Source organism: Micromonospora sp. NPDC051300, assembly GCF_044455315.1.
GTDB classification, from domain to species: Bacteria; Actinomycetota; Actinomycetes; order Mycobacteriales; family Micromonosporaceae; genus Micromonospora; species Micromonospora robiginosa.
On the sequence record NZ_JBITEP010000038.1, the window covers coordinates 1 to 45,199 of the forward strand.

Below are 45,199 nucleotides of genomic sequence, written 5' to 3' on the forward strand. Positions count from 1 at the left end.
GCCCCTTGTTAACAGACGTCTGTTAACAAGGGGCCCCTCCTTACACCCGGGCAGCTAGCGCAGCGACCAGGTCTGCTTCGGGTTGAACACGCAGGTCCACGCGTTCAGCGGGGCGTCCGGGCCGTGCCCGTCGACGTCCAGGCAGCGGTCGGTCTCCCGGTTGAACAGCGACCGCCGGCCGTCCCGTTCGATCCACTCCCACTTCTGTGCCGGATTGCCGCTGCAGAACGCGGTCTGCACCGGTGCGCCGTCGCGCTTCTCGCCCCACGCCACGTCCAGGCAGAGGCCGTTGACGCGGACGCTGCCGTCGGACGGGAACGTCCACCAGTGCAGCTTGTGCTCCTTGCACGGCCGCAGGACGACGCGTACGCCGTCGCCGGTCCCACCGGTGGCACACAGCCCGGTCTCCTTGCCGACGAGCTGCTTGGCCCCGGACGGGCGCTTCGGCGGGGCCGGCTTCTCCGGCTCCGCCGGCGGCCGGGTCGACGGCGACGCGCTGGGCCGGGGTGGGCGGGACGAGGTCGACGGCGACGGTGAGGGCGACGGCGACGGCGAGGCGGGCGACGGGCTCGGGCTGGCCGAGGGGACCCCCAACCGGGCGTCGAGCGCGTAGAAGTCGGTGAACTCCCGCACCTGCCGCAGGTACGCCTGCGTCGCGTCGTCCAGCTCGCCACCGGTCTGCCGCACGGCGGTGGGGCCGTTGCGGTAGGCGGCCATCGCCAGCAGGCCCGGGTCGCCGTCGAGGCCGGCCAGGTCCCGCCGCAGCGCGCAGAGCGCCGCACCGGCCGCCGGCACGGCCACCTGCGGGTCCCACGGCGAGGCGCCCGCCGGGCCGTGCGCCCGCCACACCTCGGGCAGGAACTGGGCGATCCCGCGCCGGCCGTCGTCGCCGAGCAGGTTCGGATCGAACCCGGACAGCGCCATGAGCTGCGCGGCCACCGCCGCGGGCGGCACCTCCGGGCACACCGACCCGGCACGCACCACGAGGCGTACGTAGCCCCCCGGCACCGCCCTGGGCTGCCGGCGCTCCGGCTCGGGCCCGGTGGCGCCGGAACCGCCGAACGCGGTCAGCTCGCCGTAGTACGCCGCGTAGCGGCTCACGTCGTCGACGTACTCGACCGCCCCGGACGGCACGCCCTTGGCCTCGCGTACCTGCTCCAGGTCGGTGTGGAACGCGGCCAGGGCCAGCCGCCACTGGTCACCGGGGATGCCGGCGAGGCGGAGCTGCCCGTTGAGGTCACACATCTGGTGGGCCAGCGCGAGGATGTTCGCGGCGGCGTCGGTGCGGTCCGCGTCGGGCCACGGCGCCCAGGACTTCCACCCGGCGTCGTCGAGCCCGGCGAAGCCGCGACCGCCCGATGTGGTCTTCTTCACGCGTCCATCCAGGCCGGACTCGGTCATCAGTTGGCCGGCCAGGCGGGCCGGGGTCAGCGAGGGGCAGGACCGGGCCGCCGCCCGGATCGCGGTCAGATGCTCGGTGGAGACGGTCCGACCGGTCAACTTGTCGTCCCGGGCGGTGGCGATGCCCCAGCTCACGGAGGCGACCACCATGAACAGCACCGCGAGGCCGGCCGCGATGGCGGCGACGACACGACGCGGGATCCGGGCGAGCCGGGATCGGATGCCAGGAAGATCGGGTGTCACGGGGCTTCCCTTCCGGTGATGACGTCGCGAGGCGTGACGGATGCGCGACGTCCTCGGTTCACCCGACCGGAATCGGATCCGATTCCAGTCCGGCCGCCATTGAACCGACAGGCACACCGGGCCGTCAATGTGGCCGCCGCCGGACGGACCACGCCGCGGTTGCCGGACCGTCGATCGGAGCGTTCGATGTCGACTCGCCACCACCCGCCCGGAGCGGGGCCGACCAGCGCCGTCGCCGGCCGGCCGGGCCGGGGCCGGCCGGCGCCACGCCCCCGCCGCCCGGCCCCCTGAGCGCCGGCCCCCCGGGCGCGGTCCCCCGCCCCACGGCACCCCGGGCCCCGCGGCCCCCGCGGGGGCCCCGGCGGGGGCCCCCCCCGCGCGGCGGCGGGCGGGCGGCCCGGGGGCGGGCGGCCCCCACGCCGCGTCCGCCGGGCCCGATGAGCGCCGGCACCCTGGTCGCGGTCCGCCGTCCGGCGGCACCGTCCGATCAGTACGGTTATCCTTTCCCCTCAGAGGGGCCCGGCGCCACGGCGTCGGGTCGACCGTGCGGGCGCGCCCCACACGTCAGGGGGAGGCGTTCTGTGTCGGCGGTGCCCAACGAGGCGGTGGATCCCGGAGCGCCGGGCGAGGCCGCCGCCCAGGGTTCCCCGGAGAGCCTCATGCGGTGGATCCACGAGACCTACCGGGAGCCGCTGCTGCGCTTCGTCACCCGGCTCGTGCTCGGCCGGCAGGAGTTGGCCGAGGACCTGGTTCAGGAGACCTTCCTGCGGGCCTGGCGCAACCTGGCAACGCTGGCCGAGGAGCCGCGCCGGATCGCGCCCTGGCTCTACACCGTCGCCCGGCATGTGGCCGTGGACGCCGGCCGGGCCCGGCAGGCCCGCCCGCCCGAGGTGGCGGTGCCCGACCTCAACCGGCTCACCACGGCCGAGGACGAGATGGACCGGGTGGTCAGCGCCCACACCGTCCGCCTGGCCCTGCGCCAGATCAAGCCGGAGCACCGGGAGGTCCTGATCGAGATGTACTACAAGGGCGCCTCGGTCGCGGAGGCCGCGGAGCGGCTGGGGATACCCGAGGGTACGGTAAAGTCGCGGACGTACTACGCGGTGCGGGCGCTGCACGCGGCGATCGGCCCGATCGAGTCGGCCTGATGTCACGTACCCGGCGACTCCTCGTCCGACTCCCGGCACCGGCGCGGTGGCCCGGATCGTCGCTCCGGCGCACCCTCTGTCGGCTCGGGAAGGGGGCGTGATGCGCACCGGCGGTGAGCACCCGACGTCCGAGCACGAGGCCCTGGCGCTCTATCTGCTCGGCGCGCTCGACGAGACCGAGCGGGTCGCCTTCGAGGCGCACCTGGCCGGCTGCGGGGAGTGCCTCTCCGCAGCGACCGAGCTGGGCGGCGTGACCAGCGGGCTCGGCGGCCTCGACGCGGCCGACTGGGCGGAGTTCGCCCTCCCGCCGGCCTCGGTCCTGCCACCGGCGTCGGTCCTGCCACCCGCCTCCGTCCCACCGCCGCGTGCCGCGGAGGCGCAGCCCGCGCCCCCGTCGCCGATCCCCGCCCGGGCGGCGGCCGAGGACTCGACCCGGGACACGGGTGACCTGCCGGATGCCGCGCCGGGGACACGCCCGTCTCGCGGGCCGGATGCTGTTTCGCGGCCCGAGCGGGCCGACGCCACGGCGTCGACGGCGTCGGGTCCGGCGGTGGGGCAGGCCGATGCGACGGCATCGACGGTGTCGGGCCCGGCGGTGGTGTCGGCCGACGCGCCGGCGTCCGCGGGCGAGGACGCGTCCCGTACCGATGTGGGGGACGCGGCGGCCCCCGGACCGGCCCGGCGGCGGCGCGACCGCCCGGCGCGCGGTACGGGCTCGACCGGCCCGGCAAGGGTGTCCGGCGACCGGCCCGGGTCCCGCCCGGCGCTGTCCGCCCGTCGCCGGCTGCTGGTCTGGGCCGGGGCGGCGGTGCTGGCGCTTGCCGTGCTCACCGGCGGCATCGTGGCCGCGGTCGGGGGCGGCGGGCGTGACGACGCGGTGTTGACCGCCACCGGTGAGGCGCCCGGCGCGGGCGCGAGCCTGTCCGTGTCGATCACCACCCACGAGGGGCGGGGCTCCACCATCCGGATCACCGCGACCGGGCTGCGGCCGGGGCTGCGCTACCGGCTGTTCGCGGTGACCCGCGACGGCGTCAGCCACCCGGTGCGGGACTGGACCGCCTCGAACGGGCCGCAGGAGGTGACCGGCGAGCTGTCGCCCCCGGTGGACCAGCTCTCCTTCGTGGGTGTCGGCCTGACCGACGGCACCTCCGTCGTCACCGCGCCCATCTCCCGCTGAGGCGGCACCGGCGCGGGCGGGTTTCTCGATCCGCGCCACGTCCCGCTGAACCGAAGGACCTCCCGCGTCGTCGTGTGGCCGTGCGCCAGCCGCGCACGTCGGGGGACGCCGCGCGTCCCCGCCAGGCCGAGGGAGGGCTAGATGGCTGTGAGGATCGGACCGTCACGCACGGGCAGCGAGGTGTCAACAGGGGGCCCCGCCACCTCCGGAGGCGTCAAGCGGGGGCCCCTCCTCGCGGTGCTCGCGGCGGTGTTGGTCGCGGTGGGACTGGCCGTGCCGGGTGGGGCGGCGAGCGCCGCCGGCGGGGCGCGGTTGACGTTCGTCAACGCCACCGCGGAGACGCTGTGGATCGGCGCGGGGGAGAGCGGGGACGGTTCCCGGCCGATCACCGGCCTGCCCGTGCTGCGCCCCGGCGAGCGGGGCACGATCGCCCTCCCGGACGACGGCGAGCCGGGTCACTGGCGCGGCCGGTTCTTCGCCCGCCAGCGCTGCGACGGCGACCCGAACGGCGGGTTCCGCTGCCTCGTCGGCGACTGCGGCGCGTTCGCCGACCGGTGCGAACGGGGCGCGGAGCCGGTGAGCCTGGCCGAGTTCAACGTCGACCGGAAGGATCCGGCCGCGCCCTGGTACAACGTCAGCTACGTCGACGCGGTCTCCACCACGATCACCATCGACGCGCCTGGCGCGCCCCGGCCGGAGAAGGCGGGCAGTTGCGCCCGGTGGGACTGCTCCGCCGGGCAGATGCTGGCGGCCTGCCCGGAGGCGCACGCCGTGCGCGACCCGGCCCGGGGTGACCGGATCAACTGCGTCAACCCGAACCGGGACGCGGAGAGCGCCTACACCGCCGCGCTGCTGCCGTTCGCCCCGCGCGCCTACCTGTGGTCCACCCACGACCGGGTGGCCGGCAACGAGACGGTCTACAACTGCCCCGGCTGCGGGGAGGTCGTGGTGACGTTCCGCAGCGGCGGCGCGCCGTCGGCCCCGCCGGCCGAGCGCAGGGCCGTCACGTCGAACGGCGGCTTCGCCCTGCGCGGATATGCGGACAAGTGCGTCGACGTGCCGAACGGCGAGTCCGCCGACGGGGTGCGGTTGCAGCTCTGGCGGTGCAACGGCTCGCCGGCGCAGCGGTTCACCCGGGGTCCCGGCGACACGCTGACGGTGCTGGACAAGTGCATGGACGTGGCGTGGGCGTCCCGGGACAACGCGGCGAAGGTGCAGCTCGCCTGGTGCAACGGCGGTCCGGCGCAGGTGTGGGTCGCCGAGGGCGGCCTGCTGCGCAACCCGAACTCCGGCAAGTGCCTGGACGTGCGGGACTGGAACTCTGACGACGGCGCGCCGTTGCAGATCTGGGAGTGCGCGGCGAGCCAGAGCAACCAGAACTGGCGCCAGGCCCGCTGATCGGCCCGACGACGGCGGGCCCGGGTGCGATCACCCGGGCCCGCCTGGTCGTACGGGTCGGTCAGCGACCGCGTGCCGGCGCCTGTTGCGGCGCCGGCCCGGTCGTCTGGGTGGGGCTGGATCTCGGGCTGGTCCGCCCGCGCTCCAGGTCGACGTTCTGCGAACTCTGCTGGATCGCGGTCCGCCGCTGGTCGACCGCCGCATTGGTGACGGCGGAGCCCGCCGCGACGAACGCGCCGGCGGCGCTGAGCTGCGGGACGTTCGCGGCCGTGCCGGCGATGCTCAGGCCCATGCCGCTGAGGTTCCCGGCGTGCACGGCGGCCTTGGTCCAGTCGCCCTCCTGCGCGGCGGTGATGAACTCCACGCCGGACTTCAGGGCGGTGACGGCGGACGCGCCGATCTGCGTGCCGCGCGCGGCCCACCCCTCAAGAAGGCCGGCCGTGGCGTTCAACGCGTTGGCGGTGAACTCCGACCCGGGCGGCAGGTAGGTGTTCATGAAGTTCCTGAAGTCGGTCAGACCCCTGAAGCCGGCGTTCTGCGCCCCCTTCCGTGCCTCGCTCTCGGTCGGCCGGTTCGGGTTCGCCGGGGTCACCTGGCTGCCCCGCCGCGGCGCGACCGGCGCCGACGTGGTCACCGCCCCCACGTCCAGGGCCGCCTGCACGAGCCGGTCCGGGTCGGTGGCGACGAAGGTCGACCGGCGGCGCAGCCGCTCCACCTGGTGGCTGGCGGCGGCGGAGTTGCGGGCCGCGGCCGAGTTCTGCCGGCTGGAGCGCGACGGGGGCGCGGCCGGGGGCAGCGGCTGCCCGCCGTTGAACGAGTCGGTGAACTGCGGCGTCGCCGAGCTGGACGACGACGCGTAGGCGTACTGGCTGTACTGGTTAACCGGCACGCTGTAGTGCCGCTCGCCGGGCTGCGTCGGCGCGGGCGCGGCGGCGAAGGTCTGGGCGCGTCGCGACGGCTGCCGGGGGTCCGGCTCGTAGTTGTACCTGGGGTCGGACATGGTCACTCCTTCGAGCGCTGTGCTGGCTTGTCGACCGGCGGTCCGCGCCGGTTCGGGCGTGCCGCCTCCCTCCACGGATCGCGGTGCACCGACTACGAGCCGGCGTCGGGTGTGGTTCAGCGCCGGGCCCGAGAAAAAACCTGGGATCGCCGTCGAACCGAGCGGGCGGCCGCGTCGTAGTGCGGCCGTCGATCGCTGCGGCCGGGTCACCCGGCGGCGGTCGGCGCGGGCGACGGACGACCGGGAGAGGAGGCGGGGCGGGCGATGAGCCGACCGATGGTGCTGGGGCGACCGCGCGAGCGCGACGAACGTCCGGTACGGGGCCGCGACGCCCTCTCCGACGAGGGCATCGGCTGGATCGGCGCGCACGGCGGCGCCGGCGCCAGCACCCTGACCCGCCTGCTCGGCGGCGTGGACATCGGCTGCCGCTGGCCGGACCCGGCGCTCGGCGAGCCGGCCCGGGTGGTGGTGGTCGGCCGGACCAACGCCGATGGCCTGCGGGCGGTGTCCCGGGCGCTCAACGCGATGCGGGAGGGCCGGCACCCGGCGGGGATGCGGCTGGTGGGCATCGTGTTGATCGCCGACGCCCCGGGCCGGCTGCCGGCGCCGCTGCTCGGCCGGATCCGGTTGCTGCGCTCGGTCGCCCCGGTGCACCGGGTGCCGTGGATCCCGTCGTACCGGATCGGGGTGGAGCCGTCGCGACCGCCGCGCCAACTGGCCCGGCTGGCCGACCTGGCCGACGCCCGGCCCGGGCGGGGGTCGCGGTGAGGCGGCAGGTGCGCTCCGGCGCGGCGCTCGTCGCGCTTGTCCTGGCGGCGCTCGCGCTCGCGCCGCCGGGCGCGGCGGTGGCCGCGGGCAGCTACACGGTGACGGTGGACGGCGGCGGCGCCGCGTTCCTCTACAAGATCTGCCTGAAGACCACGACCACGGTGAACACCTACCCGGCCGGGGGTGGCGACCGGGTCTGCTCCGGCAAGAAGGGCTCGACGGACGGCTCCTTCGACCTGACCGCCGAGTACACCGACGGCGACACGGTCTGGATGGACGTGGAGATGCTCGTCGACCTGAGCGGCCACTCGCGGACCAAGGACGACGTGGACATCACCGGGTCGCACTCGTGCACGCTCAAGGGCGCCCTGTACGCGGGCAAGTTCAAGTGCGAGAACGCGATAAACAAGAAGAGCTTCGAGGCGCCGTCGATCGAGCCGTACCAGGTGGCGGTGGACGATCCGAACGCGCCAGTGGTGCAACTGCTCACGCTGATGGCGTGGTGCGTGAGCGGCGCCGCCGTGCTGGGCCTGCTGCTGACCGGCATGACGCTCGCGTCGCAGTTGCGACGCGGCGCGCTGGAGGAGCGGACCGAGTACACCAAGCAGCTCGCGTTCGTGATGGGGGCGTGCCTGCTCGCGACCACCGCCGGGCCGATCGTCCAGGCCCTCGGATTCAGCCAGTGACCACCCGCCGGCCCCCGGCCGGCTGACCGACCCCGCTATCTCGAAGGAGCACCCATGGCCCTCTCCGACCTCTACTACAGCGGTCTGGTGCGGATCCCGCTCGACCTCCGCCTCGCACCGTCCGGCGGCGGCGAGGTGCCGAAGCCGAGCACCGGCGACGACGCGGTGCCCACCGAACTCGCCGACAAGGTCGAGCAGGCGCTCGGCCTGGTCGCCTGGGGCGGCACCGCGGCCGGTGTCCTCGGCGTCCTGATCACTGGCGCGGTGATGGCCATCTCGCACAAGCGCGGCGAGAGTTCCGAACACATGAGCCGGCTCGGCATGGTGCTGGGCGGTTGCATCCTGGTCGCCACCGCCGGCCCGATCGTGACCTGGGTCTTCGGCACCGGCGGCGACACGGCGGGCAACTGACCGTGCGGGCACGACACGACTCCGGGCCCGACGACGGGCCGTTCTGGCGGCACCGTCGGTGGCAGGTGTCGGCGGCCTTCCTGGTCCTGGCGCTCTGCGCCGGTGTCGGCGCGGCGGTCTACGGTGGCGGGGACGCCGGCTCCCGGGCCGCGCCCCCGGCCGGCCCCACGATCGGCGGGCTCGCGCCGGACGGGTCGCGGCCACAGGGCTGCCGCACGGTGGACACCGCCCAGCCGATCCCGACCGCGGCGCCTGGCGACATCACCTGGCGGCCGGTGAACGGCGCCCAGACGCCGTTCTCCGCCTCGGCCGGGCCGCTGCGCACCACCGGCCCGCTGCGCTGGTGCTTCGCGCACACCCCGATGGGCGCGGTGCTGGCGGTGCACACCATCTCCCGGCAGATGAGCGGTCCGGACTGGCGGGTGGTCAGCCGGCAGCAGCTCGTGCCGGGGCTGGGGCGGGACTACTTCGACGCGATGCGCGAGTCGCTGCCGGAGGACGGCCCGCCGCAGACCGCCAATCGACTCGCCGGGTTCCTGGTGGTGCGCTACACGCCCCGTACGGCGGTGGTCCGGGTGCTGGTCCGGCAGGCGTCCGCGCGGTACTTCTCGGTGGACTACACGACGGACTGGAACGGCGTGGACTGGCGGCTGCGCCCGCTGAACTCCGGTGGACTGTACGGCCCGGTCACGCCGGTGCTCACGCTTGCCGGTTTCGTGCTGTGGGACGGGGCCGGAAATGGCTGAGTGCGCGACCGGCGACGTCGTCTACATCGGCGAGATCGGGCAGGTCGTCGGCTTCTTCGAGGGCGGGATCGACGGCATCCTCAGCGACATCGCGAGCGCCATCATGGGCGCGGCGGTGGAGCTGTTCGCCAATCTCGGCGACGTGCCGACGCTCGGCGACGAGAAGATCAACGACCAGATCCACCTGCAGACCGACTGGCTGGTGGTGACCATCGCGGTGGCGTCGTTGCTGGCCGCGTCGTTCCGGATGGCGTTGCTGCGCCGGGGCCAGTCGCTGTGGACCGCCCTGCAGGGCCTGGTCCGCATGGTGCTGACCGTCGGCGCGGCGTGGACCGTGCTCAACCTGCTGGCCACCGAGGCCGACCGCTACAGCGACCACCTCTACGACCAGGGGATCAAGGCGCAGCTCAAGTTGATCGCCAACTGCGGCACCGACGGCCTGACCGCCTTCCTGCTGATCATCATCGGTCTGCTGCTGCTGATCGCCGGCTGCATCCACGTGATCCTGATGTACCTGCGCCTCGGCGCGATGGTGCTGCTCACCGGCACCCTGCCGCTGGCCGCCGCGGCGTCGATGACCGAGTCGGGCGGCGGGTGGTGGCGCAAGCACATCGCCTGGATGGTGGCCTGGCTGGCGTTCAAACCGGTGGTCGGGCTGATCATGTATTCCGGGGCCGCGATGATCGGCTCGGTCGACGGCGACGCCAAGCACTACAAGCTGGCCGGGGCCGCCACCCTGCTGATGGCCGCCGTCTCGCTGCCCGCGCTGATGCGGCTGGTCGTACCGGCCATGGCGGCGCTCGGCTCGTCCGACGGCGTCGGCGCGGGCATGGCCGCCGGCGCGGCCGCGGCGGGCGCGGTGGCCAGCGGCGCCAAGCGGATCGCCGGCGGCGGTCACGGCGGGGGCGGCGGCGCGCCCCGGTCGTCGGGCGGCGGCTCACCCTCGGGCGCGGTGGCCAAGGGCGGCGGGTCGAAGGACGGCGGCGGCTCGAAGGACGGCGGCGCCACGGCGGACGGCGCCACGCAGACCGAGGGCGGTTCCACACCCGACGGCGCGTCCGACACCGCGTCCGTGGCCGACGGCGCGTCCTCGTCCGGCGGCTCCTCGTCCGGCAGCACCCCGGCCGCCGGAGGCGAACCGGCGTCGGGTAGCACGCCGGCGCCGGAGAGCGAGTCCGCGCCCGCGTCCGGCAGCACGCCCGCCCCGGCGGCTGAACCCGCTCCGGCCGCCGCCTCCGGCAGCGCGCCGGCGCCGGTGAGCGAGCCGACGTCCGCCGGCAGCCCACCGTCCGGGGGCGGCGGCGGGCGCCGCCTCGTGTCGACGACCGGTCGGGTGGTCAGCGGCGCGGTCGGCGCCGCCGCCTGGACCGTGCAGAAGGGCGCCGGCGCCGTCGCCGGCACCCACCGGCACGCCGCCGGCATCGCCCGCGGCGCGCTGCCGGACCCCGACCGCGACTAGGCCGGCCCAGGAGGACGACCATGATCACCGCAATCGACCAGATCAAGACACCGACGTACGGCAACTGGCGCCGCCCCCGCAAGGCCGGCCTGGGCTCGCTGGGCCTGATCGGCACCTTCGGCCTCTTCGGCGGCCTGGTGGTGGTCCTGCTCGCGTCCATGATCTCGCTGGACGCGGCAGTGGTGGTGGGGCTGCCGTTCGCGCTGACGCTGGCTCCGCTGGCGATCCGCACCCAGGACGGCCGCAACGTGTTCCAGATGGCCGGCGTCCGGGTCGGCTGGCTGCGCCGCAGGTCGAAGCGGCAGCACCTCTACGTGTCCGGCCCGCTGTCGGCGCGACCCGGCGGCCGGTTCCGCCCGCCGGGCCTGCTGAGCCGGGTGACCATGCTGGAGGGACGCGACCCGTACGACAGGCCGTTCGGGGTGCTGCACCACCGCAACCGCCACCAGTACACGATCGTGCTGAGCTGCGAGCCCGACGGCGGGTCGCTCGTCGACCCGGACCAGGTCGACACGTGGGTGGCGCTGTGGGGGGAGTGGCTGTCGCGGCTGGCCCACGAGCCGGGACTGCGTGGCGCGTCGGTGGTGGTGGAGACCGCGCCGGACCCCGGCACAAGGCTCGCCACCGAGGTGCTGGGCCGCCTCTCCCCGGACGCGCCGCCCGCCGCGCGGGCCGTGATGGAGGAGGTGGTGCGCTCCTACCCGGACGCGTCCTCGGAGATGAACACCTACCTGACGCTCACCTACTCGGCGCCCGGCGGCGCGCGGCGCGACGACGACACCATGCTGGCCGACCTGGCGCTGCGGTTGCAGGGGATCCTCAACGGTCTGGTGGCCGCCGGCGGGGGGTCGGCGGAGCCGCTGTCCGCGGAGCGGATCGCCGAGGTCGTGCGGGTCGCGTACGACCCGGCCGCCGCGGCCGAGGTGCTCGACGTACGCGCCCGGCACGGCCGCACCGGCCTGGAGTGGGACGACTCCGGCCCGGCCGCCGCGGTCGAGTCGGTCACCTCCTACCAGCACGACTCCGGGGTGTCCCGGAGCTGGCTGCTGACCATGGCGCCGCGCGGCGTGGTGCGCTCGGGCATCCTGCGCAGCCTGCTCGACCCGACCGCCGGCGTCCGCCGCAAGCGGGTGGCGCTGGTCTACCGCCCGATCGACCCGGCGACCTCCGCCCGGATCGTCGAGTCGGACCGCCGGTCCGCCCAGTTCATGGCCAACTCGACGAAGGGCTTGGTCCGGGCGCGCGCGGTCGCGGAGATCCAGGCGGCCGAGCAGACCGCGGCGGAGGAGGCCTCCGGCGCCGGCCTGGTGGAGTTCTCGATGCTCGTCACGCTCACCGTCGACTCGGCCGCCGAGGTGCGCGACGCGAACGTGACGATGCGCAACCTGCTCGGCGCCACCCGGATCGCGATGCGTCCGGCGGACCGGATGCAGGCGGCGGCGTTCACCTGCGCCCTGCCGGTCGGCATCCTGCCGTGGGAGCAGTCGATCGTCCCGCAGGACCTCCAGGAGGCGTTGTGACGGCGGGGGCGGGCGCGGAGGGCGCCCGGCTGCCGGCGTTCGCCACCGGCTGGCCCCGCCGCGCGTCCGGGCCGGTCACCGCGCTGTCCGGCCTGGTCGTGCCGGACGTCGACGCGCAGGAGCGGGAGCCTGACGAGACCGGCGGGCAGACCTCACGGGCGCTGCGGCGGGCGCGGCGGCGACGGGCCGCCGAGGAGGCCGCCGAGCGGCGGTACCGGCAGCGCCTGGCCCGGCAGGACGACGCCGACGGGGTGCCGCACCGCGGCGCGCCCGCCGTCGGCGGCGGCCGGGTGGCGACGCTGGACCCGCCGGCCATGTGGCGGGCCACCACCGTGCAGGCGTGCGGGCTCTGGCCGTTCGCCTCCGGTTCGGGCGCCCCGATGACCGGGGTGCCGCTCGGCCAGCACATCAGCACCGGCGCGACGGTCTGCGGCGACCCGCTGAACTGGTTCACCCGGGCCCGCTACATCTCCAACCCGTCGCTGTTCATGCTCGGCATGCCCGGCCTCGGCAAGTCCACCCTGATCAACCGGATGCTGATCGGCCTGGCCGGGCAGGGCGTCGTCCCGCTGGTGCTCGGCGACCTCAAGCCCGACTACGCGGACACCGTCCGCGCGCTCGGCGGGCAGGTCATCTCCATCGCCCGGGGCGTCGGCGGGCTCAACGTGCTGGACCCGGGCGCGATGGGCGCGGCGGCCGCGCGGATCGGTGGGCAGGCCGGCGAGGCGCTGGCCGCCGAGTCGCACGGCCGGGTGCTGAACATGGTGGCCGCGCTGCTCACCATCGTGCGGGGCGCGCCGATCAGCGACCACGAGCAGTCGGTGCTGTCGGCCTGCCTGCGGCACCTGCGCGAGCGCACCGCGCCGGGCCGGACCTACCGGCTGCCGGACCTGCTCGCGGTGCTGGAGTCGGGGCCGCCGCAGGTCCGCCAGGTCACCCTGGACCGGGGGCAGGAGTCCCGCTACCGGGACGCCGTCGACCCGCTGCACCGGTCGCTGCTGGGCATCGTGGACGGCCCGCTGGGCGACACGTTCGCCTCGGAGACGGCCACCCGGATCGACCCGGACGCCACCGCGGTCTGCATCGACATCTCCCGCATCGGCGAGGCGGACGGCCAGTTGACCGCCGCCGCGATGCTCGCCGCCTGGTCCGACGGCCTGGGTACGGTGTCCGCCTCGCACGCCCTCGCCGACGCCGGGCTGGCGCCGCGACGCTGGTTCTTCACCGTGCTGGACGAGCTGTGGCGTCCGCTGCGGGCGGCCTCCGGCATCGTCGACCGGATCGACGCGCTGACCCGGCTGAACCGTTCGCTGGGCCTGGCCGACGCGAAGATCACCCACACGCTGAAGGACGCGGAGGCGCTGGGCAGCGAGGCGGACAAGGCCAAGGCGCGCGGCTTCGTGGAGCGTGCCGGCATGGTCGCCTGCGCCGGCCTGCCGAGAGCGGAGATGGAGGAGCTGGCCCGCGTGGTCGGCCTGTCCCGGCGGGAGATCGAGCTGGTGTCGTCCTGGTCGTCGCCGGCCGGCTGGGCGCAGGACGGCGGCAACGAGGAGCCGCCCGGCCGGGGCCGCTTCCTGATCAAGGTCGGCGGGCGGCCCGGCATCCCGATCCGGGTCGCGATCACCGACGCCGAGCGGCACCTGCACGACACCAACACCCGCTGGATCGCCAACGGCGACGCCGAGCGGATGCTCGCCGAACGGGCCGCCGTGGTGCGGGCCGTCACGGCCGGTGACCGGCTCGGCGGGGCGGCCCGGTGAAGCGCGGCGCGGGCGGCGACCTGCTGGCCTGGCTCATTCCCGGGCTCGCGCTGGTCAACCTCGCCGTCTTCGTCCTGCTGTGGCTCGGCGGCACGCTCGCCGCCGCGCTCGGCGGCTACGGCTGGCGGCCACCGCCGTTCCGGCTGGACGTCTACCTGAGCCTGCTCGGCGGCGGCGCCGAGGCGGTGTGGCCGGGCGTCCCGCCGGCCCTGGTGTACGCGGGCGCGATCGCGCTGCTGCCGCTCGTCGCCGCGCCGGTGGTGGCGGGGACCCGCGCGGTGGTCCGCCGCCTGGCCGCCCAGCCGTCGAACCTGGCCGGCGCGGCCGACCTGCGGGGGATGACCGGCAAGGCGGCCGAGGCGCGGGCCCGGGAGCTGCGCCCCTCGCTGCGGGACGTGCCCCGGCTGCGCCCCGACGACACCGGCAACCTGCTCGGCGACCTGCTGCCCTCCGGCCCGGAGCTGCGATCCTCGTACGAGGACGTGGAGCTGGACCTGATGGCCCCTCGCGCCGGCAAGTCCACAGGCATCGCCGTCCCGCGCGTGCTGCGCGCGCCCGGCGCGGTGCTGCTCACCTCGAACAAGTCGGACGTCTACCTGGTCACCCGCCGGGAGCGGGCCCGCGTCGGGCGGGTGTGGACGTTCGACCCGCAGGGCATCGTCTACTCCGAGCGGGACATGTGGTGGGACATGCTCGGCGGCTGCCGCACCCTGGAGGGCGCGCGGCGGCTCGCCGGGCACTTCGTCAGCTCGGTCAACGACGACGCGTCCAAGAAGGACTTCTGGATCGCCGCCGCGCAGAACACCCTGACCGCGTTGTTCCTGGCCGCCTCGCACGGCGGCGCGACGGTCGGCGAGATGCTGGGCTGGCTCGCCGACCCGGGCGACCGCACCCCGATCGACCTGCTGCGCGACGCGGGCCTGGACGCGATGGCCGACCAGCTCCAGGGCACCGTACGCGGGGCGGTGCAGACCCGCGACGGCATCTACGAGACGTCCCGGCAGTGCGTCGCCTGCCTGCTCGACCCGGAGATCCTGGCCTGGGTCAGTCCCGACCCGGACCGCCCGGAGTTCGTGCCGGAGGAGCACGTGCTCGGCCGGGACACGCTCTACCTGCTGTCCAAGGACGGCGGCGGTTCGGCCGCAGGGGTGATCGCCGGGCTGGCGGACGCCGTGGTCCGGGCCGGCGTGGTGGCCGCCGAGCGGATGGGCGGCCGGCTGGACCCGCCGATGACCGCCGTGCTGGACGAGGCGGCGAACGTGTGCCGCATCGCCGACCTGCCCGACCTCTACAGCCATCTCGGTTCGCGTGGCATCAGCGTGGTCACGCTGCTACAGAGCTACCGGCAGGGGGTGCGGGTCTGGGGCGACGCCGGGATGGACGCGTTGTGGAGCGCCGCCACGGTCAAGCTGCTCGGGGCGGGGCTCGACGACGCCGACTTCGTGGACAAGGTGGCCCGGCTGGTGGGGCAGCACGACGTACGCACCCCGACCTACTCCCGCTCGCGCGACGGCTCCTCCCGGTCGGTGTCGTACCGCCAGGAGCAGGCGCTGCCGGCGGACCGGATCCGGGCGCTGCCCAAGGGGACGGCGCTGCTGCTGGCGACCGGCGTGCGGCCGGCGGTGATCCGGCTGCGGCCCTGGTTCAAGGAGCCGGACGCGGGCCCGATCGCGGCGGCGGCGAAGGCCGAGGCGCAGGCGGTCACCGACCGCGCGGCGGCGGCGTGGCGCCAGCGGGCCGGGTGAGCGGCGGTGTCCAAACTGGCGGCCGCGCGGGCGGCGCACCAGAGCGCGACGAACCGGTTCGGCGCCACCCAGCTCACCTGGCTGATCATCTCGATGGTGGGAATGCTGCCGTTCGCGGCGCTTGCCGCGCTGGCCCTGGTCGTCCTGGTGGTCGTCATCCTGCTCAGCGGCTCGCAGATGACCTCCTACTCGCCGGACCCGGAGAGCACGCTCGGGCCGGGCGCCGGCGGCAGCGTGCTCACCGAACTGGCCGGCGGGGACGGCCGCGGCGGGTTCCGGGAGGCCGGCGTGCCGGACCAGGACCTGATCGCGCCGATCCGGGCCGCGGCCCGGGAGTGCGACCTGCTCACCCCGGTGATCCTCGCGGCGCAGATCGAGTACGCGTCGGACTTCGTCGCGGACAAGGAGGGGCCGGAGGGCCGCAAGGGGCTGTCCCAGTTGACCCCCGACGTCTTCGACAGGTACGGCGAGGACGACGACGACAGCGGCGAGACCTCGGCGCTGGACCCGGAGGACTCGATCCACGCCCACGCCCGGTGGTTCTGCCACCTGGCCGAGGAGACCCAGCGGCTGCTGGACGACGAGACCGTGGTGGGTGACCACCTCACGCTCACGCTGATGGCCTGGGACCAGGGCATCGAGGCGGTGAAGGAGCAGGGCGGCATGCCGGTCATCCTGCTGGACACCTACCCGTTCCGGGTGCGTGGCCTGTTCGCCCGCTACACCGTCGGCGGCACGGACACGTCGACCGCGTCACCGTCCGCCTCACCGTCACCGTCATCGGAGCTGTTCCCGTCGGTGTCCGTCGGGTCGAACAAGCGCGTGGTCCCGGACGGCGACGGCACGCTGACCGGGTCGACGTTCGACACCCTGTTCCCGGGCCGCGACTCGTTCTACACGTACGCCGGGCTCCGCGACGCGATGGCGACGTTCCCCGCGTTCGCCGCCACCGGCGACGAGCGGACCCGTCGGCGGGAGCTGGCCGCGTTCCTGGCCAACGTCGACCACGAGACCGGCGGCCTGGCGCACGTCGACGAGGTCGACCGGGCCGCCTGGGGCACCTACTGCGACGGCGGTCAGCCCTTCGGGTGTCCGGCCGGCCGGACCGCCTACCACGGGCGTGGGCCGCTGCAACTGAGCTGGAACTACAACTACCGGGCGGCCGGCGAGGCGCTCGGGCTCGACCTGCTCGGCAACCCCGACCTGGTGGCGACCGACCCGTCGGTGGCGTGGCGGACCGCGCTCTGGTTCTGGATGACCCAGCCCGGTGCGGGGACGACCACCCCGCACGCGGCGATCACCGGGAGCGGTGGCTTCGGCGGGACGATCCGCAGCATCAACGGCGCGCTGGAGTGCGGTGGCGGCAACGGCGGGCTGGTCGGCAAGCGGGTCGACGCGTACCGCCGGATCACCGCCGCGCTCGACGTGGACCCCGGCGACGAGGGGACGCTGACGTGCTGACCGACGAGCCGGCGGACAGGCCGTTCTTCATCCTCTACCTGGACGGTCCCGAGTACGCCGAGGAGCTGCGCCGGCTGGCCACCTGGGTGGAGGGCCTGCTGCTGCCGGTCTACGGCGGTGAGGTCACGTCCGGCGCGCCGTGGTGCCCCCGCTGGTGGGAGCACCCGGAGGCGATCGCCTACCTGCACGGGCTCTGGCTCGCCTGGCAGGAGCGGACCTCGCCGACGGCCGCGCCGTCCGACCCGGCGACGTGGCACCAGAACCATCTGTGGCCGACGATGGTCACGCTGCGCGACCCGGCCGGCCCGTTCGCCGGCTGCAAACCCGGCGGCCACCGCCCCAAGGACCGTCCCTACGTCGAGCGGTACGACGGCGGGTGAACCGGCCGAAAGGACGGTGCCCGGGGCGGGTCGACCGGTCGTCGGGCCGATGCCGGCGCGGGTCCCGGTCCGCAGGATCGGGGGCATGTCACCTTCCGATCTCGTGCTCCAGGCCCGTGGCCTGACCAAACGGTACGGCCGCCGGCCGGCGCTCACCGACTGCGACCTCGACCTGCCCCGGGGGCGGGTGGTCGGTATGGTCGGCCCGAACGGCGCCGGCAAGTCCACCCTGCTGAACCTGGCCTGTGGGCTGAGCACCCCGACGGCGGGCACGCTGCGGGTGCTCGGCTCGCCGCCGGCGGCGAACGCCGCGCACCTGGCCCGGGTGGGATTCGTCGCCCAGGACACCCCCGTGTACGCGTCCTTCACGGTCGCCGACCACCTGCGGATGGGCGCCGAGCTGAACCCGTCCTGGGACCGGGGGCTGGCCGAGCGGCGGATCGCCCGGGTGGGCCTCGACCCGGGGCAGCGGGCGGGCCGGCTCTCCGGCGGCCAGCGGGCGCAGTTGGCGCTGACCGTGGCCGTGGGCAAGCGTCCCGAGCTGCTGATCCTCGACGAGCCGGCCGCCGCGCTGGACCCGCTGGCCCGCGACGGGTTCCTGCGGGACCTGGCCGACGTGGTCGCCGAGTTGGGCGCGACCGCGATCCTCTCGTCGCACCTGCTCGGCGACGTGGCGCGGTCCTGCGACCACCTCGTCGTGCTGGACGCGTCCCGGGTGCAGCTCGCCGGGGACGTCGCCGACCTGCTGGCCCGCCACCACCGGCTGGTCGCCCCGCGCGGCGGGCTGGACCGGCTCCCGACCGGGGTCGAGGTGGTGCTGCGACGGCACGCCGGGGCGTACGACCACGCGGTGGTGCGGGCCGACCGCCCGGTGCCGGGCACGCCGTGGCGGGTGGAGCCGGTCGGCCTGGAGGAGTTGGCGCTGGGCTACCTGACGCGCGCGGCGGGGGAGGGCGACCGATGACCTGGACAACCTGGCGGCAGTTCCGCGTACCGGCCCTGGTGGGCGTGGTCGCGGTGGCGTTGTTCGCCGCCTACGTCGGGCGCCTCGGCCTGGACGTCCGGACCGCCCACGACACCTACCGGGCCCGGTGCGCCGGTGCGCCCGACTGCCCCGGGCTGCGCCAGCTCGCGGCCGACTACGAGAACACCTCGCTCTACCTGGGCGCGCTGCTCGGGCCGGTCCCCGGCCTGCTCGGCATGTTCTGGGGGGCGCCGCTGGTGGCCCGGGAGCTGGAGGCCGGCACCCATCGCCTGGTCTGGAACCAGAGCGTCACCCGCCGCCGCTGGCTGGCCGTCAAGCTGGCCGTGGTCGGCCTGGCCGCGATGGCCGTGACCGGCGCGACCGCTGCGCTGGTGACCTGGGCGATGAGCCCGGTGGACCGGATCGCCGACAGCCGCTTCAGCACGGTCCTGTTCGGCGCCCGCAACCTCACCCCGGTGGCGTACGCGGCGTTCGCGGTCGTGCTCGGGGTGCTGATCGGGCTGGTGCTGCGGCGCACCGGGCCGGCCATGGCGCTGACCGCGCTGGCCTTCGTGCTCCTCCAGGTCCTGGTGCCGAACCTGGTTCGACCGCACCTGCTGCCGCCGCGGCACGCCACGCTGGAGATGACCGCACCGGCCATCAACCAGGCGCGTGGCCTGGGCAGCATCACCGGTGCCCCGGTGGTGCGGGGCCTGGCCGTGCCGGATGCCTGGGTCACCGACGTCAGCGAGCTGCGCACCCGGACTGGTAAGCCGCTCGACCGGGCGGTCTTCGACAGGTGCTTCACCGACCCGCCGAGGACCGGGGCGGCCGAGGGACCGTTCGGCGACACGGCGACCTGCCTGGCCGACCAGCACCTGCACGTGGACGTCGCCTACCAGCCGGTCGGCCGGTACTGGGCGTTCCAGTGGCTGGAGTCGGGCCTGTACCTGCTGCTCGCCGCGCTGCTGGCGGCTGCCGCGTTCCGGCGGATCCGGCGCCACCCGAGCTGACGCCCGCCGCGTGGTTGGATGGCCGGCATGACCGGAATCGGAGCCGTTCCCTGGCCACCCGCGCCGATCCGCACCGAACGCCTGGTGCTCCGAGCGGCCGAGGCCCGGGACCGGGCGACGTTCGTGGAACTGCTGGCCTCGCCGGAGGCGCACACGTATCTCGGCGGGCCCCGGCCGCGCGACGAACTCGAGCGGGAACTGCCCGAGGCGCCCGGGCAGTGGCCGGGGTGCTTCGTGGTCGACCTGGACGGCGCGATGATCGGCCGGGTCCTGCTCCGGCGCGCCACCGAGCATCGCCGGCCGGCGGCGGTGGGGAAGGCCGATCTCGGCTACCAGTTCCTGCCGCGGGCGTGGGGTTACGGGTACGCCACCGAGGCGTGTCGGACGGTGCTCGACTGGTTCGACCGCGTCCTGCCCGGTGAGCCGGTCATGCTCACCACCCAGTCCGCGAACGCCACCTCCATGCGGCTCGCGGCGAAGCTGGGGTTCACCGAGGTGGAACGGTTCCGGGCCTGGGACGCGGAGCAGTGGCTCGGCGTGCGTACGCTGGTGGATCTTCGCGCCTGACGGAAGGACGCCCATGGCCCGCCCCTACCAGCCCGGACCGAAGCAGTTCGTCTTCGCCACCGGCGACGGCACCGACCACCACGTCTCGGTGGGTGACGCCCAGGAGGCCTACGAGGCGTTCGCCGCGTTCCTCCGGGAGCGCGAGTCCGAGACGTACACCATCGCGGACGAGGCGGCCCGGCAGCGTCTGGTGCTCATGCCCCAGCGGGGGGTGATCTCCCGGGTCAGGGAGACGGGTCAGGAGCATCTGACTGTCGACCGGGGCAACCGTTACCTGCCGGCCGCGATGCTGTTCTTCGAGAACGGCTGTGCCGGCCTGGACCACTTCGGGCAGTGGTTCGCCGACCTCGCCGACCTGGACGCGTCACCGGAGACCCGGGGCGCCGTCCGCGCCGCCACGTTCACGACCGAGGCGGCGGCGATCGACGAGGTCGGCCGGATCTGGGCCGACTCGGGCATCGTCGACCCGACCGACGAGTACTACGTCTTCTTCGAGTCGCAGGACGTCGAGCACGACCGGGCCGAGCGGGCCGAGCTGCTCCACCTGATCGCGTTCCTTGGTCTGCGACGTGTCGACGCGCCGGCCGGGGCAGCCGGCGGCGAGGTGTGGGTGCGCGCCGACCCGCGCCTGGACGCCGAAGTCGCGCGGTGGGCGTGAACACCGTCTTCGCGCGCCGCGGCTGGATCCCGAGCGTGATCCGCGAGGGCGACGAGCTGAAGCTGATGCTCGGCGCCGGGGCCGACGCCAACCACGAGCCGCGCACGTTCACGGTCCCGATCACCGAGGCCCACCTCGCGGTGATCCGGGAGGATCTGGCCCGCCACCTGCTGCTGTGGAGCGCGCTCCTCCCGCTGTGCGACGACGCCGGCACCCGGGGCCGGCTCGACGAGAGCGCCGCCGTCGCGCTCCTGGACCCGGTCCTGCTCGCCCCGCCCGAGGACGTCGACGCGCTCTTCCGGCGCATCCGGTGGGACCGGAGCCGGCTCGTCGCCCAAGGCGCCCGCCTCGGTCCGCTGGAGCACGGCCAGGTCTGCGAGGCGATGCGCGCGGCGACGGAGACGCCGGACGAGAAGCGTGCCCAGCAGCACCACGCGGACCGCCGGCGCGCCGAGCGCGGCGTGGTCCTCGGGCCGCTCGACGCGGCGATCCTCAGGTACACCGGTCAGTACCTGCACGGCGCGACGAAGCCGAGACGCCTGCCCGACGCCGTCGACTCCGCGCTGCTGCCCCAGGTCATGCGGGTGATCGCCACCGCCGAGCGGGCGTGCGCGGGGATGCGGATCGGTCTCGACCCGAGGCGGGGGAACCGGGCCACGGACAAACGCGCCTGGGAGCGGACGGCCGCAGCCGTCGACGCGGCCGTGCGCCGCGCGTACCCGGGGCTCGCCGAGGACGCGGTGCGGACGGTGAGTTTCCTGATGTGCGCGGAGGTCGCGGACCGGTCCCGGAGCGCCCCGGCGGACGACGACGCCGACCCCGGCGCGGGGAAGGCGGCGCTGTCGTTCACCGACGACCGGGGCGGCGAGCTGACCTGGCGACGGGACGGCCGGCGCGGCGCCTCCGCCGAGTTCTGGGCGTTCGTGGCCGACCGCTCGGCGGCGGACAACGAGGTGTTCACCATCGAGGACGAGGCGATGGGCGAGGGGATCCAACTGCACTTCTACGCCGACTCGGTCGCCCGGATCACGACGGTGCGGCCCCAGGTCGGGCCGGATCCGCAGTACCGGGTGGAGTATCGCCTGGTCGACGGGCTCGACGGGTACCGCGAGCTGGTGCGCGACTTCGTGCGCGGCGGCTGCGCGGCACTCGACGGGTACGGCCCGTGGACGGCCGACGTCGCCGAGTTCGAGCGCGCGCGTCGCGGGCGCGGCGCGCGGTAGCCCGGGACGGTCAGGCGGTGGGGCCGAGCCGCTTGGCCAGGTCCACGAAGGACCGCCAGGACGCGGCGTCCACGCGCAGGGTGCCGCCGTCGCGGTCCTTGGTGTCGCGGACCAGCACGACGCCGGGCAGGTTGTCGGCGACCTCCACGCAGGCTCCGCCGTTGCCGCCGGACCGGGTCGACTTCCGCCACACGGGGGTGGTCAGTTCCATGACTTCGCCACTTCCTTGATCAGCTTGAGGGACTGCCGGCGGGGGAGCGCCTCGTTGCGCACGACCTCCCACGTCCGGGCGAGCCTAGCAACGTCGGCCGGCGCATCGACGATCTGCGCATTGAGCTGGTTGTCCGCGTAGGCGACTCGGCTGCCGTCGGGCAGTTCGGCGAGGATGAACTGCCCGGCCAGGCCGAGGTACATGCCGGCGTCGGCCGGCACCACGTGCACCTGCACGTGTTCCAGCGCGGCCAGCTCGACCAGGCGGTCGAACTGCTCGGCCATCAGAGCGGGCGCGTCGAGCACCGGCCTGCGGAGCACCGACTCGTCCACCACGGCGACGAGCTGCGGCGGACGCTGCCGGTGCAGGACCGCCTGACGGTCCATCCGGCCCGCCACGATACGGTCGCACTCCTCCGGGGTGAACCGGCCGCCGGCCAGCGTCGCCCGGGCGTAGCGCTCGGTCTGGAGCAGGCCCGGCAGGTAGGACAGCTCGAACCAGCGCAGCGTGGTCGCCTCCCGCTCCACCTCGATCCACTCCCGCAGCCACGCCGGGTCGGCGTCGAGCGACCCCAGCGCGCGCAGCATCCGCTCGAACCGCCCGCCGGTCGCGAACCGCTCGTCGATCGCCTTCGTGTACTCCCGGGTCGGCGCCCGCCCGCCGGTCTCCACCGAGCTGACGTGCGACCCCGAGTAGCCGATCCGCCGGCCGAACTCCTCCTGGCTCAGCTCCACCGACGCCCGGAACAGGCGCAGCTCGCCCAGCACGTAGTTCGTCGCGCTCCCCATCGCCTCCCCAACCGTCGCCCAGTCACCGTCGCGGTCCGCCCACGGTCGCCCAACCACCCTGCTGAGCTGCGCGGACCTGCCGAGCATGTGTCGACAGTAGTCGGATCGTCACCAGACTGTCACCACCGTGGCGCCGCGTCCACGCCCCACGAAGGAGGTTCCGTGATCACACCCAGACTGCCGATGCCCGGCCCCGGCCCGCGACCCGACCGCCCGCGCGCCTACGGCACGGCCGTACCGCACACGCCGGTGCGCCCGTCCTGGGCGTGCCGGGCCGACGGCGAGCCGTGGCCCTGTGCCCACGCCCGGCTCGCGCTCAAGGCCGAGTACGACCGCAACCTCGCCGCGCTCACCATCTACCTCGCCGGCCTGCTCTTCGAGGCGATGCGCGACTTCTACCACCTGAACCCGCACGACGGTCCCAGCCCGCAGCAGATGTACCAGCGCTTCCTCGGCTGGAGCCCGTTCCGCCGCCCGATCGTCGAGCCGGCGGACTGAGTCACGCGCCCTCGACCAGCCGGTTCTCCCACGCCCAGGCGGCGATCTCCACCCGGTTGCGGGCGCCCAGCTTGGTCTGGATGCCGGAGAGGTGGCTCTTCACGGTGCTCAGCGAGATGAACAGCTCGCCGGCGATCTCCTGGTTGGTGCGCCCGCGCGCGATCGCCCGGACCACCTCCATCTCCCGCGCGGAGAGCCGGGGCAGGGACCGTCCCGACGCCGGCCGGGCCGCCGCGGTCACGTGCTTGAGCAGCCGCAGCGTCACCGACGGCGAGACCAGCGCGTCGCCGTTGTGCGCGGCGCGGACCGCCTCGACCAGCAGCGCCGGGCCGGCGTCCTTGAGCAGGAAACCGACCGCGCCGTTGCGCAGCGCGCCGTAGACGTACTCGTCCAGGTCGAACGTGGTCACCACGATGACCCGCAGCGGGCGGGGCGTCCCCGGGCCGGCCAGCGCGCGGGTCACCTCGATCCCGTCCACCCGGGGCATCCGGATGTCGACCAGGCAGACGTCCGGGCGCAGCCGGCGGGCCTCGGCGACCGCCTCGACGCCGTCGCGCGCCTCGCCCACCACGGTGATGTCGGGCTGGTCCTCCAGGATGAGCCGCAGTCCGCCCCGGATCATCGCCTGGTCGTCGGCGATCAGCACCCGGATGCTCATCGCGGCGTCCGGGTCGGCAGGGGGAGGGTGGCCCGGACCGACCAGCCCCGGCCGTCGCGCGGGCCGGCGCGCAGCGTGCCACCGAGCCGCTGGACCCGCTCGCGCATGCCGACCAGGCCGTACCCGTCGCGGTGCCCCACCCGGGCCGGGGCCGGCGGCGCGTCGTCCGCCACCTCGACCGCGACGGCGTCCGGGGCCTGGTCGACGGTGACGGTGACCGAGCCGGCGTGCGGGGCGTGCCGGGACACGTTCGTCAGCGCCTCCTGCACGACCCGGTGCACCGTGGTGGTCACCTCCGGCGGCAACTCCCGGGCGTCCTCGGGCAGCCGCAGCCGCACCGGCGGGCCGTGCCGGCCGAACCGGGCCACCAGGTCGGCGAGCCGTTCCGGCCCGGGGGAGGCGGGCGCGCCGTCGTCGGCGTCGCGGAGCAGGCCGACCACGCGGCGCATCGCGGCCAGCGCGTCGGCGCCGGACAGCTCGATCGCGGCGAGCATCTCCGGCACGTTCCGCGGCTGCTTCGCGGCGACGATCTGCGCGGCCTGGGCCTGCACGACGATGCCGGTGACGTGGTGGGTGACCACGTCGTGCAGCTCACGGGCCAGGTCCAGCCGCTCGTCGCGGCGTACCCGCTCGGTGGCGGCCCGGGCGCGGGCGTCCGCGCGGCGCAGTCCGAGGCCGACCGCGATGGCGGCCAGCCAGCACAGCGTGTCGAGCACCGTCACCGCGGTGAGGCCGTGTTGGTTGTCCCGCGACGTGAGCAGGCTGCCGGCGATCACCAGCAGGCCCGCGCCGGCGACCGCGGCGGCGGTCCGTCGCGGCCGGGCGCGGACCACGGAGCCGACCAGCACGGCGAGCGCCAGCCCGCTGACCGGGCCGGGTTCCTGCGGCAGGTCGGCGACGAACGAGACCCCGACCGCGACGGCCGCCACGGCGAGGCCGGCCACCGCCGCCCGGACCCGGCCCCGGCGTCGCGCCAGCGCCAGCGCGCAGACGACCACCCCGACCAGGGCATCGGGTACGGCGTAGCGAGGCCCCCAACTGTTCGCGATCATGACGGCGGTGACCGCCACCCCGAGGGCGAACACCACGGCCAGGCCGAGGTCGGGCAGGAGGCCGGCCGGTCGACGCGTCTCGGTCATGCCACCAGGCTAGGAAAGTCCGGGGCCCGACGAACCGGCCGAAAGTACGGTCGCCGCCGGCCTGTGCTATCCACGTGTCATGGCCGACGACCAGCACGTATCCCCGGCGGGTGCCGACATCCGCGACCACCGACTGATCTACGGCTGCATGGGGCTGGGCGGCGGGTGGGACGACGAACCGTACGGCGCGCCGGAGATCGCGGCGGCGGAGGCGGCGGTCGAGGCCGCTCTGGAGATCGGTGTCACCGCGTTCGACCACGCCGACATCTACCGCAACGGCAAGTCGGAGGCGGTCTTCGGCGAGGTGCTCGCCCGCGCCCCGGAACTCCGCTCCCGGGTGGTGCTGCAGAGCAAGTGCGGCATCCGCCTGACCGGCGACGACGGTCCGGGCCGGTACGACCTGCGCGGCGAGCACATCGTGCGCAGCGTCGAGCGGAGCCTGACCCGGCTGCGCACGGATGTGCTCGACGTCCTGCTGCTGCACCGGCCGGACCCGCTCGCCGAGCCGGACGAGGTGGCCGAGGCGCTGCACACGCTGCACCGGCAGGGCCTGGTGCGGCAGTTCGGCGTGTCGAACATGGCGGCGGCGCAGATCGCCCACCTCCAGGCGTCGCTCGACGTGCCGCTGGTCGCCAACCAGTTGGAGATCAGCCTGGCCCGGCGCGACTGGGTCGAGGCCGGCGTGCTGGTGAACACCGCCGAGTCCACCGGCGTCGGGTTCCCGCTCGGCACGCTGGAACACTGCCGGGCGCACCGGATCGGCGTCCAGTCGTGGAGCCCGCTGGCGCGCGGGCGCTTCACCGGTGCGGGGCGGACGCCGGCCGACCGGGCGACCGCCGACCGGGTCGCCGCCCTCGCCGAGGCCAAGGGGACGACGCCGGAGGCGATCGTGCTGTGGTGGATCCAGCGGCACCCGGCACGGGTGGCGCCGGTGATCGGCACCGCCAGTCCGGAGCGCATCCGGGCCTGCCGGGACGCGGTCCGGCGGGAGCCGGAGCTGACCCGCCAGGAGTGGTACGACCTGTGGGTGGTCGCGCGCGGCGCCCCGCTGCCGTGACGGTCCCGGGGGCGGCCGGTCGGGTCGCCCCCGGGCACGCGCCGGTCAGGCGAGCGCGCAGGCCGCGCCGTTGAGCGTGAACGAGGTGGGTTTGGCGGTGTTGCCGGTGTGGGTGGCCTGGAACCCGATGGTGGTCGACCCGTTGGGGCCGATGGTGCCGTTGTAGGCGACGTTGCGGGCGATCACCTGGCCGGAGGCGGGGGAGTAGGAGGCGTTCCAGCCCGAGGTGATGCTCTGCCCGCCGGGCAGCGTGAACGCCAGCGACCAGCCGTTCACCGCGCTCGACCCGGTGTTGGTGATGGTGATGTTCTCAGTCAGCCCGGAGTTCCAGGCGTTGACCTCGACGCTCACCCGGCAGGCCCCGCCGCCGGGCGGGGGAGTGGTCGGGCCCGGGGTCGGCGACGTGGTCGGGGTCGGCGTCGGGCTGGGCGAGGTGGTCGGCGTGGGCGACGTGGTCGGGCTCGGCGTGCCGGTCAGGCCGAAGAACGCGATCGCGACCGCGGCCATGCCGGCGGACGGCAGGCTGTGCCCGGCGCCCTGGATGCTGTACGCCTCGACCTGCACGGTGCCGGTGCCGTCGGCCCAGCGGCGCCGGTTCCAGCCGGCCTGCGGCGTGTCCGTGGAAGTGGGCGTCTGGCTGAGCCCGAACACGTTCGTCCACTGCTCGATCTCCTCCTGGAGCAGCGAGTACGGCACCAGGTTGTCGGCGGTGCCGTGCCAGAGCTGCACCCGGGGGCGGGGGCCGGTGTAGCCGGGGTAGGCCGCGCGGACCGCGTCACCCCACTGCTGCGGTGTCCGGTTCATGCTGCCGCCGGTGCACTGGCTGCTGCCCGGCGGGTAGTCCGCCGCGTTCGCGAAGCAGTTGTAGGGCACGCCCATGAACGCCGCGCCGGCCTTGAACACGTCGGGGTAGAGCGCCAGCATGTGGTTGGTCATCATGCCGCCGGACGAGCTGCCGGTGGCGTAGACCCGGTCCGGGTCGGCGCCGTACTGCTGCTGGACGTAGCGGACCATCGAGACGATCGACACCGGGTCGCTGCCGCCGCCGCGTCGCTTGGCGGCGTCGGACCAGGTGTCGAAGCAGTTGCCGAAGCCGGCCTGCTGGGTCGCGCTCGGGTAGATCACGATGTATCCGTACCGGTCGGCAAGCGAGGCGAACTCGCTGCCGGAGTAGAAGCCGGGGCCGGAGCCGCCGCAGCCGTGCATGGCCACCACGGTCGCCGGCCGGGCCGGCCGGTTGTCCGGGACGTAGACGTGCATCCGCATCCGCCCCGGGTTGTCGCCGAAGCTGGCCACCTCGGTCAGCGACGCCGCGTAGGCGGGTTGCGTCGCGGGGACCACCAGGCCGGCCGCCGCCAGCGTGGCGGCCACGGCGAGCAGGATCTTCCCTCTGGTTCTCACGGAGACTCCTTCGATCACCTGTGCAGGTTGACGTCGTGGGTGGTTCGCCCTGCCCGGCTCCGTGTCGGGTAGCAGATAGTGTTCCTGCCGGTCCGAGAAGTGTCAATCGATGTATTGCGATGCGTTGCCGGTGCCGATCTCCGTCTACAGTCGAGGCCCCGTCGCCGAGTCGACTCCGGAGTGCCCGTGGCCAGCGCGTTCGACATCGAGGAGATTTATCCCGACGAGCCGTCGGTACGGCTGCCCCGCCGACAGTCCGGCGCCGCGCCACAGGGCGTGGTGGTGACGTTGATGGCGGACTACACGCTGCGGACCCGGGCGGCGCTGCCGTCCGCGGCGATCGTGACCCTGCTCGCCGAGACCGGCGTGAGCAGCGCCGGCGCGCGCACCGCGATCAGCCGGCTGGCCCGCCGGGGGGTGCTGGAGCGCAGCCGGCAGGGCCGCCACAGCTCCTACCGGCTCAGCCGTGGCGTCGCCGCCGACCTCTCCGCCGGCGGGAACTGGATCCTCACCTCCACCACCACCCCGACCACGTGGGACGGGAGCTGGACGCTCGTCGCGTTCTCGCTGCCGCAGGACCACGGCGCGCAGCGCCGGGCGCTGCGCGGGCAGCTCCGCTGGCTCGGCTTCGCGCCGCTCTACGACGGTCTCTGGGTCTCGCCGTACGAGCCGACCCCGCCGGCCCGGTCGCTGCTGGCCGGGCTCGCCCCCGGCGCGGTCACCGTCTTCCGGGCCCGGCAGGCCGCGCTGGACGGGGTCGGGCAGCGCGCGCCGGTCGAGGCGTGGGACATCGCCGGCATCGCAGCGCAGTACCAGGAGTTCATGCGCCGGTGGACCCCGCTGGCGTCCCGGACCGGCACGGTCGACGGCCCGGCCGCCGTACGGGCGCGCACCGAGGTGATGGACACCTACCGGCGGTTCCCCACGCTCGACCCGCGGCTGCCGCGGGAACTCCTCCCGGCCGGCTGGCCTCGGCAGGCGGCCCACGACCTGTTCACGGCCGTCTACGACGGGCTCGCCGGGACCGCCGAGCGCCACGTCCGGGCGGTCGTCGCGCGGCACGCCGGCGGCGCGCCGCCGGACGACGTCCGGGCGCACACCACCGCCGACATGCTCGCCGGCGTACGCACGGACGGTTGCGGCGCGCCGCCGACGTGACGCTCGGCCGAGGCGCTGAGGAGGGCGGGCCGGGTGTGCCGGCTCCCGGTCAGGTCGGCGCCGTGGGTCCCTCGGTGACCCGGTCGAGCCACTCGACAAGCAGGTGGCGTTCGGCGCCGCTGAGCATCCGCAGGTGCGGCGCGAGGGCGCGCAGCGCCACGGCCGTGGCGCGGGGGCCGTCCGGCGCCTCGGCCGGGGCCGCGGTCAGGATCCGGCCCAGGACGGCGTCGAGCATCGCGTCGGGCAGGGCCGGATCCCGTCGCTCCGGCGGGCTCGCCAGCAGGGTCTGGACGACGCCGACGCCGGCGGCGTGGATGAGGTCGACCGCGTGCGGCTCGGGGACCCGGAGCCGGCCGGCTGCCGCCAGCCGGTGGACACGTGTCTGAAGGATCTGCCGGCCGCTGCGGGCGGCGGGTGAGCCGGATGCCCGCTCCGGGTCGCTGAGCAGGCGGAACACGGCCGGGTTCGCGAGCCCGAACTCGATCTGCCGGCGCCAGCTCGCGCGCAGGTCGTCGAGGGGGTCGACGGCCGCCGCCGTGGCGGCCGCCACGGCGGCGGCCTTGTCCGCGACGAACGTGGCCAGCACCCGCTCGGCGACCGCCTCCAGCAGCCCGTCCTTATCGCCGAACAGGCGGTAGATGGTGGGCGCCTGGACGCCGGCCCGTTCGGCGACGCCACGGGTCGTCACGGCGCCGGGCCCGCTCGTGCGCAACAGCCACGCGGCGGCGTCGACGATCGCCTCCCGGGTGTCCGCCCGGCTCTTGACCCCGTCGCTCATGAATCAACGATAACACCGCATTGTTATCGGCGCTCACGGCGGCTACGGTGGGGATGTTTCCGTTGCTAACGTGAGGACCGAACCAGTGATAATCGTGACCGGAGCGACCGGGGCCCTGAACGGCGCCACCGTCGACCACCTGCTCGAACGCCTTCCCGCCGACGAGATCCTGGTCGCCGTGCGCGACGCCTCGAAGGCGGAGCGCTTCGCGCGGCGGGGGGTCGAGGTCCGACGCGGCGACTACGCCGACCCGGCCTCCCTGCCGGCCGCGTTCGCCGGGGCCGACCAACTGTTGCTCGTCTCGTCCAACGACCCGGTCGCGGACGTGACCGAGCTGCACCGCGCCGCGGTCGACGCCGCGGTCACCGCCGGTGTGAAGCGGATCGTCTACACCAGCCACCAGGGCGCCGCGCCGGACAACCCGTTCCTCCCCGGACGGAGCCACTTCGCCACCGAGCAGCTCCTGGCCGCCTCCGGGATCGCCTGGACCTCGCTGCGCAACGGTTTCTACGCCCACAGCCTCCCGTGGTTCGCCGGCCCGTGGCGCGAGACCGGCGTGATCGCCGTACCCGGCGACGGGCCGGTGTCCTGGACCGCTCGGGAGGACGCCGCCGAGGCGGCCGCCGTCGTCCTCGCCTCCGACGGCGGGTACGACGGCCCGACGACGCTCACCGCGCCCTCGGCCCCGACCTTTGCCGAGATCGCCGAGATCGCCTCCGAGATGTCCGGGCGCACCGTCCGGTATCGACCGACCGACGAGGCGGACTGGCTCGCCGCGCAGGCGGCCGCCGGGCTGCCGGAGCACCGGACGCGTTTCCTGCTGGGCTTCTACCGGGCCGCGAGCGGCGGCTTCTTCGCCGGCGTCGACCCGCTGCTGGGCGACCTCCTCGGCCGTCGACCCCGCAGCGCGCGCGACGCCCTGGCGGCGGGCCCCCACGCCTGAGAACGGTCCTCCTCGCGCGGGCGGGGGCCGGCCCGGCGGCGCTCGCCGGGCCGGCCGTCCGACGGTCCGTTCAGGCCGCCACCGCGTCCGGGCCGACCCGGGTACGCCGGTCGAGCGCGGCCACCGCGACGAGGATGATCGGCACGAGCGTCAGGTGGCACACGGCGAGCGTGGCCTTGCTGGTGGCGTCCAGGTCGGTGGGGAGCGTCATCGCGCCGACGGTGAGCACCGCGAGCGCCGGGCCGACGATCGACGCGGCCCGGGCCACCCAGCCGAAGCGGGGCGCCAGCAGCGCCACGACGGTCAACCCGACCAGCAGCGGCAGCGCGCTGAACGCCGCGACCGTCACGGCGTCCACCTCCGCCGGGCCGCTCGCGGCGGTGAACCGGAACGTGCCGCCGGCGGCCCGGCCGACCGCGTGGACGACCAGGTTGACGACCACCGCCGAGACGGTGGCCAGCGCGACGACCGCCGCGCGGGGCAGGTCAGCCACGCGACCGCTCCCGGTCCTGCTCCCGCGCCAGGTATGCCGCCACGCGGTCCAGCGCGCCGCTCCACGCCTCGCCGGCGAAGAAGTCGCGCACCTCGGGCGTCGGGAAGCCGCTCTGCACCACGGTCATCAGCGTGCCGCCGTCCCGATCCTCGAAGGTGATCTCGATGCGGGTGGTCATCGTCTCCCCGTCGGGGCTGCTGCCGACCGACTCGGTGACCAGGCGGTGCGGCCTGTCGATCTCCAGGAACGTCTGCGTCTCGCGGAACAGCATGTCCGGCGAGGGCCCCCACACCGCGGTCTGCTTGCCGCCGACCCGCAGGTCCACGTCGATCTCGACGATGCCCGGCTCCTCGTCGAGGATGCTGAACCAGATCTTCTGCTTCTCGGCGTCGGTGTAGGCGTCGAAGACCTCCTCGGGGGAGGCGGTGAGCTGCCGGGTCATCCGCATGTCGATGGTCATGTGTCCGGGTCCTTCGGGTCGGTGCGGTCGGGTCGGAGCGTGAAGTAGGCGTCCAGGCCGTCGAGGCGGCGCGCCCAGAGCCGCTGGTAGAAGCCGATCCAGGCCATCGCGTCGTCAAGTGGCGCGTCGGCGAGGCGGCACTGCCGGGACCGGCCCACCTTGCGCGTCACCACCAGGCCGGCGTTCTCCAGCGCCTGGACGTGCTTCTTCATGCCGGTGAGGCTCATCCCGGTGGGCTCGGTCAGCTCGCTGATGGTGGCCGGGCCGGCGCCGAGCCGGACGAGGATGTCGCGCCGGGTGGGATCGGCCAGGCTGGCGAACACCCGGTTGAGGGTCTCTTGCTGAACCACGTGGTTCACCTTACGACACTGAACCCATCGGTTCAACGTTGACGCGCCGATTCGGTCGGCCGCGGTGTCGGGCAGGACGGCGGCGGGTGAGGGCGCTACGCCTGGCTCGCGCCGAGCGCGGCGGCCAGGTCGGGCAGTCGTCCGAAGGCACGGGCGCCGGCGATGTGGTCGAGGTAGTCGCGCGACTCGACGATCTCGCCGTCCCGGACCCGCACCACGAAGACGCAGGGCAGCGTGAAGGCGCGACCGTCGACGACGCCGGCGTACCGGAACTCGAAGACCACCACCTCGGGGTCCGCCGTCCGGTGCACGTGGTCGTCCACGACGTCGTAGCGTTCCACGCCGCTCGGGCGGCCGCCGGCGCCGAAGTGCTCGCGCAGCTCGGCTCGACTGGTCAGCGGGGGGCCACCCATCGGGTCGAAGGGATGGCGGACGTCGGTGTGCTCGGCGTAGCAGGCGGCCAACGCGTCGAGCTGCGCCGACTCCTCGGCGTCGGTGAGCCCGCCGCGCATGAGGCGACAGACGCCGGCGGCAACGGCACGGACGGTTTCCTCGGGTGTACGCATGATGCTCCCTCAGGCGAAGTCCAGACTCCGGTTAGCGTAACGAAGTATGGACTTCGGTTAAAGTGATCGCATGCGCCAGGATGCTCGGGAGAACCGCGAGCGCATTCTCGCTGCCGCCGAGCAGGTCTTCGGCACGAAGGGCGAATCCGGCTCCACCGAGGAGGTCGCACGGCTGGCCGGGGTGGGCATCGCGACCGTCTTCCGCCACTTCCCGACCAAGCAGGCGTTGATCGAGGCCGCGTTGGTGAGGCATTTCAGCGGTCTGCTCGACCGCACTCGCCTGGCCGCGACCGCGCCCGATCCGACGGCGGCCCTTGCCGCGCTGATCCGCGAGATGATCGAGCGCGGCGCGAGCAAGCTCACCCTGGCCTCGATGCTGGGTGGCCCCCCGCAGGCCGTCGTCGCCGTGGCGGGGGAACTCAAGGCGGCGGTGGATGCGGCGTTGCGGCGCGCCCAAGCCGTCGGCGCGGTGCGGCCGGATGTCGACGTGGACGAGATCTACCTGCTGATTCGCGGTCTGGCGCAGACCGCCGCCGCGGCGCCCGTGCCCGCACGGCTGCTCCACCGTGCCGTCGACGTCATCCTGGACGGCCTCGCCGCCCGGTAGTTCGGGCCCTTCGCTCGACGCGTCTTTGGTCCGGAAACCTCTCGAAAGTTTCGGATGCCGGTGCGCTCCGGTGAACGGCATTCGGTGGATCTCGACGTCGTGTGCCCGGACGTCGAAGCGCTTCGCTTGGCCGACGAGCTGGGCCTATGTGCTTTCGGTGGCCTGGCCGTGCCACCCGCGGTTTCCATGATGTTTCCGGAAGTTGTTGACACGGTGAACGGGCGCCTCCAATACTGGCCATCGATCCACCTCTATGACAGTCGGCCGCGCGCCAGCCACCACAGGGAGGAAACCCGCCCATGAACGACGCCCCCGTCCGCTCGGGCAGCCGCAGGCGCGGACGCCTCAGGATGCTCCTCGGCGGCGCCTGCGCGGTGGCGCTCGCCGCCGCCGGCACGACCGCGGTCCTGTCGGGTCCGGCCTACGCCGACACGACAGTCACGTCGAACCAGACCGGCACCAACAACGGCTACTTCTTCTCCTTCTGGAAGGACAGTGGCAACGTCTCCATGACCATGGGGAACGGCGGTCAGTACAGCACCCAGTGGAGTGGCATCAACAACTTCGTGGCCGGCAAGGGCTGGAAGCCCGGCACGGCCCGCAATGTCACCTACTCCGGCAGCTTCAACCCGTCCGGCAACGCCTACCTCACCCTCTACGGGTGGACCCGCAGCCCCCTCGTCGAGTACTACATCGTCGACAGCTGGGGTAGCTGGCGCCCGCCGGGCAGCGGCTTCATGGGCACGGTGAGCAGCGACGGCGGCACGTACGACATCTACCGCACCCAGCGGGTCAACGCGCCCTCGATCGACGGCACCCAGACCTTCTACCAGTACTGGAGCGTCCGGCAGTCGAAGCGCGTCGGCGGCACGATCAGCGCCGGCAACCACTTCAGCGCCTGGTCCCGGCTCGGCATGAACCTCGGCAACCACGACTACCAGATCCTGGCCACCGAGGGCTACCAGAGCAGCGGGAACTCCAACATCACCGTGGACAGCTCCGGTGGTTCCAACCCGACCACCCCGCCGCCCAACAACGGCGGCGGCTGCACGGTCAGCGTGAACCGTGCCGAGGACTGGAGCGACCGGTTCAACACCACGTTCTCGGTCAGCGGCAGCAGCAACTGGACGGTCCGGATCCAGACCCAGGGCGGGCAGAGCCTGCAGAACAGCTGGAACGCGTCGGTCAGCGGCACCAGCGGCACGCTCACCGCGCGTCCCAACGGCAACGGCAACAACTTCGGCATCACGCTCTACAAGAACGGCAACAACACCACGCCGACGGCGACCTGTTCGACCAGCTGAGCTGGGCTTATCCCCGGTGGGGGCACCGCGACCGCGGTGCCCCCACCGTCGCGTGTGCCGGCCGACACACCCGCTCGGAAACTTGATTCATTCCAGAAGAGTCGACTAGGGTTGGCTCATGACGTCCGACTTCGAGACCCAGTTGCGGGCGGTCTCGTTGCGCGTGACCCGGCCCCGCCTGGCGGTCCTCGCCGCCCTGCGGGACCACCCGCACGTCGACACCGACACCGTGATCGCGCTGGTCCGGGCGGACCAGCCGACGGTCTCCCACCAGGCGGTCTACGACGTCCTCCGGGCGCTCACCGACGCCGGTCTGGTGCGCCGCATCCAGCCGGCCGGAGCCGTCGCCCGCTACGAGTCGCGGGTGGGGGACAACCACCACCACATCGTCTGCCGCTCGTGCGGCGCGATCGCCGACGTGGAGTGCGCCGTCGGTCACGCCCCCTGCCTCACCGCCTCCGACGACCACGGCTACGTGGTCGACGAGGCGGAGGTCGTCTACTGGGGCACCTGCCCCGACTGCGCGACCGACCGCACCGCCCACTGATCCGCCAGTTCGGCCAGTGACCCGCCAGTTCGGAAGGAAACAGATGAGCGACACCCAGGACAACGGGCCCGTCAGCGCCCAGGGCGTGGACGCCAAGGAGGCGGCCGGCTGCCCGGTCGCCCACGACTCGGTGACCGCGCAGGGCAGCGAGAGCGAGAACCCGGCGATCGACTCGCCGACGCCGAAGACCGGTGGCCGTCCGCGCACCAATCGCGACTGGTGGCCCAACCAGCTCGACCTGTCCGTGCTGCACGCCCACTCGTCCAAGGGCAACCCGCTCGGGCCCGAGTTCAGCTACGCCCGGGAGTTCGCCAAGCTCGACGTCGAGGCGCTCAAGCGGGACATCACCCAGGTGCTCACCACCTCGCAGGACTGGTGGCCGGCCGACTTCGGCCACTACGGCGGCCTGATGATCCGGATGAGCTGGCACGCCGCCGGCACCTACCGGATCGAGGACGGCCGCGGCGGCGCCGGCGACGGCGGGCAGCGCTTCGCCCCGCTGAACAGCTGGCCGGACAACGCCAACCTGGACAAGGCCCGCCGACTGCTCTGGCCGGTCAAGCAGAAGTACGGCCAGAAGGTCTCCTGGGCCGACCTGCTGGTGCTCGCCGGTAACGTCGCGCTGGAGTCGATGGGCTTCAAGACCTTCGGCTTCGGCTTCGGCCGCGAGGACGTCTGGGAGCCCGAGGAGATCTTCTGGGGTCCGGAGGACACCTGGCTCGGCGACGAGCGCTACGCCTCCGAGAAGGAGATGGCGGCCGGGGTCGGCGCGACCGAGATGGGCCTCATCTACGTCAACCCGGAGGGCCCGCGCGGCAACGCGGACCCGGCCGCGGCGGCGCACTTCATCCGGGAGACGTTCCGCCGGATGGCGATGAACGACGAGGAGACGGTCGCCCTCATCGCCGGTGGTCACACGTTCGGCAAGACCCACGGCGCGGGTGTCGCCGACAACCACGTCGGCCCGGAGCCCGAGGGCGCCCCGCTGGAGGCGCAGGGCCTCGGCTGGCTGAGCACCCACGGCAGCGGCAAGGGCGGCGACACGATCACCAGCGGTCTGGAGGTCACCTGGACCGACCGGCCGACCGAGTGGAGCAACCGCTTCTTCGAGATCCTCTTCGGCTACGAGTGGGAGCTGACCACCAGTCCCGGTGGCGCCAAGCAGTGGGTGGCCAAGGACGCCGAGGCGATCATCCCGGACGCCCACGACCCGTCGAGGAAGCACCGGCCGACGATGCTGACGACCGACCTGTCGCTGCGCGTCGACCCGGCGTACGAGAAGATCTCGCGTCGCTTCCTGGAGCACCCGGACGAGTTCGCGCTGGCCTTCGCCAAGGCGTGGTACAAGCTGCTGCACCGCGACATGGGTCCGGTCAGCCGCTTCCTCGGCCCGTGGGTCCCCGAGGCCCAGCTCTGGCAGGACCCGGTGCCGGCCGCCGAGAACGAGCTGGTCGGTGACGCCGACGTCGCCGCGCTCAAGGCGAAGGTCCTGGACTCCGGTCTGACCACCGCCCAGCTCGTCTCCACCGCCTGGGCCTCGGCCGCGAGCTACCGCTCCACCGACAAGCGCGGTGGCGCCAACGGCGCGCGGATCCGGCTGGAGCCGCAGCGCAACTGGGAGGTCAACCAGCCGGAGCAGCTCGCCGGCGTGCTGGCCACCCTGGAGGGCATCCAGCAGGAGTTCAACTCCGCCGGTGGCGCCCGGATCTCGCTCGCCGACCTGATCGTGCTGGCCGGTTCGGCCGCGGTCGAGAAGGCGGCGCGCGACGCCGGAGTCGAGGTGACCGTGCCGTTCCGGGCGGGTCGCACCGACGCCACCCAGGAGCAGACCGACGTCGAGTCGTTCCGGGTGATGGAGCCGCGCGCCGACGGTTTCCGCAACTACCTGCGGCCGGGCGAGAAAACCGAGCCGGAGGTGCTGCTCGTCGACCGCGCCTACATGCTCGGCCTGACCGCGCCGGAGATGACCGTACTCGTCGGCGGCCTGCGCGCGCTCGGCAACAACGTCGGCGGCGCCACCCACGGCGTGCTGACCGACCGGCCGGGCGTGCTGACCAACGACTTCTTCGCCAACCTGCTCTCCCCGGGCACCCGGTGGAAGGCGTCGGAGTCGGCCGAGCACGTGTACGAGATCCGGGACCTGGCCACCGACCAGGTGAAGTGGACGGCCACCGCGGTCGACCTCATCTTCGGCTCGAACTCGCAGCTCCGGGCGCTCGCCGAGGTCTACGCCAGCGAGGACGCGCGGGAGAAGTTCGTGACCGACTTCGTCGCCGCCTGGACCAAGGTGATGGAGCTGGACCGGTTCGACCTGGTCTGATCGTCGCACCGACCGGGCCCCGGTCGATCCGGAACGGATCGACCGGGGCCCGGTCGTGTCGCCCGGCTCAGTCGTGCAGCGTCCGGCTCGGTGGCACGCCGAAGACGGACCGGTAGTGGGCGGTGAACCGGCTGTGGTTGAGGAAGCCCCACCGGCCGGCGATCCGGCTCACCGTCTCCCGCCGTGGGTCGGACAGCCGCAGGTCCTCGTGTGCCCGTTCCAGCCGGATCCGCCGCAGGTGGGCCATCGGCGTGGTGTCCAGGTGCCGCCGGAACGCCAGTTGCAGCGACCGGACGGACACCGCCGCGGGGCCGCCACGTCCGCCGGGTTGATGTCCCGACCGGCGTGCTCCTCCATGAACGCGACCGCCCGGCGCACCGCCGGCAGCACGGTGTCCCGCCGGTCCTGCCGGGTCGGGTCGGTCAGCGCGGTGTTGGGGAAGACGGCGAGGGCGGCGGTGGCGAGCGTGCGCGCCGCCGCGCCGAGGACCAGCGGGTGCCGGCTGGCCTCCGGGTTGGTCAGCACGGCGAGGCGGACGTAGTGGGCGGTGGCCCGCCAGTGGTCGGCGAGCGCCGCCGACGCGGGCGCCAGGCCGGTGAACCGGACCTGGGCGGGTCGCTGCCCGGGGGCCGGGCTCGCGACCTGCGCGCACAGGCGCGGGTCGAGCTGGACCACGAGCGTCTCGCCCGGTCGCCACCGGGCCCGGTACGGGCGACCCGGCCCGGCCGCGAGGAACACGTCCCCGGGGCCGAAGCAGCCCTCCTCGCCGTCACACACGCGGTTCACCGAGCTGGTCGTGCTCTCGCAGACGACCACGGATTCCGATCCGTCCACGCTGACCCGCAGATCGGCGGACAGGGCGGACCGGTCGACCGAGAACGGACCGGCGCACAGCCGCCGGTGGCTGAGCCGATAATCGAGGCCGCCACTGTCCATGCGCAACCCCCGGACGCCGTACGCCGCGGCGAGGTACTGGTGGATCAGCTCCGGTTCCCGGCTGTCGAAGTCATGGCTGACGGTGGTCGCGACGCTCATGTCGTCCCCCGGGAATCGGGAACTTGCTTTCCGGAATTCACGACCGTATTGGTCGCACGACTCTCCCGATGGTATTTCCTTGATGGGAATTGTGCTCACTGTTGATCCCATTAATGGGACTTGCGCGCAGCGATCAGCCGTCACCGCCTCTGTTCGTTCTGTGACGTAGTCCAGGGCTCCATCGATCGGGAAGGGTCGTTGTCTGGAGCCGTCGCGGCGGGGCGGTGGGGGCGGACGAGGGGGCGCACGTGGACGTGACCGAGGCACGACGGCTGGCGTGGGTGGTGGCGGCCGAGGCGATGCGCCGCCTCGACGGCGACTCCGGTGGGGCAGGACGCTTCGACGGTCACGAGGCGGCCCTCGGCGTGGCCCTGCGGGAGACGCTGCACGAGGCCCTGCTGGGCCGCCGGGACAGAGTGGACGGACGGCCGCTGGGCGAGCTGTGCGGGCGGCTGGAGTGGACGATCGACGAGTTCGACGCGCTCGGGCACCACCTGCTCACGGTGGTGCTCGCCCACCGGCTCGGACCGGAGGCGCTGGTCCGCGTCGGCGCGATGCTCACCCGCGCGCGCCTGTGCCTGGCCGAACCGCCGCCCGCCGCCGCGTCGGCCGCCCGCCGCGACGGCTACACCCGCAACGACGCGTCCCGCCGGTACGCCGTCCCGCCGGCGCACCTGCCGCTCCCGCCGCACTGGCGGTGCAGCGGATGCGCGGCCGACTGGCCCTGCTCCACCAAGCAGAGCCAACTGCTCGTCGAGTTCGGCGGCACCACGGCCGGGCTCGCCGTCTATCTGGGCACCTGCCTGGTCGCCGCCACCCGGGACCTGCCGGCCATGACCGTGCCGCAGGCCAGGGCGCGTTTCCTCGGCTGGCTGCCCCGGCGGCGGTACTGACGGCTGTTCAGAGCAACTCGGCGTCGTGCACCAGCAGGGCGATCTGCACCCGGTTGTTCAGGCCCAGCTTGGCCAGCAGCCGCGACACGTGCCCCTTCACCGTCGGCACGCCCATGCCCAGCCCGGCGGCGATCTCGGCGTTCGACCGGCCCTGTCCGACCAGCACCGCCACGTCCCGTTCCCGGTCGGTCAGCGCGGCCAGGGCGTCCCGCGCCCGCGCCCGCCGGCTCCCCGCCGCCGGATCCGCCACGTGGTCGATCAGCCGCCGGACGACAGCGGGGGAGAGGATCGCCGCGCCCGCCGCGACGGTGCGGACGGCGGCGAGGATCTCCCGTGGCGGGGTGTCCTTGAGCAGGAAACCGCACGCGCCGCCGCGGAGCGCGTCGAGCACGTACTCGTCGGCGTCGAACGTGGTCAGCACGATGATCTCCGGTGCGCCCGGTCGGGACCGGATCCGGCGGGTCGCGGCCAGCCCGTCCAGCCGGGGCATCCGGACGTCCATGAGGACGACGTCCGGCCAGTGCGCCTGGGCCATCGACACCGCCTGCGCGCCGTCGGCCGCCTCCGCCACCACCTCGATGTCGCGCGACCCGCCGACCAGGATGCGCAACCCGGCCCGGACCAGCGGGTCGTCGTCCACCACGGCCAGCCGGATCGGCCGCCCGGGCACGCCGCTCACGCCTGCCACGGCAGCCACGCCTCCAGCCGGTACTCGCCGTCCCGCGCGCCGTGGCTCACCCGGCCACCGGCCAGCGCCACCCGCTCGCCGATGCCGACGAGCCCCATCCCGCCGGGGCGGGCGGCGGCTCCGCCCGTACCCGGGAGGGGATTGACCACGACGACCCGCAGCCCGTCACCGGGGCCGCCGGCCAGCCGGAGCGCCGCGCCGGCGTCGCCGCCGTGCCGGCGGGCGTTGGTCAGCGCCTCCTGCGCGATCCGGTAGGCCGTCCGCCCCACCAACGTCGGCGGATCGTCGGCGGTCACCTCGTCGGTGAACTCGACGCGCATCCCCGCCGCGCGGGCGCCGGCCACCAGGTCGGGCACGTCGGCGAGGCCGGGCTGCGGCGGCTCCGGCCGGCTCGCGACGCCGACCACGGCCCGCAGCTCCTCCAGCGCCTCGTGCGCGCTGGAGCGGATCGCGCCGGCCGCGATCGCTATCTCGTCCGGCCGGGCGTCGGTGCGCACCTCCAGCGCGCCCGCGTGCAGGCTGATCAGCGACATCCGGTGGGCCAGCACGTCGTGCATCTCCCGGGCGATCCGGGCCCGCTCGGTGAGCCGGGCCTGGTCGACGCGGAGGTGCTGCTCGGCCTGCAACCGGGCGGCGTGCGCGCGCAGCGACTCGGTGAGCCGCCGGTAGGCCCGCACGAACTGGCCCCAGCCGATCGCCGCGGCGGCGGTGACGGCGCGGAGCACGACGTCCACCCAGACCGGGTACGGCGGGTCCTGCTGGAGCAGGAAGTAGACCACGCCGGTGCCGACGTGCACCGCGCCGAGCGTGAAGACCAGCCGGGCCCGGCGGCGGATCGCCGCGGTGAACAGCGCGACCAGGATCGGCCCGGTCGCGGTCACCGAGATCGCGCCGATCGGCAGCAGCGCCGCCAGCACGGCCACCGGCCGGCGTCGCCGGAGCAGCAGCGGGACGGCGCAGAGCAGGCCGACCAACACGTCGACCGGCCACGGGATCGCCGCGCCGGCCGCGGTCGCGTCGCCGATCCGCAGCATCGTCAGGCCGTACCCCAGCGCCACGGTGACCGCCACGGCGTCGGCGAGGCGGTGCCGCGCGCCCGGCCGGTCGCTCGTCGGGTCCGGCACGAGCAGGTCGAACAGCGCGGCGGCCATGCCGGCAGCCTAGGCGGTACGCGGCCGCGCGCCAGCTACCAAAGTAGGGGGGCGGGCGGATCCTCCGGCTCGTGCGCGGACGCGTGCCCGTCGGCGATCCTCGTCCGGTCGACACGACGGGGAGGAGCACGCGATGAGGAACGAGACGATCGCCGGCACGCTGCGGCGCGCGACCGGCACCCGGGGCCGACGGGCGCTGCTGCTGGTGACGGTCGGGGCGGGCGCCCTCGCGGCGACGGCGCTGGCGGCCGGGCTGCCGCCCGCCGAGCGCACCGCCGCCGCGTTCGGCGAGCCGGTGCACGCGTTCGTCTCCGTGCCGCTGCCGTTCGTCGGCGTGCTGCTCGCCGACGACCTCCGGCGGACACCCGGGGCGCGGGTGCTGCCCACGCTCGCCGGGGCGACGGTGGTCGCCGTGGCGGCGGGCCTGGTCGGCGACGCGACGATCGTCGCCGCGCTGGCCGCGTCCGGCTCCACCGCGCCGGACCCGTGGGCGCACGTCGGCGGGATCGCGGTGGCGGGTGTGCTGGTGCAGGTGCTGGCGCAGCTCGTCGGCACCGGGCTGGGCCTGCTGATCGCCCGGCCGGCGTGGGCGTGCCTGGCCACGATCGCACTGCCGCTCGGGGCGTACGCGCTGCTCACGCCGTGGGTCGCGGCCCGGGACCGGCTCACCCCGTACGGGGCGCTGCGGGGCGTTCTCGACGTGACGCCGGACTGGCCGCGGTGGGTGGGCGCGGCGCTGCTGTGGGGGGTCGCCCTCAACGTGGTCGGAGTGGTCGTGCGTCGTCGGCGCGCCGGTGGCCGTCCGATCAATGTCGGACGGTGGTGACGGTGACTCCCTCGTCCGTCGCCTCGATGGTGCCGGTCCACTCGCCGTCGTCCTTGTCGAACGTGATGGTGGTGGTCCCGCCGGTCGTGCGGTCGCCCGTGACGTCGAAGAATCCCTGTGGCAGGGCGGCGCGGTAGAAGGCCAGCACCCGCTCCGGGTCCGGTTCGACAAGCGTGAGCCGGGCGCCGGCGGCGGTGTCCGAGAGGTCGCGTACCTGGCTGCCCGGCGGGAAGCGGAAGTTGAACGGCAGGTTCGTCACGCCCAGGTCCCGGCCGGTCAGCGCCGACTGCTCCGCCTGCGGCGGCGCGGTCGACCGCTCGGCCGGCCGGTCGCGGGCGAACGTGACGGTGGTGTCCCGGGAGGTGGTGATGACCGCGACGCTCCATCCGCGCCCGGCCAGGTGCAGGGTCTGACCGGTGTCGGTGCCGACCGGATATCCCGCTGCCGGACCCGCCTGACGGTAGTGGGCGAGCACCTGCTCGGGCGTCGGCGCGGTGAGGATCACCGTGGCCGCGCCCGGGTCGCCGAACGCGGTGTCGACCTTGCTGCCGGCGGGGAACCCGAGCCCCGGCGCCACCCCGACGACGGTCCGGCCGTCCACCTCGACCCGGTCGCCCTGCTCGGTGCCCGCCGTGCTCGCCGGTGTGCTCGTCGGGGCGGACGCGCTCGTGGTGCCGGCGCCGCCCGGTCCGCTCACCGGCACGGCCGAGTCGCCGCAACCGGCCGCGGGGATCAGCAGCGCGGTCCCGGCCAGCGCGGGCAGCACCCGCCTGAGGTGTCGCATCGGCCTGTCCTTCCGGTCGTCCGAGGGGATTCGGTGGTGCCCTCCCGATCATGCCCGGCGCTGTCACCCCCGCGCACGACTGACGAACTGCTGTCGCGCGCGCCACGCGGGCGTGGCCCACGGGGCGGCGCGAGTGTCCGGAGCGGGTCGAGCGAAAGTATGCCGAGGTGGGCACTCGGCCCGGACGAGGTGCGTGAGGACCGACCTGGGCGATCCAGGCCCGCAAGGCCCGCAAATTTTGTAGGAACTTACGAACGCGTGCCGGTGCGCGTCAAGGTGCTCCCACCCGCCGGGAGTCGGTGTCCCAAGTTCGGTGCGGTCCCGCATGGATAGTCGCTGCTCAGCGGCCATTCAAGGAGGTGACTGTTGCGGGCCGGTTTCGAAAACTTTGCCGCAAGGTATTGCAAAGACTTTCATGGATCGCGCATGGTGTTCGCTACCCGGACGGCCGTCCATCCCCCGCGCACCCTTTCGAGCACCCGGAAGAGGTCCCCCTGCCATGGAATCCGCCAGGCCACACCCGCGCCGGCGCGCCAGCCGCCTGCTGCTCGCCGCCGCGCTCGTCGCGACCGGCGGCACGGCCGTCGTCACCGTCGCTGCCACCACCGCCGCCCCCGCCCGCGCCGCCGTCGCCCTGAACGACAGCGAGGTGACCGCCAACCTCTGGGAATGGAACTGGCCCTCGGTCGCCGCCGCCTGCACCGACCACCTCGGGCCCGCCGGCTACGGCGCGGTGCAGGTGGCCCCGCCGCAGGAGTCGGTCAGCCTGCCGACCAGTCCCGACGGCGTACACCCCTGGTTCGAGGTGTACCAGCCGGTGTCGTACAAGCTGGACAGCCGGTTCGGCAACCGGCAGCAGTTCGCCGCCATGGTCACCACCTGCCACGCCGCCGGCGTGCGGGTCTACGTCGACGCGGTGGTCAACCACATGGCCGGCACCAACAACCCGGCCGGCACGCGCGGCTACGCCGGCACCGAGTTCTCCGGCTACAGCTACCCGGCCGTGCCGTACGGCAGCGGCGACTTCCACCGCCCGGGCGACAACTGCCCCACCGGCGGCGGCATCACCGACTGGAACAACGAGGCCCAGGTCACGAGCTGCGAGCTGCTGTCCCTGTCCGACCTCTACACCGAGAAGGAGACGGTCCGCGACAGGATCGCCGGCTACCTGAACGACCTGATCGGCCTCGGCGCCGACGGCTTCCGGGTGGACGCGGTCAAGCACGTCAGGAAGGACGACTTCGCCGCGATCCTCGGCAAGCTGAACAACACCGTGGCGGAGGGCCGCCGTCCGTACGTCGCGCAGGAGATCTTCGACGGCGCCAGCAACCCGGCGCTGCAGGCCCGGGCGTTCATCGGCAACGGCGACGTGCTCGACTTCGGATACGCCAAGGGCATCCGCTCGGCGTTCCTCGGCTCCGTCTCCACGCTGGCGAACGTGCCGAACTGGAACCTCGACGCGCCGAGCGCCAACGTCTTCGCCATGGTCACCAACCACGACCTGGAGCGGGACGGCGTGGTGCTGTCCTACAAGGACGGCAGCGACTACGTGCTGGCCAACTACTTCGCGCTGGCGTACCCGCACGGCAAGCCCTCGGTCTACGACAGCTTCACCTGGTCGAACCGCAACCAGTCCCCGCCGAGCGACGGCACCGGGCGGGTCACCGACACGGTCTGCGGCGCGGCCTGGAACTGCCTGACCCGCAGCGCCGGCATCAAGGGCATGGTCGGCTGGGCCAACACCGCCCGGTCGGTGAAGACCGTCTCGGACTTCACCACGGTCAACAGCAACGTCATCGGCTTCCACCGGGGCGACCGGGCCTGGATCGGCATCAACGACTCCGGCTCGGCCACCACCGCCACGTTCACCACCGGCCTGGCCGACGGCAGCTACTGCGACGTCATCTCCGGCGTCGCCACCGCGAGCGGCTGCACCGGCGCCACGGTGACCGTCGCCGCCGGCCGGGCCGCCGTCACCGTCCCGGCCAACGGGGCGGTCGCGCTGCACGTCGGCGCCCGGCCCGGCACGAACCCCTCGCCCACCGCGTCCCCGACCGCGTCGCCCACCACCAACCCCGCCGACCGGGTCGCCACCACGTTCACCGTGAGCGCCACCCCGGCCGCCGGCCAGGACGTGTACGTCGTCGGCAGCGTCCCCGAGCTGGGCTCGTGGACGCCGGCCAACGGGGTCAGGCTCACCGCGCAGGGTGGCGGCGCCTACCGCGCCACGGTCGACCTGCCCCGCGCCACGACCGTCGAGTACAAGTTCGTCAAGCGGACCGCCGCCGGCGCGGTCACCTGGGAGTCCGGCGCGAACCGGAGCCTCACCACGCCGGCGTCCGGCACGTACGCGGTGACCGAGACGTTCCGCGGTGACACCGTCTCGACGGCGGTGGCCAGCTCGTTCGCGGTCACCGCGACCACGGCGTACGGCCAGGACGTGTTCGTGGTCGGCAACGTCGCGGCGCTGGGCGGGTGGAACCCGGCGAACGGATTCGCGCTCTCCGCCGCCACCTACCCGGTGTGGCGGGGCACTGTCGACCTCCCGCCGAACACCCTTGTCGAGTACAAGTACGTGAAGCGGAACCCGGACGGTTCGGTGACCTGGGAGTCCGGTGCCAACCGCAGCTTCACCACGCCGGCCGGCGGCACCCGCGCCGCCACCGACACCTGGCGCTGACCGGACCCGGGGGGGGGGGGGGGGGCGGGGCGGGGGGGGGGGGGGGCGCCCCCCCCCCCCCCCCCCACTGGTCGGGGCGTTTGGTCCGGTTTTGGGTCATCCCCGGGGGGCTCCCCCCCCACGCCGACGACCTGGT

The 45,199-nt window shown here is 74.2% G+C and carries 46 protein-coding genes; 29 read left to right on the forward strand and 17 right to left on the reverse strand.

Features of this window, described 5'->3' with window-relative positions; all coding sequences use genetic code 11:
• Nucleotides 1-54 precede the first annotated feature (54 nt).
• Entirely contained in the window at nt 55-1,644 is a 1,590-nt protein-coding gene (locus ACIA5A_RS27965; protein ID WP_396767420.1) for a ricin-type beta-trefoil lectin domain protein, read from the reverse strand.
• Between the two features lie 581 nt (nt 1,645-2,225).
• Between ACIA5A_RS27965 and ACIA5A_RS27970 the strand changes: the two genes are divergently transcribed.
• The 3 genes from ACIA5A_RS27970 to ACIA5A_RS27980 all read left to right on the forward strand — a co-directional run bounded on the left by ACIA5A_RS27970 (nt 2,226) and on the right by ACIA5A_RS27980 (nt 5,367).
• Nucleotides 2,226-2,792, forward strand: coding sequence for a sigma-70 family RNA polymerase sigma factor (locus ACIA5A_RS27970; protein WP_396767421.1), 567 nt, complete (start codon nt 2,226-2,228; stop codon nt 2,790-2,792).
• A 100-nt stretch (nt 2,793-2,892) separates the two neighbouring features.
• Nucleotides 2,893-3,969 (forward strand): zf-HC2 domain-containing protein, encoded by a 1,077-nt coding sequence (locus ACIA5A_RS27975; protein ID WP_396767422.1) that lies wholly within the window; start codon nt 2,893-2,895, stop codon nt 3,967-3,969.
• A 237-nt stretch (nt 3,970-4,206) separates the two neighbouring features.
• A complete protein-coding gene (locus tag ACIA5A_RS27980; protein ID WP_396767423.1) occupies nt 4,207-5,367 on the forward strand; it encodes a ricin-type beta-trefoil lectin domain protein in 1,161 nt (386 codons plus the stop codon).
• A 61-nt stretch (nt 5,368-5,428) separates the two neighbouring features.
• On the opposite strand, the gene ACIA5A_RS27985 is transcribed toward ACIA5A_RS27980, so the two are convergent.
• Nucleotides 5,429-6,367, reverse strand: a complete 939-nt coding sequence (locus ACIA5A_RS27985; protein WP_396767424.1) for a hypothetical protein — start codon at nt 6,365-6,367, stop codon at nt 5,429-5,431.
• Between the two features lie 264 nt (nt 6,368-6,631).
• Here ACIA5A_RS27985 and ACIA5A_RS27990 point away from each other — a divergent pair, with 264 nt between their 5' ends.
• The 15 genes from ACIA5A_RS27990 (at nt 6,632) to ACIA5A_RS28060 (ending at nt 21,728) form a co-directional block, all read left to right on the forward strand.
• Nucleotides 6,632-7,135: a hypothetical protein gene (locus ACIA5A_RS27990; protein ID WP_396767425.1), complete on the forward strand. Its 504-nt coding sequence runs from the start codon at nt 6,632-6,634 to the stop codon at nt 7,133-7,135.
• Nucleotides 7,132-7,821 (forward strand): hypothetical protein, encoded by a 690-nt coding sequence (locus ACIA5A_RS27995; RefSeq protein WP_396767426.1) that lies wholly within the window; start codon nt 7,132-7,134, stop codon nt 7,819-7,821. Before ACIA5A_RS27990 ends, ACIA5A_RS27995 begins: the two co-directional genes overlap by 4 nt.
• A 54-nt stretch (nt 7,822-7,875) precedes the next feature.
• Entirely contained in the window at nt 7,876-8,232 is a 357-nt protein-coding gene (locus tag ACIA5A_RS28000) for a hypothetical protein (protein ID WP_396767427.1), read from the forward strand.
• Between the two features lie 2 nt (nt 8,233-8,234).
• Nucleotides 8,235-8,978, forward strand: coding sequence for a hypothetical protein (locus ACIA5A_RS28005; RefSeq protein WP_396767428.1), 744 nt, complete (start codon nt 8,235-8,237; stop codon nt 8,976-8,978).
• Complete coding sequence (locus ACIA5A_RS28010) at nt 8,971-10,437, forward strand: hypothetical protein (protein WP_396767429.1); 1,467 nt, start codon at nt 8,971-8,973, stop codon at nt 10,435-10,437. Before ACIA5A_RS28005 ends, ACIA5A_RS28010 begins: the two co-directional genes overlap by 8 nt.
• 20 nt (nt 10,438-10,457) lie before the next feature.
• Entirely contained in the window at nt 10,458-11,957 is a 1,500-nt protein-coding gene (locus ACIA5A_RS28015) for an SCO6880 family protein (protein ID WP_396767430.1), read from the forward strand.
• Nucleotides 11,954-13,717, forward strand: a complete 1,764-nt coding sequence (locus tag ACIA5A_RS28020) for an ATP/GTP-binding protein (protein ID WP_396767431.1) — start codon at nt 11,954-11,956, stop codon at nt 13,715-13,717. Before ACIA5A_RS28015 ends, ACIA5A_RS28020 begins: the two co-directional genes overlap by 4 nt.
• A complete protein-coding gene (locus ACIA5A_RS28025; RefSeq protein WP_396767432.1) occupies nt 13,714-15,462 on the forward strand; it encodes a type IV secretory system conjugative DNA transfer family protein in 1,749 nt (582 codons plus the stop codon). The genes ACIA5A_RS28020 and ACIA5A_RS28025 overlap by 4 nt, the downstream gene beginning before the upstream one ends.
• A gap of 6 nt (nt 15,463-15,468) precedes the next feature.
• The gene (locus tag ACIA5A_RS28030) at nt 15,469-16,923 is read left to right on the forward strand and encodes a glycoside hydrolase family 19 protein (protein ID WP_396767433.1); all 1,455 of its coding nucleotides are present in this window, start codon (nt 15,469-15,471) and stop codon (nt 16,921-16,923) included.
• Nucleotides 16,917-17,303 (forward strand): DUF4913 domain-containing protein, encoded by a 387-nt coding sequence (locus ACIA5A_RS28035; protein WP_396767434.1) that lies wholly within the window; start codon nt 16,917-16,919, stop codon nt 17,301-17,303. Before ACIA5A_RS28030 ends, ACIA5A_RS28035 begins: the two co-directional genes overlap by 7 nt.
• Nucleotides 17,304-17,388: 85 nt before the next feature.
• Nucleotides 17,389-18,267 (forward strand): ABC transporter ATP-binding protein, encoded by an 879-nt coding sequence (locus ACIA5A_RS28040; RefSeq protein ID WP_396767435.1) that lies wholly within the window; start codon nt 17,389-17,391, stop codon nt 18,265-18,267.
• Complete coding sequence (locus tag ACIA5A_RS28045) at nt 18,264-19,280, forward strand: ABC transporter permease (protein ID WP_396767436.1); 1,017 nt, start codon at nt 18,264-18,266, stop codon at nt 19,278-19,280. The genes ACIA5A_RS28040 and ACIA5A_RS28045 overlap by 4 nt, the downstream gene beginning before the upstream one ends.
• A gap of 27 nt (nt 19,281-19,307) precedes the next feature.
• Nucleotides 19,308-19,847 carry a GNAT family N-acetyltransferase gene (locus ACIA5A_RS28050; protein ID WP_396767437.1) on the forward strand — a complete coding sequence of 180 codons (540 nt, stop codon included), beginning with the start codon at nt 19,308-19,310 and terminating at the stop codon, nt 19,845-19,847.
• 13 nt (nt 19,848-19,860) lie between these two features.
• Complete coding sequence (locus tag ACIA5A_RS28055) at nt 19,861-20,505, forward strand: hypothetical protein (RefSeq protein ID WP_396767438.1); 645 nt, start codon at nt 19,861-19,863, stop codon at nt 20,503-20,505.
• Nucleotides 20,496-21,728 (forward strand): DUF6357 family protein, encoded by a 1,233-nt coding sequence (locus ACIA5A_RS28060; protein ID WP_396767439.1) that lies wholly within the window; start codon nt 20,496-20,498, stop codon nt 21,726-21,728. The genes ACIA5A_RS28055 and ACIA5A_RS28060 overlap by 10 nt, the downstream gene beginning before the upstream one ends.
• 10 nt (nt 21,729-21,738) lie before the next feature.
• On the opposite strand, the gene ACIA5A_RS28065 is transcribed toward ACIA5A_RS28060, so the two are convergent.
• Nucleotides 21,739-21,939 (reverse strand): DUF397 domain-containing protein, encoded by a 201-nt coding sequence (locus tag ACIA5A_RS28065; protein ID WP_396767440.1) that lies wholly within the window; start codon nt 21,937-21,939, stop codon nt 21,739-21,741.
• Nucleotides 21,930-22,727: a helix-turn-helix transcriptional regulator gene (locus ACIA5A_RS28070; RefSeq protein WP_396767441.1), complete on the reverse strand. Its 798-nt coding sequence runs from the start codon at nt 22,725-22,727 to the stop codon at nt 21,930-21,932. The genes ACIA5A_RS28065 and ACIA5A_RS28070 overlap by 10 nt, the downstream gene beginning before the upstream one ends.
• Nucleotides 22,728-22,889: 162 nt before the next feature.
• On the opposite strand from ACIA5A_RS28070, the gene ACIA5A_RS28075 reads away from it, so the two are divergent.
• On the forward strand, nt 22,890-23,225 hold the full coding sequence (locus tag ACIA5A_RS28075; RefSeq protein WP_396767442.1) for a hypothetical protein: 336 nt from the start codon (nt 22,890-22,892) through the stop codon (nt 23,223-23,225).
• A gap of 1 nt (nt 23,226) precedes the next feature.
• Here ACIA5A_RS28075 and ACIA5A_RS28080 read toward each other — a convergent pair whose 3' ends face one another.
• Together ACIA5A_RS28080 and ACIA5A_RS28085 are read right to left on the reverse strand one after the other, a co-directional pair.
• Nucleotides 23,227-23,883, reverse strand: coding sequence for a response regulator (locus ACIA5A_RS28080; RefSeq protein WP_396767443.1), 657 nt, complete (start codon nt 23,881-23,883; stop codon nt 23,227-23,229).
• The gene (locus ACIA5A_RS28085; RefSeq protein ID WP_396767444.1) at nt 23,880-25,022 is read right to left on the reverse strand and encodes a sensor histidine kinase; all 1,143 of its coding nucleotides are present in this window, start codon (nt 25,020-25,022) and stop codon (nt 23,880-23,882) included. Before ACIA5A_RS28085 ends, ACIA5A_RS28080 begins: the two co-directional genes overlap by 4 nt.
• A gap of 79 nt (nt 25,023-25,101) precedes the next feature.
• Between ACIA5A_RS28085 and ACIA5A_RS28090 the strand changes: the two genes are divergently transcribed.
• A complete protein-coding gene (locus ACIA5A_RS28090; protein WP_396767445.1) occupies nt 25,102-26,079 on the forward strand; it encodes an aldo/keto reductase family oxidoreductase in 978 nt (325 codons plus the stop codon).
• A 45-nt stretch (nt 26,080-26,124) separates the two neighbouring features.
• Here ACIA5A_RS28090 and ACIA5A_RS28095 read toward each other — a convergent pair whose 3' ends face one another.
• On the reverse strand, nt 26,125-27,480 hold the full coding sequence (locus ACIA5A_RS28095; protein ID WP_396767446.1) for a PHB depolymerase family esterase: 1,356 nt from the start codon (nt 27,478-27,480) through the stop codon (nt 26,125-26,127).
• A 186-nt stretch (nt 27,481-27,666) separates the two neighbouring features.
• On the opposite strand from ACIA5A_RS28095, the gene ACIA5A_RS28100 reads away from it, so the two are divergent.
• Nucleotides 27,667-28,638, forward strand: coding sequence for a PaaX family transcriptional regulator C-terminal domain-containing protein (locus ACIA5A_RS28100; RefSeq protein WP_396767447.1), 972 nt, complete (start codon nt 27,667-27,669; stop codon nt 28,636-28,638).
• 49 nt (nt 28,639-28,687) lie between these two features.
• Here ACIA5A_RS28100 and ACIA5A_RS28105 read toward each other — a convergent pair whose 3' ends face one another.
• Entirely contained in the window at nt 28,688-29,416 is a 729-nt protein-coding gene (locus ACIA5A_RS28105) for a TetR/AcrR family transcriptional regulator (RefSeq protein ID WP_396767448.1), read from the reverse strand.
• Nucleotides 29,417-29,510: 94 nt separating this feature from the next.
• Between ACIA5A_RS28105 and ACIA5A_RS28110 the strand changes: the two genes are divergently transcribed.
• Nucleotides 29,511-30,359 (forward strand): SDR family oxidoreductase, encoded by an 849-nt coding sequence (locus ACIA5A_RS28110; RefSeq protein ID WP_396767449.1) that lies wholly within the window; start codon nt 29,511-29,513, stop codon nt 30,357-30,359.
• A 70-nt stretch (nt 30,360-30,429) separates the two neighbouring features.
• Here the strand turns inward: ACIA5A_RS28110 and ACIA5A_RS28115 are convergent, their stop codons facing one another.
• From ACIA5A_RS28115 to ACIA5A_RS28130, 4 genes are all read right to left on the reverse strand, one after another.
• Nucleotides 30,430-30,852, reverse strand: a complete 423-nt coding sequence (locus tag ACIA5A_RS28115; RefSeq protein ID WP_396767450.1) for a DUF6069 family protein — start codon at nt 30,850-30,852, stop codon at nt 30,430-30,432.
• Nucleotides 30,845-31,312: an SRPBCC domain-containing protein gene (locus tag ACIA5A_RS28120; protein WP_396767451.1), complete on the reverse strand. Its 468-nt coding sequence runs from the start codon at nt 31,310-31,312 to the stop codon at nt 30,845-30,847. Before ACIA5A_RS28120 ends, ACIA5A_RS28115 begins: the two co-directional genes overlap by 8 nt.
• Nucleotides 31,309-31,662 (reverse strand): ArsR/SmtB family transcription factor, encoded by a 354-nt coding sequence (locus tag ACIA5A_RS28125; protein WP_396767452.1) that lies wholly within the window; start codon nt 31,660-31,662, stop codon nt 31,309-31,311. The genes ACIA5A_RS28120 and ACIA5A_RS28125 overlap by 4 nt, the downstream gene beginning before the upstream one ends.
• 95 nt (nt 31,663-31,757) lie before the next feature.
• A complete protein-coding gene (locus ACIA5A_RS28130) occupies nt 31,758-32,228 on the reverse strand; it encodes a nuclear transport factor 2 family protein (protein WP_396767453.1) in 471 nt (156 codons plus the stop codon).
• Nucleotides 32,229-32,298: 70 nt separating this feature from the next.
• On the opposite strand from ACIA5A_RS28130, the gene ACIA5A_RS28135 reads away from it, so the two are divergent.
• The 4 genes from ACIA5A_RS28135 (at nt 32,299) to katG (ending at nt 37,006) form a co-directional block, all read left to right on the forward strand.
• The gene (locus ACIA5A_RS28135) at nt 32,299-32,835 is read left to right on the forward strand and encodes a TetR/AcrR family transcriptional regulator (protein WP_396767454.1); all 537 of its coding nucleotides are present in this window, start codon (nt 32,299-32,301) and stop codon (nt 32,833-32,835) included.
• Nucleotides 32,836-33,134: 299 nt separating this feature from the next.
• A complete protein-coding gene (locus ACIA5A_RS28140) occupies nt 33,135-34,139 on the forward strand; it encodes a glycoside hydrolase family 11 protein (protein WP_246411599.1) in 1,005 nt (334 codons plus the stop codon).
• Nucleotides 34,140-34,257: 118 nt separating this feature from the next.
• Nucleotides 34,258-34,686 (forward strand): Fur family transcriptional regulator, encoded by a 429-nt coding sequence (locus ACIA5A_RS28145; protein WP_278105161.1) that lies wholly within the window; start codon nt 34,258-34,260, stop codon nt 34,684-34,686.
• Between the two features lie 43 nt (nt 34,687-34,729).
• Complete coding sequence (gene katG, locus ACIA5A_RS28150; RefSeq protein WP_396767455.1) at nt 34,730-37,006, forward strand: catalase/peroxidase HPI; 2,277 nt, start codon at nt 34,730-34,732, stop codon at nt 37,004-37,006.
• A gap of 67 nt (nt 37,007-37,073) precedes the next feature.
• On the opposite strand, the gene ACIA5A_RS28155 is transcribed toward katG, so the two are convergent.
• Nucleotides 37,074-37,253, reverse strand: a complete 180-nt coding sequence (locus ACIA5A_RS28155) for a helix-turn-helix domain-containing protein (protein WP_396767456.1) — start codon at nt 37,251-37,253, stop codon at nt 37,074-37,076.
• Nucleotides 37,175-38,041 carry a hypothetical protein gene (locus ACIA5A_RS28160; RefSeq protein ID WP_396767457.1) on the reverse strand — a complete coding sequence of 289 codons (867 nt, stop codon included), beginning with the start codon at nt 38,039-38,041 and terminating at the stop codon, nt 37,175-37,177. Before ACIA5A_RS28160 ends, ACIA5A_RS28155 begins: the two co-directional genes overlap by 79 nt.
• Before the next feature lie 248 nt (nt 38,042-38,289).
• On the opposite strand from ACIA5A_RS28160, the gene ACIA5A_RS28165 reads away from it, so the two are divergent.
• Nucleotides 38,290-38,934 (forward strand): hypothetical protein, encoded by a 645-nt coding sequence (locus ACIA5A_RS28165; RefSeq protein ID WP_396767458.1) that lies wholly within the window; start codon nt 38,290-38,292, stop codon nt 38,932-38,934.
• A gap of 7 nt (nt 38,935-38,941) precedes the next feature.
• On the opposite strand, the gene ACIA5A_RS28170 is transcribed toward ACIA5A_RS28165, so the two are convergent.
• On the reverse strand, nt 38,942-39,622 hold the full coding sequence (locus tag ACIA5A_RS28170; protein ID WP_396767459.1) for a response regulator: 681 nt from the start codon (nt 39,620-39,622) through the stop codon (nt 38,942-38,944).
• On the reverse strand, nt 39,610-40,773 hold the full coding sequence (locus ACIA5A_RS28175) for a sensor histidine kinase (protein ID WP_396767460.1): 1,164 nt from the start codon (nt 40,771-40,773) through the stop codon (nt 39,610-39,612). The genes ACIA5A_RS28170 and ACIA5A_RS28175 overlap by 13 nt, the downstream gene beginning before the upstream one ends.
• 133 nt (nt 40,774-40,906) lie before the next feature.
• Here ACIA5A_RS28175 and ACIA5A_RS28180 point away from each other — a divergent pair, with 133 nt between their 5' ends.
• Nucleotides 40,907-41,599 carry a hypothetical protein gene (locus tag ACIA5A_RS28180; protein WP_396767461.1) on the forward strand — a complete coding sequence of 231 codons (693 nt, stop codon included), beginning with the start codon at nt 40,907-40,909 and terminating at the stop codon, nt 41,597-41,599.
• Here ACIA5A_RS28180 and ACIA5A_RS28185 read toward each other — a convergent pair.
• Entirely contained in the window at nt 41,580-42,383 is an 804-nt protein-coding gene (locus ACIA5A_RS28185) for a hypothetical protein (protein ID WP_396767462.1), read from the reverse strand. The two genes, ACIA5A_RS28180 and ACIA5A_RS28185, sit on opposite strands and share 20 nt — an antisense overlap.
• A 499-nt stretch (nt 42,384-42,882) precedes the next feature.
• Between ACIA5A_RS28185 and ACIA5A_RS28190 the strand changes: the two genes are divergently transcribed.
• A complete protein-coding gene (locus tag ACIA5A_RS28190) occupies nt 42,883-45,063 on the forward strand; it encodes a carbohydrate-binding module family 20 domain-containing protein (RefSeq protein ID WP_396767463.1) in 2,181 nt (726 codons plus the stop codon).
• Nucleotides 45,064-45,199: the final 136 nt, after the last annotated feature.

Excerpts from the sequence above, each read along its gene's own strand:
- ACIA5A_RS27975 (WP_396767422.1), top strand. The coding sequence starts at position 2,893 with ATGCGCACCGGCGGTGAGCACCCGACGTCCGAGCACGAGGCCCTGGCG.
- ACIA5A_RS27985 (WP_396767424.1), bottom strand. The coding sequence starts at position 6,367 with ATGTCCGACCCCAGGTACAACTACGAGCCGGACCCCCGGCAGCCGTCG.
- ACIA5A_RS27990 (WP_396767425.1), top strand. The coding sequence starts at position 6,632 with ATGAGCCGACCGATGGTGCTGGGGCGACCGCGCGAGCGCGACGAACGT.
- ACIA5A_RS28000 (WP_396767427.1), top strand. The coding sequence starts at position 7,876 with ATGGCCCTCTCCGACCTCTACTACAGCGGTCTGGTGCGGATCCCGCTC.
- ACIA5A_RS28010 (WP_396767429.1), top strand. The coding sequence starts at position 8,971 with ATGGCTGAGTGCGCGACCGGCGACGTCGTCTACATCGGCGAGATCGGG.
- ACIA5A_RS28015 (WP_396767430.1), top strand. The coding sequence starts at position 10,458 with ATGATCACCGCAATCGACCAGATCAAGACACCGACGTACGGCAACTGG.
- ACIA5A_RS28040 (WP_396767435.1), top strand. The coding sequence starts at position 17,389 with ATGTCACCTTCCGATCTCGTGCTCCAGGCCCGTGGCCTGACCAAACGG.
- ACIA5A_RS28045 (WP_396767436.1), top strand. The coding sequence starts at position 18,264 with ATGACCTGGACAACCTGGCGGCAGTTCCGCGTACCGGCCCTGGTGGGC.
- ACIA5A_RS28050 (WP_396767437.1), top strand. The coding sequence starts at position 19,308 with ATGACCGGAATCGGAGCCGTTCCCTGGCCACCCGCGCCGATCCGCACC.
- ACIA5A_RS28055 (WP_396767438.1), top strand. The coding sequence starts at position 19,861 with ATGGCCCGCCCCTACCAGCCCGGACCGAAGCAGTTCGTCTTCGCCACC.
- ACIA5A_RS28065 (WP_396767440.1), bottom strand. The coding sequence starts at position 21,939 with ATGGAACTGACCACCCCCGTGTGGCGGAAGTCGACCCGGTCCGGCGGC.
- ACIA5A_RS28070 (WP_396767441.1), bottom strand. The coding sequence starts at position 22,727 with ATGGGGAGCGCGACGAACTACGTGCTGGGCGAGCTGCGCCTGTTCCGG.
- ACIA5A_RS28080 (WP_396767443.1), bottom strand. The coding sequence starts at position 23,883 with ATGAGCATCCGGGTGCTGATCGCCGACGACCAGGCGATGATCCGGGGC.
- ACIA5A_RS28085 (WP_396767444.1), bottom strand. The coding sequence starts at position 25,022 with ATGACCGAGACGCGTCGACCGGCCGGCCTCCTGCCCGACCTCGGCCTG.
- ACIA5A_RS28090 (WP_396767445.1), top strand. The coding sequence starts at position 25,102 with ATGGCCGACGACCAGCACGTATCCCCGGCGGGTGCCGACATCCGCGAC.
- ACIA5A_RS28105 (WP_396767448.1), bottom strand. The coding sequence starts at position 29,416 with ATGAGCGACGGGGTCAAGAGCCGGGCGGACACCCGGGAGGCGATCGTC.
- ACIA5A_RS28120 (WP_396767451.1), bottom strand. The coding sequence starts at position 31,312 with ATGACCATCGACATGCGGATGACCCGGCAGCTCACCGCCTCCCCCGAG.
- ACIA5A_RS28130 (WP_396767453.1), bottom strand. The coding sequence starts at position 32,228 with ATGCGTACACCCGAGGAAACCGTCCGTGCCGTTGCCGCCGGCGTCTGT.
- ACIA5A_RS28135 (WP_396767454.1), top strand. The coding sequence starts at position 32,299 with ATGCGCCAGGATGCTCGGGAGAACCGCGAGCGCATTCTCGCTGCCGCC.
- ACIA5A_RS28140 (WP_246411599.1), top strand. The coding sequence starts at position 33,135 with ATGAACGACGCCCCCGTCCGCTCGGGCAGCCGCAGGCGCGGACGCCTC.
- ACIA5A_RS28145 (WP_278105161.1), top strand. The coding sequence starts at position 34,258 with ATGACGTCCGACTTCGAGACCCAGTTGCGGGCGGTCTCGTTGCGCGTG.
- katG (WP_396767455.1), top strand. The coding sequence starts at position 34,730 with ATGAGCGACACCCAGGACAACGGGCCCGTCAGCGCCCAGGGCGTGGAC.
- ACIA5A_RS28155 (WP_396767456.1), bottom strand. The coding sequence starts at position 37,253 with ATGGCCCACCTGCGGCGGATCCGGCTGGAACGGGCACACGAGGACCTG.
- ACIA5A_RS28160 (WP_396767457.1), bottom strand. The coding sequence starts at position 38,041 with ATGAGCGTCGCGACCACCGTCAGCCATGACTTCGACAGCCGGGAACCG.
- ACIA5A_RS28175 (WP_396767460.1), bottom strand. The coding sequence starts at position 40,773 with ATGGCCGCCGCGCTGTTCGACCTGCTCGTGCCGGACCCGACGAGCGAC.
- ACIA5A_RS28180 (WP_396767461.1), top strand. The coding sequence starts at position 40,907 with ATGAGGAACGAGACGATCGCCGGCACGCTGCGGCGCGCGACCGGCACC.
- ACIA5A_RS28185 (WP_396767462.1), bottom strand. The coding sequence starts at position 42,383 with ATGCGACACCTCAGGCGGGTGCTGCCCGCGCTGGCCGGGACCGCGCTG.
- ACIA5A_RS28190 (WP_396767463.1), top strand. The coding sequence starts at position 42,883 with ATGGAATCCGCCAGGCCACACCCGCGCCGGCGCGCCAGCCGCCTGCTG.